Origin of the sequence: Agrobacterium sp. BT-220-3 (assembly GCF_025910175.1) — a bacterium.
Lineage (GTDB): Bacteria > Pseudomonadota > Alphaproteobacteria > Rhizobiales > Rhizobiaceae > Agrobacterium > Agrobacterium oryzihabitans.
Map to the genome: position 1 here is coordinate 57,672 of NZ_JAPAIX010000004.1, position 55,543 is coordinate 113,214.

Below are 55,543 nucleotides of genomic sequence, written 5' to 3' on the forward strand. Positions count from 1 at the left end.
TGCGGTAAAGCCCGTAGCGCGGATGATTGCCTCGGTGCGCGCCCGTCGGCCGTCCGCAAAGATTATCGCTTTCGCCAAGGGGGCGGGTTATCTTCTGAAGGATTATCGCCGTAAGACGGGTGCAGACGCCATTGGGCTAGATTGGTCTGTGCCCCTCAGCTTCGCTCGCGATCTGCAGAAGGAAGGCCCGGTGCAGGGCAATCTGGACCCGATGCTGATGGTGGCGGGCGGTAAGGCGTTGCAGGATGGCATCGATGCAGTGCTAGAGGGGCTCGGACAGGGTCCGCTGATCTTCAATCTCGGTCATGGCATTACCCCGCAGGCCGACCCGGAAAACGTCACGAGGCTGGTGCAGCGGGTGCGCGCTCACGGAGCCGGGGCATGAGCAACGAGAAACAGACCTCTGCCCGTTCGGGAAACAGGGCCGCACTTCGTGCGGGAGTGGCACTTGGTGTATTTGCGGCATTTGTCGCCTTGCTGTTTTACGCCGATCCGGCTGATCTCTATCTCTGGATCAAAGCGCTTCATATCATCGCGGTGATTTCCTGGATGGCGGCGATCTTTTATCTGCCGCGGCTGTTCATCTATCACACCGATGCACCGGCCGGTTCACAGCAATCCGAAACCTTCAAGGTGATGGAACAGCGGCTGATCAAGGTCATCATGAATCCGGCGATGATGATATCCTGGGTGCTGGGACTTTATCTCGCCTGGTCGGTTTATGGTTTTTCCGGCGGCTGGCTGCATGCGAAGATCGGACTGGTCGTGATTTTGACGATCACCCATGTTTATTTCACCCGCAGCGCCAAACGTTTCGCGCGGGATGAAAATACCAGACCGGCCCGTCACTGGCGGTTGATGAATGAGGTTCCGACCGTGCTGATGATCCTCATCGTCATACTTGTGGTTGTGAAACCCTTTGGTTAAGACGGCGTAACGATAAATTTCGCGGAATTCGTGCTTTCCTCTTGCGGCGGCCGTGTTCAATCGCTATTTTCGCTTCACTCATCTTCGTGGCATGTGAATTATTCAGTCATCTGCGGTATCTCCCTCAGCATCTGATTCGCGAACACGCCCTCCCCCAAATTACATTATCAAACGGTCTTTCCTTCATGGCTGAAATGAAGCTTCAGGAACTTAAGAGCAAATCGCCTACCGACTTGCTGACTTTTGCTGAATCCCTGGAAGTTGAAAATGCGAGCACCATGCGCAAGCAGGAGCTTATGTTCGCAATCCTCAAGGTTCTCGCGAGCCAGGACATTGAAATTATCGGCGAAGGCGTCGTTGAAGTCCTGCAGGACGGTTTTGGTTTCCTGCGGTCTGCAAACGCGAACTATCTGCCGGGTCCGGACGACATCTATATTTCGCCCTCGCAAATCCGCCGCTTCTCGCTGAAGACTGGCGATACCGTTGAAGGCCCTATTCGTGGTCCCAAGGAAGGCGAACGTTACTTCGCGCTTCTGAAGGTCAACACGATCAATTTCGACGATCCTGAAAAGATTCGTCACAAGGTTCACTTCGATAACCTGACGCCGCTTTATCCGAACGAGCGGTTCAAGATGGAACTTGATGTTCCGACATCGAAGGATCTCTCTTCGCGGGTGATCGATCTCGTCGCGCCGCTCGGCAAGGGCCAGCGCGGATTGATCGTCGCGCCGCCGCGCACCGGTAAAACGGTCCTGCTGCAGAACATCGCCCATTCCATCACGGCGAACCATCCGGAATGTTATCTGATCGTTCTCCTGATCGACGAACGCCCGGAAGAAGTGACCGACATGCAGCGTTCCGTGAAGGGTGAGGTCGTCTCCTCCACCTTCGACGAACCGGCTGTGCGCCACGTCCAGGTCGCCGAAATGGTCATCGAAAAGGCAAAGCGCCTTGTCGAACACGGCCGCGACGTTGTCATCCTGCTCGATTCCATCACCCGCCTCGGCCGCGCCTATAACACTGTCGTTCCCTCTTCCGGCAAGGTCCTGACCGGTGGTGTGGACGCTAACGCGCTGCAGAGGCCAAAGCGCTTCTTTGGTGCGGCTCGTAACATCGAGGAAGGCGGTTCGCTGACGATTATCGCGACTGCATTGATCGATACGGGCAGCCGTATGGACGAAGTGATCTTCGAAGAATTTAAGGGTACGGGTAACTCGGAAATCGTGCTCGATCGCAAGGTCGCCGACAAGCGCATCTTCCCGGCTCTGGACATCCTGAAATCCGGCACGCGTAAGGAAGACCTGCTGGTACCGCGTCAGGATCTGCAGAAGATTTTCGTGCTTCGTCGAATTCTGGCGCCGATGGGAACGATGGACGCCATCGAGTTCCTGATCGACAAGCTGAAGCAGACCAAGACGAACTCGGACTTCTTCGAGTCCATGAATACCTGATCCGGAGTTTAGCCGGATTCTTCGACCAAGATTTAAAGCCGCATTCGTTTATTCGAATGCGGCTTGACTGTTTTAGACGAGGTACGTGATGCCAGCTTCCACCGATACGATCTATGCGCTTTCAAGCGGAGCCCTGCCGGCCGGTGTTGCCATCATCAGGATCAGCGGTCCCTTAGCCTTTGAGGCTCTGTTGAAGTTGACCGGCCGCGAGCTTCCCGCCCCTCGGCAAGTCGCGTTGGGTTCGATTCGGGATCGAAACAATGAGATTATCGACCAGGCGCTGACGGTCATTTTCCCGGCCCCAAATTCATTCACGGGCGAGGATTGCGTGGAGATTCACAGTCACGGCAGTCGGGCTGTCATGGCCTCGATTTTCACGGAACTCGACAATCTTCCGGGGCTCAGGCCCGCAGATGCCGGCGAATTCTCCCGTCGTGCATTCGAGAACGGCAAGATGGACCTTCTCGAAGTTGAAGGACTTGCCGACCTGTTGCAGGCGGAAACTGAAATGCAGAGGCGGTTGGCTGTCGAGCAAAGCTCAGGCAAACTCTCGGCGCTCTATGATGGCTGGGCAAATCGGTTGACTCGTGCTCGCGCCTTGATCGAGGCGGAACTCGACTTTGCCGATGAAGAGGACGTTCCGGATTCTGTTGCGTCCCAGGTCTGGGATTCCGTGTCGCAGCTGCGAGATGAGATTGCCGGTCATCTGCGGAGCGGTGGAAGCAGTGAAATCATTCGCGACGGCTTCAAGGTGGCGTTGGTTGGAGAGCCTAATGCGGGTAAATCCACTCTCCTTAACGCTCTGAGCGGTCGCGACGTCGCCATTGTGACGGATATCGCCGGCACGACCAGAGACGTGCTGAGTGTTGACATCAATCTGGATGGTTATCTGGTTCGGATATTCGATACAGCCGGTATCAGGGATACTCTGGATGTGGTCGAACAGGAGGGTGTCAGGCGTGCCGTTCTGACGGCGGAAACTGCCGATCTCGTATTGGTGTTACAGGATAATGATTCGATTCCGAAACAATTTGCCGCGTCGGTTGAGAATCAAAGACGGTTACGGGTCCGAACTAAAACGGCGGTTTCCCACTCTAATGCAGGCTCGGATTATGATCTCTCTATTTCGGCCAAGGAGGGTGTTGGCTTGGCCGAGTTGCGTTCGTCGATCAAACGGGAGATTGAAAGGCGGGTCGGCGCTGCGCAGACTTTGGTTCCGGCGCGCGCGCGTCACAAAAAACGTCTTGAAGACACGCTGAATTATGTTAGTGATGCGCTCCATTCCGAAGCCATGGACCTTGCGATCAGGTCAGAATATTTGCGGCTTGCGGCGACCTCGCTCGGACGCATTACGGGCCGCGTGGATGTGGAAGATTTGCTCGGCGTGATCTTCTCGGAATTCTGCATAGGAAAATGATTCACGTGAAACATTGGCGGTCCATGCGGCAGTGCTGATGGTTAAAATAAGGCGCAGGAATATGCACCACTCATTCGATGTCATTGTTATTGGTGGCGGTCACGCGGGCAGTGAGGCAGCAGCTGCGGCTGCCCGACATGGTGCGAAAACCGCGCTCGTTACCCATAAGCGCGAAACGATTGGTGTGATGTCCTGCAACCCGGCCATCGGTGGCCTTGGTAAGGGCCATCTTGTTCGTGAAATCGACGCGCTGGACGGGTTGATGGGTCGGGTGGCTGATGATGCGGGAATTCAGTTCCGTATGCTCAATCGCAAAAAGGGCCCAGCCGTGCGCGGGCCTCGCACCCAGGCCGATCGGCGTCTTTACCGAGAGGCGATGCAGCGCGAAATCGACGCCATAGACATGCTAACGATTATTGAAGGGGATGCTTTCGATATCGAAATGGCCGGTGATCGGGTTTCTGCCGTCATCATGGCAAATGGTAGCCGGATTCTTTGTGGCGCCGTTGTTCTGACTAGCGGAACTTTTCTACGCGGACTTATTCATATCGGTTCCGAAAAGATTCCCGCCGGCCGCGTCGGCGAAAAGCCGTCTCTTGGGCTCTCCGAAACGCTTTCCCGTCTCGGTCTTGCCATGGGTCGGCTGAAGACCGGTACGCCCGCGCGCCTTGATGGGCGCACAATCGATTGGAACGCGGTAGATCGCCAGGCTGCCGATGAGGATCCGGTCCCGTTTTCCTTTATGACGGACCGCATCGTCAATCCGCAGATCGAGTGTGGTGTGACCCGCACAACGCCTGCCGGTCACAAGATCATTCAGGACAATATTCATCTGTCGGCGATGTATTCAGGGCAAATTGAAGGCGTCGGTCCGCGCTACTGCCCGTCGATTGAGGATAAGATTACCCGCTTCGGTGAACGCGACGGCCACCAGATCTTTCTGGAGCCGGAAGGCCTGGATGATCACACCATTTATCCGAACGGGATTTCGACGTCTCTCCCCGCTTCTGTCCAGGAACAATTTATCCGCACCATACCCGGCCTTGAGAACGTGACTATTCTCCAGCCTGGCTATGCAATCGAATATGATTATGTCGATCCGCGCGAGCTTAAGCCGTCTCTGGAATGCCGCAAAATTCCGGGGCTATTTCTTGCAGGGCAGATAAATGGAACGACAGGCTACGAAGAAGCCGCCGCCCAGGGTCTCGTTGCCGGACTGAACGCCTCGCTTTATGCCGGCGGCGCGGATGCCATCCATTTCAGCCGCACGGAATCCTATATCGGCGTCATGATTGATGACCTCACCTCGAAAGGTGTTAGCGAGCCCTATCGCATGTTCACATCGAGAGCAGAATATCGACTTTCGCTTCGTGTCGACAATGCCGACCTGCGATTGACGCCCATTGGTCAAGTTGCCGGAATCATAGGCCGTGAACGGCAGGAGCGCTTCGCGAATTTCCTTTCCGATCTTCATCAGGGGCGGGAGTTGATGAGGAGCATGTCCATCAGCCCGTCGCAGGCAGCCAAGCAAGGATTGAAGCTCAATCAGGACGGCCAACGTCGCTCGGTCTATGAACTACTTGCCTATCCTGATATAACTCTTGAAACGCTGACTGAACATTGGCCGGAGCTGCAATCCATCGACAACAAGGTTGCTGAGGTATTGCAGATTGAGGCAAGTTACGCCGTCTACATGCAACGCCAGAGTGCGGATATTGTCGATATCAAGCGCGACGAGGACAGGAAGATTCCCGATGACTTCGATTTTCAGACTTTGTCCGGTCTATCCAATGAGCTGAAACAAAAGCTGGAAAAGGCGCGCCCAGAGAACATTGCGCAGGCTGCCCGTGTTGACGGTATGACACCTGCTGCGATATCGCTGCTGCTCGCACTTTTGCGGAAGAGTTCCGCAACGCGAAACGAAAAACTGCGCATGCACCAATAGCGAGTCGGATTATGAAGATAAACGGCCAGAGTGTTTCACGTGAAACACAAGAGAGGCTCGAGCATTTTGTCGAGCTTTTCAAGAAGTGGAATAAAACCACAAATCTGGTGGCGCCTTCGACTCTTACTGAGCTTTGGAGCAGGCACGTCGCTGACAGTGCGCAGATTTTCCAGCTCTCCCCTGCCCCTCAGAAATGGATAGATCTGGGTAGCGGCGGCGGATTTCCCGGCGTCATCACCGCTATTTTTCTTGCGGAGCTTGGCGAAGGCTGGGTCGATCTCGTTGAAAGCAACAATAAGAAAGCTGCATTTCTGCGAATCGCGCTAAAGGAAACCGGCGCGAGAGGCTCTGTTCATCCGGTCAGAATTGAAAAAGCGCCCGAATCCGTTAAAAACTGCGATGCCGTTTCCGCAAGAGCGCTGGCTGAGCTGGATCTGCTTTTCGACTATATTCACCCTTGGGCGCGGAATAATCCAAATCTCAAGGCCTATTTTAATAAAGGCCGGGATTATGATTCCGAAGTGCAGAAAGCACATGGCCGCTGGCAGTTTGATCTGATAAAACATCAGAGTGCCATTGAGGCGGATTCTGTTGTTCTTGAAATCAGAAACCTCATTTTGAGGCACTGACGAACTGACCAGGTGCGGCATGAGCTTTGAAAAAAACCGGATAATCGCAGTTGCAAACCAGAAGGGCGGCGTGGGTAAAACGACGACGGCCATCAATCTGGCTACCGCGTTGGCGGCAATTGGCGAGCGCGTGCTGATCATCGATCTTGATCCGCAGGGCAATGCGAGCACAGGACTTGGAATTGACCGTAAAGAGCGTAAGCTCTCGTCCTACGATCTTCTGGTGGGTGATAACACCATTGCTGAAGTTGCGGTCCCGACAGCAGTTCCAAACCTCGATATCGTTCCTTCTACGATGGATCTGCTTGGCTTCGAGATGCAGGTCGCCAATGTCGCCAATCGTGTCTTTCTTCTGCGCGCCGCCATGGAGACGCAGGAAGCGCGAGGCTATTCCTATATCCTCGTGGACTGCCCGCCCTCGTTTAATCTCTTGACCATGAATGCCATGACGGCCGCACATTCCGTGCTGGTGCCGCTGCAATGCGAGTTCTTCGCGCTGGAGGGTCTCAGCCAGTTGCTGGATACCGTCAGCCAGATACGTGGCTCGGTCAACCCGCAACTCGATATTCAGGGCATCGTTCTAACGATGTTCGATGCGCGCAATAATCTTGCGCAACAGGTCGTGACCGATGTGCGTGCGCATCTGGGTGAGAAGGTTTACCACACTCTCATTCCGCGGAATGTGCGTGTTTCCGAGGCGCCGTCTTATGGTAAGCCTGCCATTCTTTACGACCTGAAATGTGCGGGTAGCCAAGCCTATCTGCAACTGGCGTCTGAAGTGATCCAGAGAGAGCGTCTGCGCAAGGCCGCGTGACGTTTGCCGGACTGTATGGAGTAATATCTTATGAGTGATGATCTTTCCAAGCGTCGTCTCGGACGCGGTCTTGCGGCACTGATCGGTGAAATGGACCAGCCGGTGCCAGTGGGCGAACCACAGCGTGCCGTCAACGCTGATCGTACCATTCCGATCGAGTTCATCGCTCGCAGCCAGAGAAACCCGCGCCGTCATTTCGATGAGAATGAGCTGCAGGATCTCGCTGCATCCATTCGTCAGCACGGAATTGTTCAGCCTGTGGTGGTGCGGACAGTTGGCGTCAACCGTTACGAGATTATCGCTGGTGAAAGGCGTTGGCGCGCGGCGCAGCTGGCTGGTTTTACCGATGTCCCTGTCATCGTTCGTGATGTCGACGACCGCACGGCACTGGAGCTGGCGATCGTCGAAAACGTGCAGCGTTCCGACCTCAATCCGCTGGAAGAGGCGATGGGTTACGAACAGCTGATCGCCGAGCACGGTTACACCCAGAACGATCTGGGCGAAATTATCGGCAAAAGCCGAAGCCATGTTGCAAACAGCCTCAGGCTTCTGAAGCTTCCCGATCCGGTTCGGGATATGCTGGCCGATGGTTCTCTTTCCGCCGGTCACGCGCGAGCGCTTGTATCGACGTCAGATCCGGCCACTTTGGCAAAAACCATCGTCTCCAAGGGCCTCTCGGTGCGTGATGCCGAGCGTTTGGCGCAAAACGATATCAAGTCGCAGGGTGATGTTGCCGAGAAGCGCCCGGTTGCCGAAAAGGATTCCGATACGGTTGCTCTGGAACGCAGCCTGTCAGACGCTCTCGGCCTGGACGTGAAGATCAGCCACAAGGGTGGCTCCGGGCAAATCCGCATCAGCTACCGTACACTGGAGCAACTGGAAGCGATCTGCCGGCTGTTGGAACAGAAATAAGCAAGTACTTGTTTTTATTGAAAAATACCCGCTTTTAGCGGGTATTTTTTATTGCGGTGTTCAAAAGTCGATAGCCCGGCCTTTTATTTCGTAGTCCCCGAAACGAACGGGTTCTGCGCCGCCGCGGCCACCGGTTTCCGGCGGTAATTGGAGATCCGCCTGCTGTTTGCGGCGTTCTTCCGCTTCCTTCAACGCACGTTCCGCAGCAGGCGAAAGCCGTCTGGCCATCTCCGCGCCGTTGTCATTATCTGCATCCTGCATGAGAATCCTCCCTATGACGGGATATTGAAATATGTTTGCCGTTTACCAGATTATATAATCAAACGGGCTTTATAAACCCCGGAATATTCCCTGATAAATTACAAGGAGAGTTTGACAGATGAACATGATGCGCACGGCAATGCTTCTGGCCTTCATGACGGCATTGTTCATGGGTGTCGGTTTTCTGATTGGCGGCAGGGGCGGCATGATGATCGCTTTCCTCATCGCTGCCGGCATGAACCTCTTCTCCTACTGGAATTCGGACAAGATGGTCCTCTCAGCCTATCGTGCGAGGGAGATCGATGAGGCCAATGCGCCCGAGTTTTTTCACATGATCCGCGATCTCTCGCATAATGCCGGTCTGCCGATGCCTAAGGTCTATATTTACGACAGCCCGCAGCCCAACGCCTTTGCGACGGGTAGAAACCCGCAGAATGCCGCCGTCGCCGCCTCCACGGGTCTGCTGGAGCGTCTGACACCTGAGGAAGTGGCCGGTGTGATGGCGCATGAGCTTGCGCATGTGCAGAACCGGGATACGCTGACAATGACGATCACCGCAACATTGGCTGGTGCGATCTCCATGCTGGGCAACTTCGCGTTCCTGTTCGGTGGCAATCGCGAAAACAACAATAATCCACTTGGTTTCATCGGCGTGCTGGTCGCGATGATCGTGGCGCCGCTGGCTGCGATGCTGGTGCAGATGGCCATCAGCCGCACCCGGGAATATTCGGCTGACCGACGCGGGGCGGAAATCTGCGGCAATCCGCTGTGGCTTGCCTCCGCATTGCAGAAGATTTCCGGCATGGCGCAGCAGATTCACAATGACGATGCTGAGCGCAACCCGGCAACGGCGCATATGTTCATCATCAATCCGCTCTCGGGCGAGCGTATGGACAATCTCTTCTCGACGCATCCCAATACGGAAAACCGGGTCGCCGCGCTGCATGCCATGGCGCAGGAGTTTTCCCCGCGAGGATCGACGCCGGCGCCGTCGAATGATAAGCGTCTGCGCAAATCAGGCTCGGTTCCAAGCACAGGCTCGGGGCGAGGCAATGAAAACGAGCGAAAAGGGCCGTGGTCTTGACATCCGATACGCAGAACAAGCCGGCGCGGTCCAAAAAACCGAGGCCGGCCAATGGTGGGGGCCGCGAAGACGGCCCTTCGTCTTTCCAGGACAAGCCGGGCCTTGCCGCACGCGTTGCCGCGACGCGCATTCTCGCGGCCGTTCTGGAAAAGAAGACCTCGCTCGATGGAATGCTGGACAGCGAAAATGGCAATCCGGTGTACCGCGCGCTGTCCGTTGCGGACCGGGCGCTGGTGAGAGCCATCGTCAACAGCGCACTTAGACATCTGCCGCGTGTCGAGGCGGCATTGTCGATGCTGCTTGATGGCCCCTTGCCGCAGGGCGCCCGCTCGCTGCATCACGTTCTCGTCGTCGGTGCAGCGCAGATGCTTTATCTCGACGTTCCGGATCATTCGGCAGTGGATCTCGCTGTGGAACAGGCCCATCGCGACCCGCGCAACAGGCGCTTCGTCAAGCTGGTGAATGCCGTTTTGCGGCGACTGGGTCGGGAAAAAGCTGATATCGAACAGGCAATCGCGCAGGTCCCGGTACTGCCGGACTGGTTCTATGCGCGTCTGGTTTCCGCCTATGGTGATAAGACTGCCGAACGGATTTCCGAGGCACAGCTGACGCCGTCCTCCATCGATCTTACGGTGAAGGCCGATCCGGCTCTGTGGGCGGAAAAGCTGGGTGGCACGCTCATGCCGAATGGCAGCGTCCGTCTCGGGGAGTTCGAAGGGCAGATCCCGTCGCTGGAGGGCTTTGCCGATGGCGCCTGGTGGGTGCAGGATCTCGCTGCCAGCATGCCGGTGAGGCTGATGGGCGATGTGTCCGGCAAGCGTGTTGCCGATCTTTGTGCCGCTCCAGGCGGCAAGACCGCGCAGCTTGCGCTTGCGGGTGCGAAAGTGACTGCTCTGGACCAATCCGGCAATCGTCTTCGCCGCCTCAGGGAGAATCTCGATCGGCTCGGCCTTCACGCCGAAACGGTGGAGGTCAACATGATGAAGTACCAGCCGGAGCAGCTTTTCGACGCCGTTCTTCTTGATGCTCCCTGCTCGTCAACCGGCACGCTGCGCAAGCATCCCGATGTCTGCTGGACGAAGGATGAAAACGATATCGCCAAACTTGCTACGCTTCAGGGCCAGATGCTGCGGCATGCGCTTACTCTGGTCGATTCCGGAGGCATCGTGGTGTTCTCCAACTGCTCGCTCGATCCTTCTGAAGGGGAAGAGATGATTGCGCAGGTTCTGGCAGAAAACCCCGGTATTGAGCGTGTCGCCGTCCGCAAGGAGGATTGGCCCTCGATGGAGGCTGCTATCACCGCAGAGGGCGATCTTCGCACGACGCCGGATATGTTCGGTGGGGTCGATGGGTTTTTTAGCAGTGTCTTGCGTAAGAAGTAGAAAAAAGCGAAGCTCTCGCGAATCATTAGATATTTATCGATAACGTTCCGGTCATCGCGGTTCACTGATAAAAACAAAACATGTGAACGGGAAACACAGCTTGTTAGGGTCCTTTGCAGGCAGCATGAATGCGGCCGGTCTTCTTTCACGGATGGCGTATCGGCATCTGTGCGTCGGCCTCACGCCTTTGCGCCTGCATGTATCCCGGTTTGCCAATCGTGTTCCCGACGGGCTGGTAGCGGCGCCTACCGATCTGAGGGCGATCGACCCCTATTTTGCCGAGGAATTGTTGCGTGGCCGTATAGCGCTTGCCGGTCGCGTCGTTGAAACCGGTGGCCTCTCGCCATTTCAGTTGGACTACCCTTCGCTGGTTTTTGAGGAACGCCTGCACGCCTTCGGCTGGCTGCGGCATATCCGTTCCGACAGATCGAGCGAGGCGTGCAAGCGCGCGCGCCGTATCGTTGCCGAGTGGATCGCCATCCATGGCAAGCGGCTTGCGGGCGCCTCCTGGTCACCGGAAATTGCGGCGCAGAGGCTGATCGCCTGGCTCTCCCATTCACCCGTCGTTTTATATGAGGCAGATGCGGGCTTTTATCGCCGCTTCCTGAAAAGTCTTGCCTTTCATGTGCGTTACCTCGACAGGATCGTGAAACATGCGCCTGACGGAGAAGCGAGGCTGAGGATCAGGATTGCGCTCGCCATGGCCTCCATCGCCATGCCTACCCGGCTCTCCCGCATTACCCGGCATGGAATGAAGCTTGCTCAGGAAATGGAACGCCAGATTCTCCCCGATGGCGGACATGTTTCGCGCAATCCGCGGGTCATGCTGGATCTCCTGCTTGATCTTTTGCCGCTTCGGCAAAGCTACATCAATCTCGGCCACGATCTGCCCTCGGGGCTTGTGCCGGCGATTGACCGCATGTTTCCGGCAATCCGGTTTTTCCGGCATCAGGGCGGCGATCTCGCGCTGTTCAACGGCGCGACAGCCACGCTGGCCAATGAGCTCGTCTCCGTGCTCCGCTATGATGAAACGGCGGGCCGGCCCTCCAAGGTGCTGCCGGACGTGAACTACCACCGGCTCGCCACCGACGATACCGTTATCATAGTGGATACGGGTTATCCCAGTTCGGCGGAGCTTTCACGCAACGCCCATTCAGGGTGCCTGTCCTTCGAAATGTCCTGCGGCAAGAACCGGTTCATCGTTAATTCCGGTTTTCCGAAAAATGCCGCACCGGAATATCAGCGGGCCAGCCGGTCGACGGCCGCCCACTCCACCGTCACGCTTGCGGACACGTCTTCCTGCAAATTGTCCCGATCGAGACTGCTTGGGCCCATCATGATCTCCGGTGTCAGCGAGGTCGATAGCAGGCGCGGAACGGATGGAAACGGCAATGATGTGCTGTGGGCATCGCATAATGGATATCTGCAGAATTTCGGCTGCTATCACGAGCGGGAAATCGAATTGAATGCAGCGGGTACGAAGATAAAAGGCCGCGACCTGCTGCGTGCCGATGAAGATGCAATAAAGACGCAGCTGCAGTCCGTTTCGGCGGTATCGCGTTTCCACATCCATCCTCACATCCAGCTGCATCAGCGGGATGAGGAGTCGGTTTATCTTGAAGCGGCGGATGGAACCACCTGGCTGTTCTCCGCGCCGGGGCTGGAGCTTTTCGTCACAGAGGATGTCTTCATGGCCGATGCCTCCGGCATGCGGCCCTCGCAGCAGATCGAGCTGCCCTTCAACCTTGCCAATACCCGGGAAATCCGCTGGATCATCGAACGCAAGGCCTAGATGGTTCCGGATGGTTTTCACACGAAAACCGCGTGTAGTTTTCGCCGTTCGGCGTCCCTGCTGTTTATTAATACGGCAAGCTGTGTTAACGCGGCGGCAATTGCTGGATCAATCCCCAGTCCAGCCTGTCCTCCCTGTTGAACGGAGTATGCCTGATGGCTGTCGTATCCAAAAAAATCCCCGCTCCCGATAAGGTCAAAATCCGCACGGCACTTCTTTCCGTGTCCGACAAGACGGATATCCTCGAGCTGGCGACGGTTCTGTCGAAGCTTGGCGTCAAGCTCCTGTCGACAGGCGGTACGGCGAAGGCCATCGCCGAGGCGGGCCTGCCGGTGACGGATGTTTCCGATGTAACCAATTTTCCGGAAATCATGGACGGCCGGGTCAAGACCTTGCATCCCAATGTGCATGGCGGCCTTCTGGCCATCCGTGATGATGCCGACCATGTCGAGGCCATGAAGGCGCATGGTATCGAGGCGATCGATCTCTCGGTCATAAACCTTTATCCGTTTGAAGAAGTTCGCGCCAAGGGCGGCGATTATCCGACAACGGTCGAGAATATCGACATCGGCGGCCCGGCGATGATCCGCGCTTCGGCCAAGAACCACGCTTATGTCACTGTTGTCACCGATCCTTCAGACTACCCGGCACTGGTTGAAGCCCTGCAGGCTGATGACGGCCAGACATCCTATGCGCTGCGCCAGAGATTTGCCGCCAAGGCGTATGCCCGCACGGCCGCTTATGATGCGGTGATTTCCAACTGGTTTGCCCAGGCTCTTTCCATCGAGACGCCGGACTACCGGGCCATTGGCGGCGCGCTGAAGGAAAAGATGCGTTATGGCGAGAACCCGCATCAAAGTGCCGGCTTCTACCTGACCGGCGAAAAGCGTCCGGGCGTTGCAACGGCAACGCTTCTCCAGGGCAAGCAGCTTTCCTACAATAACATCAACGACACGGATGCGGCTTACGAGCTTGTGGCGGAGTTCCTGCCGGAAAACGCGCCGGCTGTTGCCATCATCAAGCACGCAAACCCCTGTGGCGTTGCAACCGGTCCCACGCTTGCCGAAGCTTACCGCCGGGCGCTGGCTTGCGATTCCGTTTCGGCATTCGGTGGTGTCATTGCGTTGAACCGCACGCTCGATGCGGAAACGGCGGAAGAGATCGTCAAGCTCTTTACCGAGGTCATCATTGCACCCGGTGTTACGGAAGAGGCCAAGGCAATCATCGCCCGCAAGCCAAACCTTCGCCTGCTGGCTGCAGGCGGCCTGCCTGATCCGCGCGCAGCCGGTATCACGGCCAAGACCGTTTCGGGTGGCCTGCTCGTGCAGAGCCGCGACAACGGTATGGTCGAGGATCTTGAGCTGAAGGTTGTCACAAAGCGTGCGCCGACGGCGCAGGAACTTGAAGATATGAAATTTGCCTTCAAGATTGCCAAGCATGTGAAATCCAACGCCGTCATCTATGCCAAGGATGGCCAGACAGCCGGTATCGGTGCCGGCCAGATGAGCCGGGTGGATTCCGCCCGCATCGCCGCCCTGAAGGCGGAGGATGCGGCCAAGGCGCTTGGGCTCACCGAGCCCCTGACACGCGGCTCCGCCGTGGCGTCGGAAGCGTTTTATCCGTTCGCCGACGGTCTGCTTGCTGCGATTGCCGCAGGTGCCACCGCCGTCATCCAGCCGGGTGGTTCCATGCGCGATCAGGAAGTGATCGACGCGGCGAATGAGCATGATGTGACGATGGTCTTTACCGGCATGCGCCACTTCCGCCACTGAGCGAGAATACCCTACTCGAATGGGAAAAGGCCCGGGAAGTGATTTCCGGGCCTTTTGTTTCACGTGGGACAGTCGGATTTCATTTCCCGCATTTTCCGGATGCAGAACCGCTACGCAGTTTTACTGGAATGCTCAGGTCAGGTCACCGCTCCTACCTGCCACGGTACGAATTCGTTGTCGCCGTAGTCGTAAATCTCACTGACAGTCTTATCACCGGACGCGACCGCCAGAATGTGCTCGAAAATTCGTTTGCCGGATTCCTCAATGGTTTCCGCGCCGGTAACGATCTCGCCGCAGTTGAGATCCATGTCTTCCTTCATGTGTTCATACATTTCGGAATTGGTGGCGATCTTGATGCACGGCGCCGGCTTGAACCCTGATACGGAGCCGCGGCCGGTGGTGAAACAGATGACGTTGCAGCCGCCGGCAACCTGGCCGGTGACGGCAACGGGATCGTAGCCGGGCGTATCCATGAAAACGAAGCCCTGTTCGGTCACGGTTTCCGCAAATTCATAAACGGCTTTCAGCGGCATGGAGCCGCCCTTGGCGACCGCACCCAGCGATTTTTCCAGAATGGTGGTCAGTCCGCCGAGCTTGTTGCCGTGGGACGGGTTGTTGTTCAGCTCGTCACCATTACGGGCGGTATAATCCCGCCACCAGTCGATGCGCTGCAACAGCTTTTCAGCAACGGCAGGTGTGATGGCCCGCTTCGTCAGGAGGTGCTCGGCGCCGTAGATTTCCGGTGTCTCGGAAAGAACCGTCGTGCCGCCGTTGCGGACAATGAGATCGGAGGCGTAACCGAGTGCCGGGTTCGCCGATATGCCGGAATAGCCGTCAGAGCCACCACATTCCAGCGCCACTTTCAGCTTTGAAAGGGGCTGCTCGGTTCTGCGGGCGGCATTGACCATCGGCAGCATGGCCTTGATCTCGGCAATCGCCGCATCGATCGTCTTGCGCGTGCCGCCATGCTGCTGGATGGTCATGGTGCGCAGGCGCTCGCCTTCCTCCATCTTGTAGTGCTCGAGGATGGGGGCGATCTGGTTTGTTTCGCAACCGAGGCCGATCAGCAGAATGCCACCGAAATTGGGATGGCGGGCATAACCCTGAATGGTGCGGATCAGAAGGCGATATCCTTCCGATTTCGTGTTGAGCGCGCAGCCGCCGCCATGCGTCAGCGCCACGACGCCATCGACATTGTCGAAACCTTCAAGGCCGCCCTGCTTGTTGAAATAATCGGCGATGTAGCGCGATACCGTGGCGGAACAGTTCACGGAAGCGATGACGCCGATGTAGTTGCGCGTGCCGACGCCACCGAGACCGCGATCATAACCCATGAAGGTCCGGCGGTCGGCTTCGGGCACCATACCCTTTTCTTCGATATCGACACTGAACTGATGCGCATGTTCGGAGGGCACCATGGCGAGATTGTGCAGATGCACGTGCCGGCCAGGCTCGATATCCTGTGTGGCGATGCCGATTACCTGCCCGTATTTCAGGACCTCGTCTCCGGATCTGATGAGCTTCAGGGCCACCTTGTGTCCGCGCCCGATCAGTTCAAGCGCCGTCAGATCGCCCCTGCCCGTCGCACCACCGGCCGGAATGGACCGGCGCGCCACCGCGACATTGTCGTTGGCGTTCAGCAAAATGGTTGCCTCGGAATTCTCACTCACGGGTTTTCCTCCTCCCGGTATATTGCCTGCTATATTTTAGATTCAACTATCAACCCAGCGCCTCTTGGAGCCTTCGAGATGGATGTGCATTGCGGCCTGCGCCAGCAGCGGGTCTTTCAGCTCCAGTGCCGCCAGAATGGCCTCGTGTTCCTGAAGGGCGAAGGCCCAGGTATCGCGATCCTCGAATTTCACGCGCAGCTGGGCCGAAATGGGGCTGTGCCGCTCATCAAAGAGGTTTGCCACCAGCCGCGCCAGAACGCTGTTTCCGGATTGTTCGGCAATGGTGACATGAAACAGCCGGTCCTGATCGAGAGGCTTGCGTCCCGCCTCGATTTCCTTCTGCATGGTGTTCAGTATCTGGCGAAGGCTGGCAATGGTTTCCTCCGTCATGCGGCTTGCCGCCAACACGATGGTTGCGCCTTCCAATGCCGCCCGCGCCTGCATCAGTTCAGACGGGCTGTCGCCCAGCGACTTGGTGTGATGGGTGGTCTGCAGAGCTTCGGTTGATACATAGACACCGGAACCCATGCGAATTTCGACGGTGTTGTCGATTTCCAGTGCGATCAGCGCCTCGCGCAGGGATGGCCTGGAGACGCCGAGTTTCTGTGCCAGTTCCCGCTCGGCCGGAAGCCGCGTTCCGGGCAGAAACTCGCCCAAATCGATGAGCTCGCGTATCTGGTCCGCAATCTGCTGATAAAGCCTGCGTGGTTCCGCTATTTTGGCCTGACCATTCATGTGTTTTCTAACAAGCCCTGTCTTTAAAATGCATTTGGCCTTACCGTAACGCCAAGCGTATCAATACGCAAGAAATTACTTAAATATAAGAATTTACAACACTATTGCAGATTTTAGTTCCTGATTATTTTGTTCTTTCTTGAACCCTTATCCAAATTTTGACCAAATTGGCTTGACCATTCCAGAAAACCGGCCTAACCATTTGGCCTGTTCATGGTACCCCGGTGGAGCGGGGAGCACGGGTGGGAGGTTTCCAGATGTCGCAGGGCGCATCGACAATTCGGGGCGATTTTTCGCCTGAGGAGATGGCGCGCGACGAGCGTTCCGTTCTTCTGCGTCTTGAAAACATCAGCAAGGAATTCCCGGGCGTCAAGGCGCTGTCGAACGTGCATTTCGATTTGCGCAGCGGCGAAGTGCATGCCGTCTGCGGCGAAAATGGCGCGGGCAAATCGACGCTGATGAAAATCGTCAGCGGGGTCTATCAGCCGAGCGACGGCACGATCCTGCATAAGGGCGTTAAGGTGCAATATGCATCGCCGCTGGAGTCCGAAGCCGCCGGCATCGCCATCATCCATCAGGAACTCAACCTCGTTCCACATCTCTCTGTCGCCGAAAACATCTATCTCGCCCGCGAACCCCGGCGGGGTTTCCTCGTTGATCGCAAGAAGCTGCGGCTCGATGCCAAGCACTGTCTTGATCGGCTTGGCGTCGATATCGACCCGGACCAGATCGTTCGCGGTCTCTCCGTCGCCCAATGTCAGATGGTGGAGATTGCCAAAGCTCTTTCTCTCGATGCCGAAGTCCTCATCATGGACGAGCCTACCTCCTCGCTGACCGAGCAGGAGACAAGGCTGCTGTTCAAGGTCATCCGTGATCTCAAGGCATCCGGCGTCGGCATCGTCTATATTTCCCACCGTCTGGATGAAATGGCCGAGATCGTCGACCGCGTGACGGTGCTGCGTGATGGACGTTATATTTCGACCGACGATTTCGCGTCGATCACCGTCGATGACATTGTCACGCGTATGGTCGGGCGCTCGCTGGAAGACAAATTCCCCGAGCGCACCTCGCGCCCGACGGAAGACATTATCTTCTCCGTCGAAGGGCTGACGCGCAGCGGTGTGTTCCACGATGTCGGTTTCTCTCTGCGGCGTGGCGAAATTCTCGGTTTTGCCGGGCTGATGGGGGCGGGTCGCACCGAAGTCGCGCGCGCCATCTTCGGCGCCGATCCTCTCGATGCGGGAAAGATCGTTTTCAACGGACGCGAACTTTCGATCAACTCACCGCAGGACGCCATCAGGGAAGGCATCGCCTATCTCTCGGAAGACCGAAAGAGTGATGGTCTCGCCATCAAGATGTCGGTTGCGGCCAATACGACGCTTGCCAATATCGGCGAGGTGTCCAACCGTTTCGGACTGATCGATTTCAAGAAACATGACGATGTCGCTAGGCGTTATGTCGACCTTCTGAATATTCGCACGCCCTCGATCGAGCAGACGGTGCGGCTGCTCTCGGGCGGCAATCAGCAGAAAATCATTATCGGCAAATGGCTGTTCCGGCAGTCGCGCGTGTTGTTCTTCGATGAGCCGACACGCGGCATCGATGTCGGCGCGAAATTTGCGATCTACAAGATCATGGATGAACTGGCCGCGCAGGGGATTGGTGTCATTCTCATCAGTTCGGAACTGCCGGAAATTCTGGGGCTGACGGATCGTATCGCCGTCTTCCACCAGGGCCGGATCACGGGCGTGCTTGAGACCGCCAAGACCAATCAGGAAGAAATCATGCGGTATGCGTCCGGTTACGGCCGGGCCGCGCAGTGAGGAACGACATGGCTAATATTGCAGAACCCAAGAAGAGCTTCGCCTTCAGCGACCGCCAGAAGGATATTATCCAGAAGTTTGCGGCGCTTGGCAGTCTCGTTGTGCTGGTTATGGTGTTTTCCGCCACCAGCAGCGCCTTCTTCTCCGTCAACAATGCCATGACCATTGCGCTTCAGGTCACGTCCATCGCCCTTCTCGGCATCGGTGCGACCTGCGTCATCATCACCGGCGGCATCGATCTTTCCGTCGGGTCGGTGCTTGCCCTGGCCGGGGTCGTCGCCGCCCTTGCGGTGAAGGAACTTGGCATGCCGGTGCCGGTCGGCATGTTTCTTGGTGTTCTGACGGGGTCGCTCTGCGGTCTCATCAACGGCCTTCTGGTTACCCGCTTCAAGCTGCCGCCCTTTATCGCCACTCTCGGCATGATGCTGATCGCCCGCGGCGTGGCGCTGCAGATAACCGGCGCGCGCGCGGTTTCCGGTCTTGGCGAATCCTTCGGCGAACTCGGCAATGGCGCCCTCTTCCGCATCGTCAACATCGGTGATGACGGCTTTCCGAACGTGGTGTTCCCGGGCATTCCCTACCCTGTCATCCTGATGGTGGTGATTGCGCTTGCCGTCTCCTTCATGCTCAACCGCTCGATCCTCGGCCGTCATATCTATGCCGTCGGTTCAAATGCGGAGGCGGCACGCCTTTCCGGCGTCAACGTCGCCCGCGTCACCAATTTCACCTACATCCTGTCCGGCACGCTCGCAGGGTTGACGGGTTGCGTGCTGATGTCGCGCCTCGTCACCGCCCAGCCGAATGAGGGCGTGATGTATGAGCTGGATGCAATCGCCAGCGCCGTCATCGGCGGCACATCGCTCATCGGCGGCGTGGGTACGATTTCCGGCACGGCCATCGGCGCCTTTGTCATCGGCATCCTGCGCAACGGTCTCAATATGAATGGCGTCTCCGCCTTCACGCAACAGATCATCATCGGCCTCGTCATTCTGGTCACCGTCTGGATCGACCAGTTGCGAAACCGCCGCTGATCAAAGGGCTGCGGACCCTTTCCGCAAAAAGATCGGCAGGGGAGGCCCGGTATGCCGACATCACGGAGGAAGAAATGAAGAAAATTGCGACTGCCCTTTTGACATCCGCAATCGCGCTGTGGAGCGTCTCCACCGTGCAGGCCGGCGAAATCGCCGTCATCGTCAAGACCGTCAACTCCACCTTCTGGCAGAACGTCCAGAAGGGCGCCGATGCGGCGATGAAGAACTCTTCCGGCAACACCATGACCTTCCAGGGTCCGGCCGCCGAGTCCGCCATTGCCGACCAGGTGAACATGGTCGAAAACGCGATCAACCGTAAGGTCGCAGGCATTGTCCTCGCTCCTTCCGATCCGGATGCATTGGTGCCGGCCGTCAAGAAGGCCTGGGAAGCCCGCATTCCCGTGGTTCTGATCGACTCGCAGCTCGCTCAGGGTTCCGAGCAATATTACCAGTCCTTCCTCGCGACCGATAACAAGAAAGCCGGCGAACTGGCAGCGCAGGCGCTGATCGACAAGGTTGGCAAGGAAGGCAAGATCGCCGTCATGTCTTACGTGGCCGGTGCCGGTTCGGAAATCGGCCGTGTCGGTGGTTTCACCGACTACATCCAGATGAATTCCAACCTGAAGATCGTCGGCCCGTTCTATTCGCAGTCGCAGATGGCGACGGCGCTGAACCAGACGACCGATGTTCTGGCCGCCAATTCCGATCTCAAGGGTATCTTCGGCGCCAATGAGCCCACCGCCATCGGTGTCGGCCGTGCGCTTGCCCAGACTGGCAAAGCGGGCAAGGTCGTCGGCATCGGTTTTGACGGCAACCAGGACCTTCAGGGCTTCGTCAAGGACGGCACGCTCGCCGGCATCGTTGTTCAGGGTTCCTACCAGATGGGCGAAAAGGGCGTGGAGACCATCTCCAAGCTCATCAACAAGGAAAAGGTCGAGAAGTTCGTCGATACCGGCGTCGTTGTTGTCACCAAGGACAATATCGAGAAGCCGGAAGCCAAGAACGTTCTTTATTGATGCAAGACGGCGCGCCGCTTTGGCGGCGCGCCTCAAAATTTTGAGATGCGGGATTTCAGGCGAAAACCGCACACACCTTTTCGCCATCCCGCTCTGCTAAAAATCAGAAAGCCCCGCGATGAAAGTCTCCGATACCCGCAAATTGCCGCGCCGCGCCGTCGAAGTCACCCTTATGGGCCTTGGTTGCGCCCAGATGGGCAACCTCTACCGCGTCACGCCCTATGAGGAATCCAAAGGCGCGTTCGACAAGGCATGGGAATGCGGCATTCGTTATTTCGATACCGCGCCTTTTTACGGGTACACGCGTTCGGAGCGCCGTCTTGGAACCATGGTGACGGAGCATGACCGTGGTGAATACACGCTCAGCACCAAGGTCGGTCGCGTCATGGTTCCGGATGCAACCGTTGGCCCGGAAGAGGACGCCTATATTGCGCCCCTGCCCTTCCGTCCGGTCTATGACTATTCCTATGACGGTATCCTGCGGTCCTTCGAAGCCAGCCAGCAACGGCTCGGCGTTCTGAAGCCGGATATTCTTTATGTGCACGATATCGGTTCCTACACACATGGCGAGAAGCAGCAGCACTACTGGGAGCAGCTGACAAGCGGCGGCGGCTTCCGGGCGCTTGGCAAGCTGCGCGACGAAGGGTCGACGGGCGCCATCGGCCTTGGTGTCAACGAGTGGGAAATCGTTCGCGACGCCATGGATGTTTTCGATATCGACGTTGCGATGCTCGCAGGCCGCTATACGCTGCTCGAGCAGCAGAGCCTCGCCTTCATGAACCGCTGCGCGGAAACCGGCGTTGCGATCGTGGTCGCCGGTGCGTTCAATTCGGGCATTCTGGCCGGTAACCGCAAATTCAATTATGCCGACGCGCCTGCCGACATCATCACCCGTGTGGATGCCTTGCAGGGCGTTTGCGACGAAGTTGGCGTTTCCCTGCAGGCGGCCGCGCTGCAATTTCCGCTCGGTCATCCAGCCTCCGTCACGGTCGTCTCCGGCGCGCGCAATGCGCAGCAGCTTGCCTCCAACATCGAATGGTTCGAGCAGGCGGTCCCGGATGAATTCTGGGCCGAGTTGCAAAAGCGCGGCCTGATCTCCGAAGGCGCGCCTGTGCCCGGCGGAAAGGCCTGAGGCCATGATCATCGACGCTCACCAGCATTTCTGGCTGATGAAGGATCGTGCAGCGCAATGGCCGCCGCCGTCTCTCTCTGCCATCTACCGGGATTTTTTGCCGGCCGATCTGTCGCCTCTGCTGGTTACGGCCGGGGTCTCCGGCACGGTGCTGGTGCAGACGATGGAAGACGCGGCCGATACGGATTTCATGCTGGAACTGGCGGAGCAAACGGATTTCATCAGGGGTGTGGTCGGCTGGGTGGACATGAAGTCCGCTGATGCGGCGGTGGAAATCGCCCGTCGCGCAAAACACCCGGCATTCAAAGGCGTGCGCCCGATGCTGCAAGGCATGGAGGACGTTGCCTGGATAGACGATCCGGCGCTCGATCCCGCCGTGGATGCGCTGGTGAAACACAGGCTCGTGTTCGATGCGCTGGTATTGCCGCCAAATCTGCCGCATCTCCTGTCTTTTGCCCGCCGGCATCCGCAATTGCCTGTTGTGATTGATCATGGCGCGAAGCCACTTATCGCCACCGGTCACTATAGGGAATGGCGCAGGGATATGGCGGCCCTGGCGGCCCTTCCCAACCTTCATTGCAAGCTTTCCGGTCTCTTGACTGAGCGCGGGGATCAGCGGCCGGAGGCGGTCAGGCCCTATGCCGAAACCATTCTGGAGTTGTTCGGCGGAAACCGCGTGATCTTCGGCAGCGACTGGCCGGTCTTGCGACTGGCCGGCGATTATCAGGAATGGCTGGATTTCTGCCGCGATATCGTCCCAGCGCAGGACCATGCAGCAGTCTTTGGCGACAATGCGATTCGTTTTTATTCCCTTTCCCACAGGTGATGCATGCTGGCAATTTTCTGCGAGACCCCCGGTCAACTCGTCCCAAAGGAACTGCCGAAACCTGCGCGTGGCGAAGGTGACGTGCTGGTACGCATTCGCCGCATCGGTGTCTGCGGTACGGATCTGCATATCTTTACCGGCAACCAGCCCTATCTTTCCTATCCTCGCATCATGGGCCACGAGCTTTCCGGCACGGTAGAGGAGGCACCGGAAGGCAGCCATCTTTCGGCAGGCGATGTCGTTACCGTTATCCCTTATATCTCCTGCGGCGAATGCAGCGCCTGCCTGAAGGGCAAGAGCAATTGCTGCCGCAATATCGGTGTGCTCGGCGTTCACCGCGATGGCGGCATGGTCGAATATCTGAGCGTTCCGCAAAAGTTCGTGCTCAAGGCGGAGGGCCTCAGCCTCGATCAAGCGGCGATGACGGAATTTCTGGCGATCGGCGCGCATGCCGTGCGCCGTGGCGCGGTTGAAGAAGGGCAGAAGGTTCTGGTCGTCGGCGCCGGACCTATCGGCATGGCGGTTGCGGTTTTCGCCGTTCTGGATGGCGGCGAAGTGACCATGATTGACGGGCGCACCGACCGGCTGGATTTTTGCAAGGAACATCTCGGCGTTGCCCATACGGTGACGCTCGGCGAGGGTGACAAGGACCATCTGTTACATATCACCGATGGCGATTTCTTCGATGCGGTTTTCGATGCGACCGGTAATCCGAAAGCCATGGAGCGCGGATTCTCCTTTGTCGGCCATGGCGGCTCCTATGTGCTGGTATCCATCGTCGCCAGCGATATTACCTTCAACGATCCGGAGTTTCACAAGCGTGAGACGACGTTGCTCGGCAGCCGCAATGCGACGCCGGAGGACTTCGAGCGGGTGTTGCAGGCGCTGCGGGAAGGAAAGGTGCCGGAAGCCCTCATCACCCATCGCATGACGCTTGCCGATGTGCCTGCCAAATTCGCCGGGCTGACCGATCCGAAAGCCGGAGTCATCAAAGGCATGGTGGAGGTCGCATGACGCCTGACACACCCATCCTGCAATTCGGCACCAGCCGCTTTCTTCTCGCGCATGCGGATCTGTTCATTTCGCAAGCGTTGGACAAAGGCGAAGCTCTCGGGCGCATCGCAATTGTCCAGACAACGGGCAATGCGGAAAGCCTGAAGCGCGTTGCGGCGCTGAATAGCGGTGCCCCCTATCCCGTGCGTATCCGCGGCATTCGCGATGGGCAGGACGTTGATGAAGAAATTTCCGGCAAGGCTGTCGCATTGGCGCTGACGGCGGATACGGACTGGGCCGAGGTTCGACGCATCGCCTGCATGGCCGAAGTCATTCTGTCCAATACGGGCGATCGCGGTTATGAGCTGGATTCGTCTGATGGACCGGATCTCGCCGACGATTTCGGGCGCGTTCCGAAGAGCTTTCCGGCCAAGCTGTGCATGCTGTTGCTGGAGCGTTTTCAGACCAATCCGGAAGCGGCACTGTCGATCTTCCCCTGCGAGCTTGTTCCGCGCAATGGCGACCGCCTGAAAGAGGTTGTTCACCAGCTTGCAGACGAGTGGCAATTGCCGGCGGGATTTGCCTTTTACCTCAATGAAAAATGCCGTTTCGCCAATAGCCTGGTGGATCGCATCGTCTCCGAGCCAATCGACCCGGTTGGTGCGGTGGCGGAACCCTATGCACTTTGGGCCATCGAAAAGCAGGAAGGTCTCGTCCTTCCCTGCGACCACCCGGCAATGGTGCTGACGGATGATCTGGACCACTACGAAAAGCTGAAGCTGTTCCTGCTCAATCTCGGCCATTCCTATCTCGCCGAGCGCTGGTTGCGGGATGGTCGCGCAAAAGACGAGACGGTTCGCCACGCAATGGCCGATGATGCATTGGTCGACGATCTTGAAACGCTCTGGCGTGACGAGGTGCTGCCGGTCTTTGCAGCGGAAGGCATGGGGAATGAGGCGCGGGCCTATATCGGTGTGCTGCGGGAGCGTTTGAGAAATCCCTTTCTCGCGCATCGGCTCGCCGACATCGCCGGCAATCATGATGAAAAGAAACGCCGTCGCTTCATCCCGATCATCGCTGCTGCGGAACGCCTGGGATTGAACCTGCCGCAACCGAAGCTGCGCGCGGCGCTCGCCACCATCAAGCAATAATGGAGTTTTTTCATGCAGCGTATGGGCATGGTCATCGGCGTCAAACCGGACATGATTGCTGAATATAAAAGACTGCACGCCGCCGTGTGGCCCGAAATTCTGGCGCTGATCAGCGACTGCAACATCCGTAATTACACGATCTTCCTGCGCGAGCCGGAAAATCTGCTGTTCGGCTATTGGGAGTACCACGGCAGTGATTTCAGCGCCGACATGGCGAAGATGGCTGCAAGCCCGAAGAACAAGGAATGGTGGTCTTTCACCATTCCCTGCCAGCAACCACTCGAAAGCCGAAAGGAAGGCGAGTGGTGGGCAATGATGGAAGAAACCTTCCACCACGATTGAACGATTTCCTTTGACACTGACCGCGAGTGAACGGCCATGACCAAAATTACAGATCTGCGTGTTTTCGACCTGCGTTTCCCCACCTCCCAGAGCCTCGACGGTTCGGATGCGATGAACCCCGACCCGGACTATTCGGCGGCTTACGTCATCCTCGATACCGACGAGGCGGGACTGAAAGGCCACGGGCTGACCTTCACAATCGGCCGTGGCAACGACATCTGCTGCATGGCGATCGAGGCGATGCGCCATCTGGTGGTCGGCACCGATCTTGCCACCGTGACCGAAAACCCCGGCAAATATTGGCGGCATCTGACGAGCGACAGCCAGCTGCGCTGGATCGGCCCGGACAAAGGCGCGATGCATCTCGCCACCGGTGCGGTCGTCAATGCTGTCTGGGATCTGCTGGCCAAGAAGGCGGGTAAGCCGGTCTGGCAGCTCGTTGCCGATATGAGCCCGGAAGAAATCGCCGATATCGTCGACTACCGTTATCTGACCGATGTGCTGACCCGCGACGACGCGCTTGCAATCCTTAGGAAAGCCGAAAGTGGCAAGAAGGAGCGGATCGAGACGCTGAAAAACGAAGGTTATGCCTGCTACACGACCTCGGCCGGCTGGCTCGGTTATGACGACGCCAAGCTGCGCCGTCTTTGCCAGGAAGCGATCGATGCCGGCTTCAACCACGTGAAGATGAAGGTTGGCCGCGATCTGGAAGACGATATTCGCCGTCTCACCATCGCCCGCGAGGTGATCGGTCCCGACCGTTATCTGATGATCGACGCCAATCAGGTGTGGGAAGTGGACCAGGCCATCGACTGGATCAAGAAGCTTGCTTTTGCCAAGCCCTTCTTCATCGAAGAGCCTACCAGCCCGGACGACATTGCCGGCCATCGCAAGATTCGTGCGGCCATCGGTTCGGTGAAAGTGGCGACGGGCGAAATGTGCCAGAACCGCATCATGTTCAAGCAGTTCATCGCCGAAGGCGCAATCGATGTCGTGCAGATCGACAGCTGCCGCATGGGTGGTCTCAATGAGGTGCTGGCAGTTCTCCTGATTGCCGCCAAATACGGCCTGCCGGTCTGGCCGCATGCCGGTGGCGTCGGCCTTTGCGAATATGTCCAGCATCTGTCGATGATCGACTACCTCGTGGTTTCCGGCACCAAGGAAGGCCGCGTGATCGAATATGTCGACCATCTGCACGAGCACTTCATCGAACCCTGCGATATCAGAAATGCTGCTTACATGCCGCCGAAACTGCCTGGCTTTTCCATCGAAATGAAGCCGGAGTCTATCGAGACCTATACGTTCGAAGAATAATCAGAAGGATGACAGCGCTTCTTCGAGGCGCTGCCATTCGTCTTCAGCACCGGGAAGGCCGAAACGCATGTCGTTCGGCCTTTCATCAAAAATGCGTACCAGAATGCCGCGCCGGCCAAGATGATCGAACAGGTCAATGGCGCGGTGGTCCCTTACCAGAGTAAACAGGGACGTGCCGCCGGCAATCGTTAGTCCCGCTTTTTCCAGCAGGCCATTCATACGCCGTGCCTCTTCCGCGAGACGGAGACGCATGGACGATTGCCATTCCTTGTCTGTCAAAGCTTGCGTTGCGATGTGCAGTGCCGGGCCGGAAACTGCCCACGGGCCAAGCCTTGCCTCCAGTTCTCCAGCGATCTCTGGACGTGCGAGCGCAAAACCGAGCCGGACACCCGCCATGCCGTAAAACTTGCCGAAGGAGCGCAGCACCACCAGTGCTTCATAATCGGCAGCATTTGCGAGGCTTTCGGCACCTCCAGTTTCGATGAAGGCCTCATCCACCACGAGCAGGCCGCCCTTCCGGTGCATGGTCTTGGCCAAGGACAACAAGTCTTCGCGATCGATAACGCGGCCATCGGGATTGTTGGGATTAACGACCACGGCATAATCAGATGCCGCCAGGCCGCTGATGTCCTCCACTTCGGTCACAGTCAGTCCGGTCATTCGGGCGGTTCGGGCGTGTTCGGCATAGGCGGGGGAAAGCACGGCTCCGCTTTTCGCTCCGCGGTGGACCGCGATATGAGCCAGCAATGGCATCAGCATCTGGGTGCCGGGAGAAAGCGAAACATGCCGGTCAGAAGGCGCGCCGAAAGAGGCAGCTGCGAGCCCTTTTAATTCTTCGGCTGCGTCAGGCTCCGGCAGGCGGGCAAATGCGCTGGCGGGAATGGGCGAATGCGGGTAGGAGTGCGGATTGATCCCGGTCGACAGGTCGATCCACGGTTCCGGCGCTTCAGGAAACATCAGGCGCGCCCTGCCGAGATTGCCGCCGTGACGGATCGCAGTCTGCGCCTTTTCTGGTACTGTCTCGCCCATGTTCTTTGCTCTCGCTTTCCTGTCGCTCGTGATCGAACGCCTGACCGGTTATCCGGACTGGCTGTTCAAGCGCATCGGCCATCCCGTCACCTGGATCGGTTCGCTTATCGCGCTGCTGGACAAAAAATGGAACCGGGAGAGCGCGTCATTTTCGCAGCGTAAGACGGCCGGCGTTGTGGCTCTGGTCGTTTTTGTAGGGCTGACTGTATTTCTCGCATGGTTTGCGCAGTCGCTTCTTATGTTCCTCCCCTTCGGTCTGTTGCTTGTTGCCGTGCTCGGCGCGTCGCTTCCGGCACAGAAAAGTCTGGAAGAGCATGTGGAGGCCGTCGCCATCGCACTGGAGCGCGAGGGGGTGGAGGGTGGCCGCAAAGCCGTTTCGATGATTGTCGGTCGCGATCCGCAGGCGCTGGATGAGGCCGCGATATGCCGGGCGGCGATCGAAAGCCTGGCCGAGAATTTTTCCGACGGCATCGTTGCCCCTTCCCTCTGGCTAGGTCTTCTGGGGCTGCCGGGTGGTGCGGGTTACAAGGCGATCAATACGGCTGACAGCATGATTGGCCATCGCTCGCCACGCCATGAAGCCTTTGGCTGGGCGTCGGCGCGGCTGGACGATCTGGTCAATCTGCCGGCATCGAGGCTGAGCGGCGGTCTTTTCGTACTTGCGGCATTTTTTGTGAAAGGCGCATCGCCGGGCGGAGCCATCGCCGCGATACGCCGCGATGCGCGTCATCACCGCTCCCCAAATGCTGGTTGGCCGGAGTCGGCGCTTGCGGGTGCTCTCGGTTTCGCCCTTGCCGGTCCGCGTTCCTACGGTGGGCAGATGATCGAAGCCCGCTTCATGGGCGAAGGCGGAAGAGCGGCGTTGGTTGCCGGCGATATTCGCACGGCGCTCCGATTGGCGCGGATCGCAGACCTCTTGCTGATTGGGCTGTTCGGGTTACTGGCGATCCTTATCGCGCTATAGAAAGCAGTCTGTCGAGATCGAGGTGGTATTCCATATGGGCCGCGAGACGATCAAGAACGGCGTCCACCTGCGCTTCGTAGTTCAGTTCCGTGCTTTCTCCACCAAGCCGCTCAAGCCATGCAGTACGCTGGCGATCATCCGCAAACAGACCATGTATATAGGTCCCGAAGATGCGGCCATCGGGCGATATCGTGCCGTCCATATGTCCGTCGATGTTCGAAAACGGGAGATTGCCCGTTACGCTCGTCGTTTCGCCGACATGCATTTCATAGCCGGATAAATTAACTCCGTCGAAACTCCTGCCCTGCACGGAGACGAGCCTCTTGTCGCCGGTCAAAACCGTCGTCACATCCAGCAGGCCAAGCCCTTCCACCGTCGCGGATGGCCCTTCGATGCCGTCAGGATCAGCAACGGTTTTACCAAGCATCTGGTATCCGCCGCAGAGGCCGAGAACATAACCGCCGCGCCGCACATGCGCCTTGATGTCGATATCGAGCCCCGCATTTTTAAGCACGGCAAGATCAGCGATGGTAGATTTCGAACCGCAAAGCAGAACCAGCGTGCAATCGGCGGGTATGGTCTCGCCCGGCCGCACGCGGATCAACTCCACATCCGGCTCCATGTCGAGGGGATCGAGATCGTCGAAATTGGAAATATGCGGCAGGATCGGCACGGCGATGCGGATCTTCGCGCCGGGCTTGTGTTGCGCCGGGCCGGAAAGCCCGAGAGCATCTTCGGCCGGCAATTTCGCAGCATCGGAAAAATGCGGCAGAAGCCCGATGGACGCCCAGCCGGTTTTTTCCGCAATCATTCGCATACCGTCCGAAAACAGTGACGGATCGCCGCGAAAGCGGTTGACGATGAAGCCCTTTATCATCGCGGCATCGTCGGGGTCGAGAACGGTTCTTGTACCCACGAGGCTGGCGATGACCCCGCCTCTGTCTATATCGCCGATCAGGATGACGGGAGCATCGGCCGCGCGGGCAAAGCCCATATTGGCGATGTCGTTGGCGCGCAGGTTGATTTCGGATGCGCTGCCCGCTCCTTCCACCAGCACCAGATCGGCCCGTTTTTTCAGGTGCTCGAAGCTTTCCAGCACGCGCGGCATCAGCCCGGCTTTCATGTGCTGGTAATCGGCTGCCTTGGCATTGCCGACAATTTTACCCTGCACCACGACCTGTGCGCCGGTTTCGCTCTGCGGCTTCAAAAGCACCGGGTTCATGTGAACCGACAGCGGAACACCCGCTGCACGCGCCTGCAGCGCCTGCGCGCGGCCTATCTCGCCGCCATCGGCGGTGACCGCGGCATTGTTCGACATGTTCTGCGGCTTGAACGGCATGACGGACAGGCCGCGTTTGACGAAGGCACGGGCAAGGCCGGCCACCATCAGCGATTTGCCGACATCCGAGCCGGTTCCCTGAAACATCAGCACGCGTGCAGTCATGTCAGAATTCTATCCCTGCCTGCGCCTTCACACCCGCCTTGAAGTGATGTTTGACGAGGGTCATTTCGGTCACCATGTCGGCGGCGTCGATCAACGGTTGCTTGGCGTTGCGGCCGGTGACGATGACATGCAGATCGGGCCGGCGGTTGGAAAGGGTTTCGACGACTTCTTCCAGCGGCAGGTAATCGTAACGCAGCGCGATATTCAACTCGTCGAGGATCAGGAGGCCGATCGTTTCGTCAGCCATCAGGACCTTGGCTTCTTCCCAGGCCTTTGCGGCTGCCATCACATCGCGCTTCAGGTCCTGCGTGTCCCAGGTAAACCCCTCGCCCATGGTACGCCAGACGACCCTGTCACCGAAGAGCGTCAGTGCCTGCTGTTCACCCGTCGACCACGCGCCCTTGATGAATTGCATCACGCCCACCCTGCGTCCGGTGCCGAGCATGCGCAAAGCAAGGCCGAAAGCCGCCGTGGACTTGCCTTTACCGGGGCCGGTATTGATCATCAGCAGACCTTTTTCGATGGTCTTTTCCGCGACTTCGGCATCCTGAACCGTCTTGCGGTTCACCATTTTCTGCCGGTGGCGTTCGGCTTCGCTGTCGCTGATGTCGCGTGTCATCGCGTTTTCCTTCTCGTCCAGCGGCACGGGGCCGGATGCCCCTGCCTTTCGGAGCGGCGACTATACCCAATTTGCCGCACCCGGCAATGCGGCCAGCCAACGGGCCGCGGCATTGACCCTCACGCCCGTTCAGCCTAAGGGTAAGGGACTGACGGTCTTTTCCCGGCAACGGGAAAAGCTAAGAGGGAACACGGTTCCGCCCTGACAGGGGTCATTCCGTGGCTGCCCCCGCAACTGTAAGCGGCAAGCCCGCACCGTAAAGCCACTGAACCTCTAAAGATGGTTCGGGAAGGCGGTGCCCGGGTGTTTTAAAGCCGCAAGCCAGGAGACCTGCCGTTTCAGGAAAAACGTCTGCCGGGCGGGGTGCTCCGGTCAGTCGGTCAGATCGAACAGCCGGCTCTGCGCTTTTCCGCATGCCGTTTTCGACATCCGCACCCCGATGAGTTTTTAAAGGCGCGGAAAGCGAAACGGTTTGGATATTACAGCGGTCTCTTCATGTGCGCATTCGGAGGTGGAAGGCGAAAACGCCTCCGGCGTCGTCGTTTTTGTCTGCCGCAGCTGTCGCGATGAAACCGATCCCAATGCGGAGCCGCGACCCGGTGCACGTCTTGCGGATGCCGTCATGGCAACAGCGCAGGAATCCGGCATTGTCGTCCGTTCCGTCAATTGTCTTGCCAATTGCAAACGCGGCCTCAGCGCCGTGCTTTGCGGCGGCGACGGCTGGTCCTATGTCTTTGGCGGGCTGACGCCCGACGACGCGGAAGACCTGCTGACCGGCGCTCGCATGCTGGCCGCCTCCGCAGATGGCCTGATGCCCTGGCGCGGCCGCCCCGATACATTGAAGCGCGGCATGGTGGCGCGCATTCCCCCATTCGATTTTACCGAGGAGAGATCATGAGCCCCTTTCTGGACCGCGTTCCCTGCACCATCGTCACCGGCTTTCTGGGGGCCGGAAAAACCACGCTGCTGCGCGGTCTTCTCGAAAAGCTTGATGGCAAGCGACTGGCCATCATCGTCAATGAATTCGGTGATATCGGCATCGATGGCGAAATCCTCAAAGGCTGCGGCATTGAGAGCTGCCCGGAGGAAAACATCGTCGAACTGGCCAATGGCTGCATCTGCTGCACGGTCGCGGATGATTTCCAGCCGGCTATTGAACAGATCCTCAGCCGCCAGCCGAAGGTGGAACATATCCTCATCGAGACCTCGGGCCTCGCCCTGCCGAAGCCCCTGGTGCAGGCGTTCCAGTGGCCGGCGATCAAGAGCCGCGTAACAGTGGATGCCGTGGTGGCTGTCGTGGACGGTGCCGCCCTTGCAGAGGGCCAGGTGGCGCATGACATGGAAGCGCTTGCCGCCCAGCGGGCGAATGACGAAGCGCTCGATCACGACGATCCGGTGGAAGAAGTCTTCGAGGATCAGGTCGCCTGCGCCGATCTCATCGTGCTCACCAAGGCCGATCTCCTCGATCACGCCGGTCTGGAAAAGGCGAAGGCTCATATTCTCGAGCATCTGCCGCGGGCCGCGAAGATCGTCGTCGCCTCGAATGGCGCAATCGACCCCGCCGTTCTGATTGGTCTCGGTCTTGCGGTGGAGGAGGATATCGAAAACCGCCGCACCCATCATGATGGCGAGCTTGACCACGAACACGACGATTTCGACAGCTTCGTCATCGATCTGCCCGCCGTGACCGATCCGGAAGCGCTGGCCACCCGTATCGCGGAAACTGCTGCTGCGGAAAACGTTCTTCGCATCAAGGGTTTCGTTGAAGTTTCCGCCAAGCCGATGCGCCTGCAGGTGCAGGCCGTCGGCAGCCGTGTCAACCATTATTACGATCGGCCATGGGCAGCCGGTGAGGAGCGCCGCAGCCGCCTCGTCATCATCGGCGAGAAGGGCCTCAACCGCGAAAAGATCGAACAGATGCTGGCCGCCTGACATAAAGCACGTCCGGTTTAAACGGAATCATCGGACGTGCTGTCTTGTTTGCGCATTGTCGGACGCAAAACTGCACCGCACTTTTACTGGAAATGCCTTAGATGCATATTCTCGCCACCACATCCTCGTCTCTGGACGATCTGGTCGAGCCGGTTGATCTCAATCAGCCGCGATCGGATGTGGTGATGCTGTCTTTTTCGGCAAGCGATCTTGCCGGGCTGGAACAGGCATGGCGGCAGGTGGGGCCCAGACTTCCTTCCCTGTCCGCCGCCAACCTCTCCGAACTTCGGCATCCGATGTCAGTCGATCTGTGGATCGAAAAGACGGCGGAACACGCCCGTGTCATCCTTATCCGGATTCTGGGCGGTGCTGAGCGCTGGCGTTACGGCGTCGATCAACTCTCCATAATGGCGCGACGGCGCGGCATAAAGCTTCTGTTATTGCCTGGTGAGTGCAGCGAGAGGGACGAGAAGCTGGAGGCGGCCTCGACCGTCGATCGACAGACGCTTTCCTCAGTCCTCTCCTTCTTCCGTGAGGGTGGGCGGGAGAATATGGACCGGCTTGCCTCCGGGCTTTCGGTTCTTGCAAGCGGTGGCGCATGGCCGGATATAGAGGCCCAACCGCTGCCGAAAGCGGGTTTCTACCGGCCCGGTAAAGGCGTTGTGGATCAAGCGGAAGCCCGTGCGGGTTTCCCTGCCGATGCACCTATTCTGCCCATTCTCTTTTACCGCTCCATGCTTCTGGCTTCGGATTCTGCGCCCGTCGATGCGCTGTTTCATGGGCTCGCACAGCGCGGTTTCAGCCCTTTGCCGATTTTTGTCAGCGGTCTGAAGGATGGGGAGGCGATCCGCTTTCTTGAAACCGTGCTGCCGGATATCAAGCCCGCCGCCATTGTTGCCGCCACGGCTTTTGCCAGTCAGACGGACGACGGTGGCAAAACTCTGTTTGATCGCCTCGGCGTGCCGGTGTTTCAGGTGGTCATGGCGACGACGCGCCGCGACGGCTGGGCGGAAAATGCGCGCGGTCTCAACCCATCCGACCTTGCCATGCATGTGGTTTTGCCGGAACTCGATGGCCGGATTCTTGCCGGTGCTATCTCATTCAAACAGATACGGACCGATGGCGGTGTCAGCCTCGTTAACACACCGGAAGCTGATCGTGTCGAGCAGGTGGCAAACCGCATCGCTGCGTTTCTGCGGTTGAAACAGTCTGCGCCGCAGGAACGGCGGATCGTTATTTTGATGCCGGATTATCCGGGTGCTGCGCCGGGGCGCACCGGTTATGCCGTTGGTCTCGATGTGCCGCAAAGCGTGCTTGAAATGCTGCGCGATCTGGCCGCGGCCGGATATGCCGTTTCGGATATTCCCGAAACGGCGCGGGCTTTGCTGGATTGTGTCGAGCAACAGGAAGCGTCTGTCGAACTTTCAGCCTATCAGGATTTTCTCGCGGCTTTGTCTGAGGGGGCAGCTGCCTCCGTGGATGCCACGTGGGGCTCCGCCGAACGGGATGATGCGCTAGCCAACGGCGCATTCCGTTTTCGCGTCGCTCGTTTCGGCCAGGTGTTTGTGGCGCTGGCGCCGGACCGGGGGCGGAACGAGGACCGCCGGGTGGATTACCATGACCCTGCCCTGCCGCCGCGCCATGCGTTGGTCGCTTTCGGCGCCTGGATGCAGCGGGTCGCGGATGCGCATGCCATCGTGCATGTGGGTGCGCATGGCACGCTTGAATGGTTGCCGGGCAAGACGGTGGCGCTTTCCCGCGATTGTTTTCCCGAGATCGTCGCTGGTTCGTTGCCGGTGATCTATCCGTTCATCGTTTCCAATCCGGGCGAGGCGGCGGTTGCCAAACGGCGGATTGCTGCTGTTACCATCGGCCATGTTCCGCCGGTGCTGGTGCATGCCGGACTTTCGCCGGAACAATTGGCTTTGGAACAACTTGTCGATGAATATGCGCAGGCAGACGGGCTTGACCGCCGCCGCCGTGACCGGCTGGCGAAACTGATCGTAGAGAAGGCGCTGGAAACCGGGCTCGCGGCCGATGCGGGCGTGGGGGCTAAGGACGATGCCGATGCGGCGCTATCGCGCATTGATGCCTTTCTCTGCGACCTGAAGGATTTTGCCATCAAGGATGGCCAGCATGTTTTCGGTCGCTCCCCCGAAGGCGAGATCGATCCTCTGAGGCTTGAAAGCGCTGCGGCGGAAAAAGCAGCGCTGCTTGCCGCGCTCGATGGCCGCCATATTGTCCCCGGCCCGTCAGGCGCGCCCGCGCGCGGACGGCTCGATGTGCTGCCGACGGGCCGCAATCTTTATGCTGCCGATCCGCGCACCATGCCGACGCCGACGGCTTTCGAGCTGGGCCGCATGGCGGGCGAAGAAGTGCTTCGGCACCATCTGCAGTCCCATGGCGACTGGCCGAAACATCTGGTTTTTGATCTCTGGGGCAGCGCCAGCCTGCGCAATGGCGGCGAGGATGTGGCGCAGGCGCTGCATCTGATGGGAGCGAGGCCTATCCATGACCCGGCGACGGGTCGCGTCACAGGCATCGAGGTTCTGCCGCCCGCCAGTATCGGGCGGCCGCGTGTCGACGTCACATTCCGGATTTCCGGCCTGTTCCGTGACATGTTTCCGGCGCTCATTGCTCTTCTCGATGCAGCGGCCAAGGCCGTCGCGCGGCGGGATGAAGCGCCGGGCGACAATCCTCTGGCGGAAGAGGCGGTGGCACTCGGGCACATACCGGCACGTATCTTCGGCTCCGCACCCGGCACCTATGGCGCAGGTATTGAGGAAAAACTCGCCAGCGGGAAATGGGAAGAACGTGAGGAACTGGGCCAGGCCTATCTCGATTCGGCAAGTCACGCCTTCGGCGGTGCCGATGGGCTTGAGATTTTCGAGAATGCCGGTTTTGTTGAGCTGGTACGTCGGGCCGACCTTCTCGTTCACACCGGTGACGATCCGGGCCGGGATCTTCTCGACGGCTCTTCCGATGTCGCCTTCATTGGCGGTTTTTCCGCCGCAAAAGCAGTACTTGGCGGCGTTGCCGATGTTGTGGCGCTGGATACGACCGATCCTGCACGTCCGCGCGCCCGGTCCATTTCTCAGGCGCTGACCCGCGTGGTGCGGGCCCGCGCCGTCAACCCACGCTTCATTGCCGGCCAGATGCGGCACGGCCCGCGCGGCGCGGCGGAATTTGCCGAGACGGTTGACCGGCTGATCGGCTTTGCCGAAACCACCCATGCGGTATCTTCCTCGCTGATCGAGGCGCTTTATGACGCCTATTTCGGCAATGAGGACGTGCGCGATTTCATCCTGCGGGAAAATCCGAAGGCGGCGGAGGTCATGGCGACGCGCTTTTTATCCGCCCGTCGTCGCGGGCTGTGGCACAGCCGCCGCAATGCGGTGGATACGGAACTTGAAATGCTGATCCTGTCCCGTTCTGAAAGGGGCGTGGCATGAGGATGGCCGTTTCCGATCCGGTCCAGCCATTTGGCCGCCGTGGGACGTGTCCGGCCTTGTCGACCCCGATGCTGACCGGTGACGGATACCTGTCACGCATCGCATTCGAGGCTGATATTGCGCCCCATGACATGATAGCGCTTTGCGAACTTGCCGAGCAGCACGGCAACGGGCTGATCGACATCACGGCACGCGGCAGCCTGCAATTTCGCGGCCTGACGCGGGAAAGCGCCTGCGACCTGGAGAATGATGTTCTGGCGCTCGGTTTGCCGCTTCGCGACGGACTGGCAGTCGAGACCTCACCCCTTGCCGGCCGGGACGATCAGGAAATCGCCGATGGCAGTTCTCTTGCCGGCGAGATTCGCAGAGAGGCTGCTGCGCTGGCGCTGCATGAAAAGCTCGCCGCCAAAATGTCTGTCGTCATCGATGGGGGCGGCCGTCTTTCCATGGGCGATTTGCTGGCCGATATCCGCCTGAAAGCGATGTGGTTTGAAGGCCGCGTTTTCTGGCAATTGTCTGTCGGGGGGCCGGAGAGCAAGGCGCTGCGCGCGGGATTTGTCGAGGCCGACAAGGCGGCGGATGTTGCCCTGTTGCTGCTCGTTCATCTTGCTGGCAAGGGACCGCTTGCCCGTGGCCGTGATCTGGATTTACGGACGATAAAGGCAATTTGCGGAGGCTGTCTGGTGGATAGGGCGATTGTAGGCGAGACGCCTGCGCCTTCTTCACCCTTGGGGCTGGTGGCGGCCGGTAGCGGTACTTTTGCTGCCAGCGTCAGGCCTGCTTTCGCGCAAGTCCGTGCTTCCGATTTGTCGAGGCTCTGCGACCGGGCGCGCGCGCTCGATATCGAAACATTGCGGCCCTCGCTCAATCATAGCCTGCTATTTTTCGGGTCACGGGATGCTTGCGGTGCGTTGATTCGGACCGCGGGTAATTCCGGTTTCATCACAAGGGCAGGTGATGCGCGATCTACCATCGCCGTCTGTCCCGGCACGCCGGGATGTGCCTCGGCGTTCTTTCCCACCCATGATCTGGCCGCCTTTGCATCCGAGGAATGCGCCTCGTTACTCGACGGCTCCTTCACGCTGCATATCTCCGGCTGCGGCAAGGGTTGCGCGCATCCCGCCGCGTCGCTCTTGACCTTTTCCGGCACCGCCGATGGCCTGGCCTTTTCAATTTCGGGCCGCCCCTGCGACCCGCAGGACGATATTTTACCTTTCGAGCAACAGAGGACGGCGCTTTCGCGGCTTGCCCGTCTTTACGAAAAAGAACATAAGCCCGGGGAAAACGCTGCCAACCTCATCGCCCGCCTGGGCAAAGAGGCAATCGTTGCGGCGCTTCGACAGGATGACCGATGACCGACCATGATTATATTCGCGACGGCAATGCGATCTACGAGCGCTCCTTCGCCATTGTCCGCGAAGAAGCGGATTTATCCGCCTTTACCGAAGAACAGGCGGATATTGCCGTTCGCATGATCCACGCCTGCGGGCAGGTGGAGGCGGCCAGCCATTTCCGGTTCTCACCGGATTTCGTTGCCGCCGCACGCGGCGCTTTGCTGGCGGGCAAGCCCATACTTTGCGATGCGGAAATGGTTGCCCATGGCGTGACCCGCGCTCGCCTTCCGGCCAATAATGACGTGATCTGCACCCTTCGCGATCCGCGCACGCCGGAACTTGCAAAAAAGATCGGCAACACCCGCTCCGCCGCAGCGCTCGATCTCTGGGCGGACAAGCTGGACGGCGCTCTCGTTGCCATTGGCAACGCGCCAACAGCGCTCTTCTATCTTCTGGAAATGCTGGAAAAAGGCGCTGCACGTCCCGCCGCCATCATCGGCATGCCGGTCGGTTTTGTCGGCGCGGAGGAATCGAAGGATGCGCTGGAGGTTAGCTCGCTCGGCATTCCTTATGCCATCGTCAAGGGACGCATGGGTGGCTCGGCCATGACGGCTGCTGCCGTCAACGCGGTCGCGAGGGCAGGTCTGTGAGCGCGGCTCTTTTTGAACACACCAAGGGTAAACTGGTCGGTGTCGGAACCGGCCCTGGCGATCCCGAGCTTCTGACGCTGAAAGCCGTCCGCGCCATCGAAAATGCCGATGTCCTTGCCTTCTTCTGCAAGAAGGGCAGCAGCGGCAATGGTCGCGGCATCGTTGAGGCCTTCATTCGTCCGGGCACGCTGGAAATGCCGCTGGTCTATCCGGTCACCGTCGAGAGCGACAAAAACGGCGAGGACTATCGCGGCGCAATCGCCGCCTTTTTCGATCAGTCGGCCATGGATATTGCTGCCCATCTCGATGCCGGGCGCAATGTCGCCGTGTTGTCGGAAGGCGATCCGCTGTTTTACGGCTCCTATATGCACCTTCATCTGCGGCTTGCGCCCTCCTATGAGGCGGAGGTCGTCGCCGGCATTACCGCCATGTCCGGCTGCTGGTCGATGGCCGGTCTACCGCTGGTGCAGGGTGACGATATCTTGAGCGTGCTTCCCGGCACGCTGGCGGAAGATGTGCTGACAGAGCGCCTGTCCGGCACGGATGGCGCCGTGATCATGAAGGTGGGGCGCAACCTGCCGAAGATCCGCCGGGCGCTGGAAAAGGCCGGCAAGCTTAACGAGGCGCTTTATGTCGAGCGCGGCACCATGGCGAACAGCCATGCCGTGCCGCTGATCGAGCGGGACGCATCGCCCGCGCCCTATTTTTCGCTGGTTCTGGTGCCGGGCTGGAAAACCAGACCCGCTGGCGGTGAAACGCCATGACCGGCCGGCTGGTGGTTGTCGGCCTCGGCCCCGGCAGTGCGGCGCAGGTGACACCGGAAGCGCTCGCCGCCGTTGAGGCATCAGAGGATTTCTTCGGTTATATTCCCTATCTCGACCGTCTGGCGCTCGGACCCGACCAACGTCGCCATGCCTCTGATAATCGCGAGGAAATTTCCCGCGCCGAACAGGCGCTGCGGCTTGCCGCCGCTGGCGGCAAGGTCTGTGTGGTTTCGGGCGGCGATCCCGGCGTTTTCGCCATGGCGGCGGCGGTTTGCGAGGCGATTGAAAACGGCCCGTCTGAATGGCGCGAGATAGACTTTTCGGTCGTGCCGGGCGTGACGGCCATGCTCGCGGTTGCCGCAAGAGCCGGCGCTCCGCTCGGGCATGATTTCTGCGCCATTTCGCTGTCGGACAATTTGAAGCCCTGGGGCATCATCGAAAAGCGGCTGATTGCGGCGGCAGAAGCCGGATTCGTGATGGCCTTCTACAATCCCGTCAGCAAGGCGCGCCCGCACCAGCTTGGCACCGCCTTCGATCTTTTACGGGCGCACTTGCCCGGTTCGGTGCCGGTGATCTTCGGCCGGGCCGCAGGCCGGGCGGATGAATGCATCCGTGTCGTGCCGTTATCGGAAGCATCGAGCGACATGGCGGATATGGCCACCTGCATCATCGTCGGTTCGGTGGAAACGCGTCTGATCGAACGCTCCGAGAAAGACCCGCTGGTCTATTCGCCACGTTTTTCGAAAAGAGAAAGCTGATGGCGGATGGCGGTGAGCGCAGTCTCTACATCAGGCACGTTCGCGCCCTTGGCGTCGTTCCGCTGGGGCGGCCGCTCGATCATGATGACCGGCAGGCCGAGCCGCCTCGCCGCTTCGATCTTGCCATAACTGGCACTGCCGCCGGAATTCTTGGAAACAACAGTCTCGATACGGTTTTCTTCCAGCATGCGGATTTCGTCATTGAGCGCAAAGGGACCGCGCGCGGTCATATAGCGCGCATCCGGCACCTTGAGCGGCGGCTCCACCGGATCGACGCTGCGGATAAGATAGCGGTGCTGAGGGGCGACTTCGAAAGGGAGAAGTTCCTGCCGTCCGAGCGCCAGAAACACGCGCTTGCCTTCGCTGCCGAGCGCCGTAACGGCCTGTTCGACGGTATCGACACTCTGCCACCTGTCACCCGGCTGGCGCTGCCAGGCGGGGCGCGAAAGCGCTACGAGCGGTACTTTGGCAAGTCGGGCTGCCTCGATGGCGTTGGCGGAAATCCTCGCCGCATAGGGATGGGTGGCGTCCACGAGAATATCGAAGCCCTCGGCGCGAATGAAATCCGCAAGACCCGTCGCACCGCCAAACCCGCCGCTGCGCATCGGCACGGGCTGTTCCACTGGCGAAAGCGTGCGTCCGGCCATGGAGAGCAGGATTCGGTAGCCGGAGTCCTCTGCCAGTCTGCCGGCCAGAATGCGGGCATCCGCCGTGCCGCCAAGTATGAGTATGGAGCGTGTCATGACGTCTGAATATTCCGGAACGGGCGGTGCTTCTACTGAAAAGAAGGCTTCCGCTGAAAAGAAAGAGAAGCCGTGGCTTTCCATCGTTGGTATTGGCGAGGATGGGCTTGAGGGGCTCGGCCGGAATGCCACTGCGGCAATAGAGGCGGCCGAGATCGTTTTCGGCGGCAAACGCCATCTGGAACTGGCAGCTTCAGCCATTCGTGGCGAAGCGCGTTCGTGGCCGGTGCCGTTCGACGCCGAGATGAGCGATGTCGTGGCGTTGCGCGGTGGCAAAGTCTGCGTGCTCGCCTCCGGCGATCCGTTCTTTTATGGCGTCGGCGTTACACTTCTGCGGCGAATCAATGCGGATGAGACAGTCTGCTATCCATCACCTTCCGCTTTTTCGCTCGCCGCGGCGCGGCTTGGCTGGGCCTTGCAGTCGGTCGACTGCGTGTCGTTGCATGGGCGCTCCATCGATCTTTTACGCCCTCATCTGCATCCTGGTGCAAGGATCATCGCGCTGACTTCGGATGAACGTGCGCCGGCTCTGATCGCGGAACTGCTGACCAGTTCGGGTTTCGGCCAGTCGGAATTTGTCCTGCTTGAAGCTTTGGGCGGACAGCGGGAAAAGCGGCGGCAGGTCAGGGCGGCTGATTTTGCCTTTGACGACATAGATCCGTTGAACGTCGTGGCCATCGATGTTGTTGCGGCTGAGGGCGCACGTGTTCTGCCTTTTGCACAGGGGCTTGATGACAGCCTGTTCGAGCATGACGGGCAGATCACCAAGCGTGAAATTCGTGCCGTGACGCTTTCATCGCTGGCCCCGCGCCGGGGCGAGTTGCTGTGGGATATCGGTGCCGGTTCGGGTTCAATCGGTATCGAATGGATGCTGTCGCACCCCTCGCTTCGTGCCATCGCCATAGAGCAGCACCCGGAAAGGGCGGAACGTATCGCCCGTAATGCCGAGGCATTTGGCGTTCCGGGGCTTGAGATCCTGATCGGTGCAGCACCTGCGGCTTTTGAAGGCCTGCCTCAACCGGATGCGATCTTCATTGGTGGCGGCGGCAGCGAAAAAGGTGTGCTGGAAGGCGCCATGCAGGCCTTGAAACCGGGCGGACGGCTGGTTGCCAATGCGGTGACGCTGGAAATGGAGGCGGTGTTGCTCGATGCCCATGCGCGACTTGGCGGTTCTATGATCCGTCTGGACGTGTCGCGCGTTGTTGCTGTCGGCTCCATGTCTGGCTGGCGTCCGGCGATGCCGGTGACGCAGTGGAGCTGGGTCAAGCCATGGTGACCGTCGCTGGCATAGGCTGCCGTAAAGGTACGGGTTCGGAGGCAATTATAGCAGCCGTGCGCGCCGCCGAGCTTGCTTTCGGCATGACCGTCGAATGCCTGGCGACTGCGCCGCTCAAGGCAGAAGAAGCTGGTCTTGCGGAAGCGGCGAAACGCCTGTCGTTGCCGCTTGAAATCGCATCGCAGGAACGGCTCGAGGCGGTTGCTTCGAAAACAATGACATTTTCGCAGGCAAGCCTCGATCATGCCGGGACGCCCAGTGTCAGTGAAGCGGCGGCGCTTGCCGTAGCCGGGGAAAATGCGCGGCTGGTTGCGGCGCGTCTTGTGGTTGGCGACGTGACGGTAGCCGTCGCCAGCACGAGCGACGCGCCAAATAACCGTGCCATCGAACATGGAGAACAACAATGACAGTTCATTTTATCGGCGCTGGTCCGGGTGCTGCCGATCTCATCACGGTGCGCGGGCGTGATCTTATCGCTGCCTGCCCGGTCTGCCTTTATGCCGGTTCGCTGGTTCCTAAGGCGCTGATCGATTATTGCCCGCCGGGTGCACGCATTGTCGATACGGCCGCACTGTCGCTCGATGAGATCGAGGCGGAATTCGTTGCGGCGGCAAAGGCCGGCAAGGACGTGGCGCGGCTGCATTCCGGCGATCTCTCCGTCTGGAGCGCCATGGGTGAACAGATCCGCCGGCTCGAACGGCTGGGTCTCGACTACACCGTGACTCCTGGCGTGCCCTCGTTTGCCGCTGCCGCTGCCACCCTGCAGCGGGAACTGACGGTGCCGGAGGTGGCGCAAAGCCTTGTACTGACCCGTATTTCAGGCCGCGCTTCGAAAATGCCCGAGGGCGAGACGCTGAAAGCCTTCGGTGCGACAGGTACTACGCTTGCCATCCACCTCGCCATCCATGCCATCGGCACGGTGGTGGAAGAACTGACGCCGCTTTACGGTTCCGATTGCCCTGTTGCCATCGTCGTTCGCGCCTCCTGGCCGGACGAGCGGGTCATTCGCGGCACCTTGTTCGACATTGAAGGGAAACTGGCCGCCGAGCCGGTGGAGCGGACGGCGCTGATCTTCGTCGGGCGCGGGCTTGCCTCGACGGATTTTCGCGAGAGCGCACTTTATAGCACCGATTATGTACGCCGGTTCCGGTCCCCGAAGGAAGATGCGAAGGGTTGATGCGACGGCGTGGAGGCGGTGCGCCCCTTGAGCGTACCCTGACGATCGAAAACCAGAATATCGAGCGCGATAGTGGGCGTCTTCAGCGCGGCGGCCGCGGTTACCCAGGCTTTTTCCGCAACGATCGCACCGAGGTCAATCCCGGTGCCTTCGGCCAGCTCAAAAGCGTGCGCGACCATGTTGGCCTGACGGATGGCGGCTGCAAGATTCTCATCTCCGCCGGCTTCGGTTGCCAGCTCCGCCAGCGCGTCGAGATCGGCGAGGCCTTTCTTGGAGTGGACATCGAGCATGCCCTGGGCGAGCTTGGTCATCTTGGCGACGCCGCCGGCAATCGTCACCCGCTCGACAGGGTGGCTGCGCAGATATTTCAGCATGCCGCCGATGAAATCACCCATGTCGATCAGCGCGGTCTCCGGCAGGTCGTAAATCGCCTGTCCGGCTTTTTCCGAGGTATTGCCGGTTGCGCCGAGCAGATGGGTGCAGCCGGTCGCGCGCGCCACATCGATGCCGCGCCAGATGGAATGTATCCAGGCGGAGCAGGAAAACGGGATGACGATGCCGGTGGTGCCGAGAATGGAAATGCCGCCAATGATGCCGAGCCTGCCATTCAGGGTCTTTTCCGCCAGTTTCTCACCGTCGCGAACGGAAATCTCGACTTCGAAATCGGCATTCTCTCCGGCGACCTCGTGAATGGCGGTTTCGATCATCTTGCGCGGCACGGGGTTTATCGCGGGTTCGCCCGGCGGCAGGGGCAATCCCGGCCGGGTGATGGTGCCAACGCCCTTTCCGGCCCTGAAGGTGATGCCGCTTCCCGGTTTGCCTCGTCTGACCGTGCTTTCGATCAACGCGCCATGGGTAACGTCGGGATCGTCGCCCGCATCCTTGACGACACCCGCACGGGCGAAGTTTTCGCCTTTTTCCTCGGTGGCGAGGGAAAATGCCGGCCTTGCGCCGCTTGGAAGTTCGACTTCGACAGGGTAAGGAAATTCCCCGGTCAGAAGGGCGGCGCACGCCGCCTTCGAGGCCGCCGCCGCGCAGGTGCCCGTGGTCCAGCCGCGGCGAAGGGTCTTTCCATCTGTTTCCATATGAATTCCTATAGCCGGGACGGCTTTTTCCGTCATCGTTAAAAAAGCAGCCGAGAAGAATGTCGATACGCCAAGTTTTAAACAGCATCGCCGCAAAAGGTCCGGTCTTTGAGCCCGGTCACGTCTGGCTCGCAGGGGCGGGACCGGGGGATGTGCGTTATCTGACACTCGAAGTGGCGCTTGCGCTTTCGCAGGCCGATGTGATCGTTCGCGATGCGCTGGTCAGCGACGATGTCGTTGCCCTCGGTCCCCAGGCTGAAATCGTCTTTGCCGGCAAGCGTGGCGGCAAGCCTTCGGCAACGCAGGACGACATTACCGCCTCGCTGATCGATCTCGCCCGGCAGGGTAAGAAGGTGTTGCGGCTTAAGGGTGGCGATCCCTTTATTTTCGGGCGTGGCGGCGAAGAGGCGGAGGCGCTTGTCGGTGCCGGCATTCCGTTCCGTATCCTGCCGGGCATGACCTCGTCGCTCGCAGCCCTTGCGTCTGCCCGCATTCCCGCCACCATGCGCGGCATCAGCCGCGCCGTCACGCTCGCCACGGGCCATGCCGCCGGCACTGAGGAGGATCTGGATTGGCTGGCGCTGGCGAAAACACGGGAACCCATTGTCGTTTATATGGGGCTCAAGAATATAGGTTCTATCGCCGATCTTCTGATGCAGGGTGGCCGTTCGGGCACAACGCCGGTCGCCGTCATCATGTCGGCAACGACGGCGCAGGAGCGCATTTTCATCGGAACGCTGGAAAGCATAGCTGACGATGCAAAGCGGGAAAAATTCGAGGCGCCGGCCCTGATCGTCATTGGCGAGATTGTTTCGATGAGAAACCGCCTTGGTGGAGCCGGATCATGACGGCGCGGGCGCTCATTATCGGTGCGCCGCGCTCCGGTTCCGGCAAGACCAGCGTGACCATTGGCCTGCTCAGGGCCTTTGCAAGACGCGGCGTCAAGGTGCGCGGCATCAAGACCGGGCCTGACTATATCGACCCCGGCTTCCATGCCTTTGCCACCGGCACCCCTGGGCTCAATCTGGACAGCTGGGCCATGCGGCCGGAACTGCTGCGGCACCTGTTCTTGCAGCAGACTGACGGCGCGGACCTCGTTCTGATCGAAAGCGCCATGGGCCTGTTCGACGGCATTCCCGTGGCGGAAAACCGTACCGGGTCGGCGGCGGATCTGGCCCGGCTGTTCGGCATTCCCGTGCTGCTGGTGCTGGATGTGTCCGGCCAGTCGCAGACGGCGGCGGCTGTCGCCCATGGTTTTGCCCATTACGATCCAGATGTCACAATGGCTGCGGTGGTGCTGAACCGGGCCGGCAGCGAAAGACACCGGACGCTGTGTACGGAGGCCATCGAAAAAATCGGACTGCCTGTCGCAGGCTGTGTATTGCGCGATCCGTCGCTCATCCTGCCGGAGCGGCATCTGGGGCTGGTGCAGGCCAGCGAACATCCGGAAATTGACGCGCATATAGAACGGCTGGCGGATGCGATGGAAAGGTCCATCGATCTCGATGCCCTGCTTTCGCTCGCCGCGCCGGTGGATGTGCCCCTAGGCTTGGCGGAGGCGGCGATTGCGCCGCCCGGCCAGCGTATCGCGCTTGCGGACGATGCGGCTTTCACCTTCCTTTATCCGCATCTGAAGAGCCATTGGCATACGGCCGGAGCCGAGATCGTGCCCTTCTCACCGCTCGCAGACGAGGCGCCTGATGAGACCTGCGACATTTGCTGGCTGCCCGGTGGCTATCCAGAGCTTTACGCTGGAAAGCTTGCCGATGCGGTCGGGTTCAAAGCGGGCATTACCCGTTTCGCCGCGACAAAACCGGTCCACGGTGAGTGCGGCGGCTATATGGTGCTTGGCGCGGCGCTGGAAGATGCCGAGGGTGTAACCCATGCCATGACCGGGCTCTTATCCCATGCCACCAGTTTCGCGAAGCGCAAGATGAATCTCGGTTATCGGCAGGCGACGATCGTGGCAGATGGACCGCTCGGCGGAGCGGGCGAGATCCTGCGCGGCCATGAGTTTCATTATGCGCGTGTTATCGATCCGGGCCACGATGAGCCTTTCGCCCAGATTGCTGACGGGCAGGGTCGTCCGCTCGGCCCCTCTGGCGGCAGGCGGGGTCTCGTTTCAGGCACTTTCTTCCATGCCATCGCCAGAGGCGGTTGATCGTCCCGGACATTTGCCTTCCCGGATCACGGTGCGGCAAAGTGGACCAAGCAGCGAAAGTTTGTAGGCTTGGAGCGGGGGAAAGTGCTATAGATCGCTGCACAGGACGTGGACCAGGGGAATTGCCTTCGGGTCTCCACGCTTGGTGAAGCGCGGCCGGACCTGAAACCGCTTCATATTTTTCGGTCCGATATTGTACTCGCGCATTTTACATCGAGCGTGCATACCGATGATGAAACCCGGATTTTTTATCTCTGCCGTCTTTGCTGCGGCCATTCTGCTGGCTCCTATCGGTACCGGATTCAACGGCACGCGCGCCCATGGCGGCGAAGACTATGCGACTTTGGAAAAGCTCGGTGCAGCTCTTTTCGACGACCCCAATCTTTCCATGAATCGCAGCATGGCCTGTTCCACCTGCCATATGCAGGCGGTGGGTTTTTCCGATGCGCGCGAGAGCGACAAGGTCGGGCGGGACGTGTCGCTCGGCGATGACGGGATTTCGCTGGGTGATCGCAACGCGCCGACTGCCACCTATGCCAGGTTCACACCGCCTTTCGGCAAGAACGCGGCAGGCGAGTATGTAGGCGGGCAATTCTGGGACGGTCGCGCCTCGATGCTGGAAGATCAGGCGGGTGGTCCACCGCTCAACCCTATTGAAATGGGGATGCCGGACAAATCGTCGATCGTGAAACGGCTGAAGGAGAACCCCGATTATGTCGCGGCTTTCGGCACGCAGTTTGGCGGCGATGTTTTCAAGAGTGACGAAAGCGCCTATGCCGCGATGACCAAGGCGCTGGCTAGCTTCGAGCGTTCGGATGAATTCTCCACCTTCGATTCCAAATATGACCGTTTCCTGCGCGGCGAGGAAAAGCTGACCGATCAGGAGGAGCTGGGGCGAGTTCTGATTTCTTCCACGCAATTTACCAATTGCAATACCTGCCATGAAATCCGCGGCGCCAAGGGGCTGGAAGACGGCCTCTTCACCAACCACAAATATTTCAACATTGGCGTTCCGGCCAACACGGCGGTGAGAGCGGCCAACGGCTCGAAGCCGGATGCTGTCGATCTTGGGCTCGCGCAAAATCCTGTTGTGGCCGGCGATCCGGCTGAGCGTGGCAAGTTCAAGGTGCCGACGCTGCGCAACGTCGCCGTCACCGGTCCATACATGCACAATGGCGTCTTCAAGGACCTGCGCACGGTGGTGCTGTTTTACGTGAAATACAAAAGCAAGAAGCCCAGCCGGCAGATCAATCCGGAAACCGGCAAGACATGGGATGCGCCGGAAGTGCCTGAGAACATCGCCATGACGGAGCTGACGTCCGCGCCCGCACTGGACGACAAGCGTGTAGATGCCGTCGTCGCATTCTTGAAGACTTTGACTGACAAAAGATATGAGCATCTTTTGCCGAAGGAGGACGGGCAGGGAGCCGTGGCCCCTGCCCAGCCGGTTCCTGTAAACGTTACGCCGAAAGCGCCTTGAATTCGGAGAGAACCGCGTCACCCATTTCCGAGGTGCCGACCTGGCGGCTACCCTCGGCCATGATGTCGGCGGTGCGGATGCCCTTGTCCAGCACGTTTGCGATTGCCGCCTCGAGCTTCGTTGCCTCATCCACCATGTTGAACGAATAGCGCAGGCACATGGCGAAGGACGCGATCATGGCGATGGGGTTGGCGATGCCCTTGCCGGCAATATCCGGTGCCGAACCGTGGACCGGCTCATACATGGCCTTGCGCTTGCCGGTCTTGGCGTCCGGTGCGCCGAGGGAGGCCGACGGCAGCATGCCGAGCGAGCCGGTCAGCATGGCGGCGACGTCGGAGAGCATGTCGCCGAAGAGGTTGTCGGTCACGATCACGTCGAACTGCTTGGGCTTGCGCACCAGCTGCATGCCGCCGGCATCGGCCAGCATATGTTCCAGCTGAACGTCTTTGAACTTGGCGGCGTGGGTTTCTGTGACTACCTGGTTCCACAAAACGCCTGACTTCATGACGTTGCGCTTTTCCATCGAGCAGACGCGGTTGTCGCGGGTGCGGGCCAGTTCGAAAGCGACGCTGGCGATGCGCTCGATCTCGAAAGTGTCGTAGATCTGCGTGTCGATGCCGCGCTTCTGGCCGTTGCCGAGATCGATGATCTGCTTCGGCTCGCCGAAATAGACGCCACCCGTCAGTTCGCGGACGATCAGGATATCGAGACCTTCGACCAGTTCCGGCTTCAGCGAGGAAGCGGCGGCAAGCGCCGGATAGCAGATGGCGGGACGCAGATTGGCGAAAAGCTCGAGATCCTTGCGCAGGCGAAGCAGGCCGGCTTCCGGGCGATGCTCATAGGGAACGCCATCCCATTTCGGACCGCCGACGGCGCCGAACAGGATCGCATCGGCGGCAAGCGCCTTTTCCATGTCCGCATCGGAAATCGCCACGCCATGGGCGTCGTAAGCCGAGCCGCCGACCAGACCTTCCTCGACCGTGAAGCCGGCACCTTTCGCGCTGTTCATATAATCGATCAGCTTGCGGACCTCAGTCATGGCCTCGGGGCCGATGCCGTCACCGGGCAGAAGGAAAAGCGTGCGGACTGTCATGAGAACCCTCCTTGGGCGGCGCGCCGGAAACCACCATGAAGGGTTTTCGATTGCGGCGAGCGCGGCGTCAAACTCGTTTCCGTCCTGCGGCAAGCCAAGTTGTATCGTCAGCCGGACGGGATCGAGGGCTTCTTATCTCCGCCTCAAGGGCTTTTCAAGCAAAGCAAAAGCCGATCCGGTACGGTTTTGTACGGGATCGGCTTTTAAAGGGATGGAAATGTGATCAGGCCCAGGGGCGGATCGAGGCGTTTGCCTTCTCGAAAGTGTCGATGGCACCGGAATGTTCGAGCGTCAGGCCAATGTCATCAAGGCCGTTCAGCATGCAATGGCGCTTGAATTCATCGATCTCGAAGGTGATCGTGCCGCCATCGGGGCCGCTGATTTCCTGACTTTCCAGATCGACGGAGAGAACGGCATTCGATCCGCGCGACGCATCGTCCAGCAGCTTTTCGAGGTTCTCGGGGCTGACGACGATCGGCAGGATGCCGTTCTTGAAACAGTTATTGTAAAAGATGTCGGCGAAGCTGGTGGAGATCACGCAGCGGATGCCGAAATCGAGAAGCGCCCATGGCGCATGTTCGCGCGAGGAGCCGCAACCGAAATTGTCGCCGGCGACAAGGATCTGGGCGTTCTGGTAAGCGGGCTTGTTCAGCACGAAATCGGGATTGGGCGAGCCATCCTCGAGATAACGCGACTCGGCGAAGAGGCCCTTACCGAGACCGGTGCGCTTGATGGTCTTCAGATAGTCTTTCGGAATGATCATATCGGTGTCGATATTGACAACCGGCATGGGCGCGGCGACGCCCGTCAGCTTCGTGAACTTTTCCATCTGTCGCTTCCCGTTTTCCCTTCAACAAAATCCGGCGCGGGCCGAAGCTCGCCGGATGTGTTCTGCCGGGAAATACTGCAAAACGGATCGCTTTAGAAGCGCAAACCCGCGTTCTTCGGTACGCCTTCTGCGGCGTCCTCGCATTTTGACCGGATTAAACGATCTCAGAGATCGATAATCGTGCCCTTGCCATCGTTCCAGACGCGCATGTCGCGCTGGTTGCGGGGCTTAACCGGAATGGGGGCCGGCTTCAGACGCGCTGAAAGCAGACGGGCGGCGCTCAGAACGGCGAGCACGCCGATGAAAGCGACCGTAAGCGACGCCGTGAAGAGGGCGGCCATGGCCAGAATTGCGATGCCGGAGGCGGCGATGAAAAATGAACGGATGCCTTGCATGATTCAACCTTTCTTTCCAGACGAATGTGGGCCTTCTTCTTCCGGCTTGCAAGAGGATTCAGTGGATTGTCAGGTTGCAGATGTCACAAAAGCTTGACACAAGTGCGGCATGACTAATTTTTTCGGAAATATTCCTGTGAGACCGCGCCGTTCGCTGCTGTCGGTTCCCGCCATCAATGTCAGGGCGCTCGAAAAAATCCGCGATCTCGATTGCGACGGGGTAATCCTCGATCTGGAGGATTCCGTCGCGCCCGACATGAAGGGCGAGGCGCGGGAAAATCTGGGCAGGCTATTTTCGGATGCGCCTTTCGCGGGACGCGAGACCATTATCCGTATCAATCCGCTCTCAACGCCGGATGGCATGGCGGATTTGAAACTCGTGCTTTCCTGCCGGCCGGATGCGGTTTTATTGCCGAAGGTGGAGCAGCCGGCCGATATTCATGATGTGGCCGACCTTCTGGCGGAGGCCGATGCGCCCCAGGGCTTGAAAATCTGGGCGATGATAGAGACGCCACTCGGTGTCTTGAACGCCGCTTCCATCGCCGACGCTGCCCACACGCCGGATGCGCGGCTTGCCGCTTTTGTCATCGGCCTGAACGATCTGCGCAAGGAAACGCGGGTTCCGGCACTGCCGGGGCGAACTTACCTCGTGCCATGGATGATGCAGGTGGTGCTTGCCGCCCGCGCCTACGGCCTTGATGTCATCGACAGCGTGTCCAACGATTTCCGCGATCTCGCGGCTTTTGCCAGCGAATGCGAGCAGGGTCGTGCGATGGGGTTCGACGGCAAGATGCTGATCCACCCAGCCCAGATCGAGCTCGCCAACCGGCATTTCGCTCCGGACGAGGCGTCTGTCGCGGAGGCCAAAGAGATTATTGCCGCTTTCGCAAAGCCCGAATCTGTGGAATTGAACGTCATCAACATGAACGGGCGAATGATCGAGCGGCTGCATGTAAGTCAGGCCGAAAGGCTGGTCGCCATGGCCGATATCATCGCACAGAGAAAGGCAAAAAAGACGTGAAGGTCTATCGTTTCATAACCGGTCCGGACGACTCCAAATTCTGTCACCGGGTCACCGAGGCGTTGAACAAGGGATGGGAACTTGCCGGTTCGCCGAGCTACGCCTTCAACGCGGCGAGCGGCGTCATGCATTGCGGCCAGGCCGTGACCAAGGTGGTCGAGGGCAAGGAATACCACCCGGATATGAAGCTCGGCGAGCAATAAGAGGCGTAGCCGCCGGCGGGCTCAGCGCTCCGCCGCGGCCTCGTCGGCGCTTTCCTCGATCCGCTCCATATCATCATCCGAGAGGCCGAAATGGTGGCCGATCTCGTGGATGAGGACATGGGTGATGATGTCGCCCAGGGTTTCCTCGTTCTCGGCCCAATAGTCGAGAATGGGACGACGATAAAGCGTGATGCGGTTCACCATCTCGCCCGTTTCCATGGTGAAACGTTCGGAGATGCCGCGCCCTTCGAACAGTCCGAGAAGATCGAAGGGTGTTTCGAGCGCCATGTCTTCGAACACGTCATCGGTCGGGAAATCGGCGATCTCGATGATGAGATCCTTCGTTAAGGCGCGGAATTCTTCTGGCAGGTGGCCATATGCCTCGATCGCAAGCGACTCGAAGGCGGAAAGTGTCGGCGCATGGCGGTCCCGCCAATCGTCGGTCTGGTCTATGCGGGCCATTTCTGCTCCTTGTTGGAAGGCCCATATAAACACTTGCTGCGCAAATTTCGAGGCCTGACTGCTACGCCCACTGAAAAAGCATGAAATTCTTGGCGTTACAGTTGCTTTTCAAACGTTCGTCATCTTGACATAAACGGGCACCTCGCGTAATCGGCACCCAAATTGATGGCGTAATGCGCCTTCCGTTTATTCCGTCCTTCAAAAAGGCGGTTTCACCGGCAGACTTTCAAAGGGACATTTGGTCCCGACGGATTTCCGCTATTCCGACTGATAAAAAGACGGCCAGCTTGCATTTGCGGGCAGAGCCGGAACGAACATGAAAGGATAAAAAATGTTCGCAGTCATCAAGACCGGCGGTAAGCAGTACCGCGTAGCGGCCGACGCCGTGCTGACCATCGAAAAGCTGGAAGCAGAGGCAGGCGCAACTGTAGAATTCACCGAAGTTCTCGTGATCGGCGAAGGCGCTGACGCACAGTTCGGTGCTCCCTTTGTCAAGGGTGCCATCGTCAAGGCTGAAGTTGTCGAGCACAACCGCGGCAAGAAGGTCATCGCCTTCAAAAAGCGTCGTCGTCAGAACTCCAAGCGTTCGCGCGGCCATCGTCAGCATCACACTGTCGTCCGCATCACGGACATCGTTGCTGCCTAATCGGCGCGACACGGGAAACAAGGTTTAAAGGAGAACTCCAATGGCACACAAAAAAGCTGGCGGTTCCTCGCGTAACGGTCGCGATTCCGAATCCAAGCGCCTTGGCGTGAAGAAGTTCGGCGGCGAAGCCGTCATTCCAGGCAACATTATTCTGCGTCAGCGCGGCACGCAGTGGCATCCGGGCGCCAATGTTGGCATCGGCAAGGACCACACGATTTTCGCACTGACCGCAGGTAACGTGAACTTCCGCACGAAGGCCAACGGCCGCGTATTCGTATCCGTGGCCCCGAAAGCGGAAGCCGCAGAATAAGCCGGTAAGCGTCATATGCAGCCGGTGTCCCATCGACCCGGCTGAATAATGCAAAGTTCAGTCAAGAAAACAGGGGAGATGGGGCACTACCATCTCCCCTGTTTCTTTTACCCCAAGGAGGGACTGAACCATGCAAGCTGAATTGTTGAGGGTCGACCAATCACGGTCACCCGAGGAACGGCCGAGGCCCGATCGGTCGAGGAGCGATTGCCCCGTTTTACTGTCGCAGAGGCTGGTTTTACGCAAGCCTCACGAAGAAGACATCGACGCCCTTGCCCATCTTGCCAACAATGCCAATATCGCGACCATGGTGTCGCGTATGCCGCACCCGTACACGGCCAAAGACGCCGCGGACTTCGTGCGACGCACCAATGCTGGCGAGATCGGCAAGTGCGTCTATGCGATTACGCGCATGGACAATGGCGAGTTTCTGGGGTGCTGCGCGCTTGAACCCCAGGAAGACGAAAAGACGCTGGAGATCGGTTACTGGCTGGGGGAACCCTACTGGAACCGCGGTTACATGACGGAAGCGACGCATGCGCTGATCGACATGGCCTTCCGGACGCGTGAAATCGACCAGATCGATGCGCGCTGCCGGGTCACCAATATCCCGTCGCGCCGGGTCATCCAGAAGTGCGGTTTCCAGTTCCAGGGCTCCGGCATGGTCGGTTCGCTGGCGCTGGGCGGCATGGTACCGGTTGAATGGTACCGGCTGGACCGCAAGACCTGGGTTTCGCTGAAGAGCTGGGGGGATATGGGATGAGCACGCTCGAGCTTACCCGTCACCGGGCAGCTGCGACGGTTGCGCCGCCCGGTCCCTGCCCTGTCATCAAGACGTCGCGTCTGGTGCTGCGCCCGCAGCGGCTTACCGATGCTGGCAGCATTGCGGAATCGCTTGGCGATTTTGCCGTGACCAGGATGCTGGCCCGCGTTCCCGCGCCCTACCACAGGCAGGATGCGCTGGAATGGCTGGTCCTGCGCACTTCCGGCACCCTGCCCGACTGGGACTTCGCCATCACCAGCGGTGACGATACCCTGATCGGGGTTGTCTCGATCGAGCTGCGGCACGGCGAGTGGCATCTCGGCTACTGGCTGAACCGCTTCTACTGGGGCAAGGGTTACATGACCGAGGCGGTGGCTGCCGTGGTCGAGCGGTTCTTCCGCCGCATGCCTGGGGTGGTTCTCCATTCCGGCGTGTTCGCGGATAACCCTGCATCCCTGCGCGTGCAGGAGAAACTGGGCTTCCGGGTGACCGGCTGCCACCAGATCTATGCCACGGCGCGCGCTGCCATGGTGGCGCATATCGATACGGTGATCACGGCTGAGGATTTCATTCCGCCGCATCGCTGACACCTGAGGAACATCGGGCCGAAAACCATTACAGTTTTCGGCCCGATGCTTTGAACAGGGCCGGTTTATCCCAAACCGACCTTGTCTCACGCAGGGGCTTCCCGCACGATAGTCTTTGACCTCGTGAAGAAGCGCTTGTATTCGAAACGACGATATTTTTGTTTGGCACAACGCGATTAGCCGGTGTGCCCGCAAACCGATAGAACGGCAGTCCGATGAAATTTCTCGATGAAGCAAAAGTCTATATCAAGTCCGGTGATGGCGGCGCGGGCGCCGTTTCCTTCCGGCGCGAAAAATTCATCGAGTTCGGCGGCCCGGATGGTGGCGATGGCGGCCGCGGCGGCGATGTCTGGATCGAGGTGGTCAACGGTCTCAATACCCTGATCGACTTCCGCTTCCAGCAGCATTTCAAAGCCTCGATCGGACAGCACGGCATGGGCAAGACCCGCACCGGCGCAAAGGGTTCGGATGTGGTGCTGAAGGTGCCCGTCGGTACCCAGATATTCGAGGAAGACAACGAGACGCTGATCGTCGACCTCACCAAGGAAGGCCAGCGCTTTCGTCTTGCCGCTGGCGGCAATGGCGGTTTCGGCAACGCCTATTTCAAGTCTTCGACCAATCAGGCGCCCACCCATGCCAATCCGGGTCTTGCGGGCGAGGAAAAGACGGTCTGGCTTCGCCTGAAGCTGATTGCCGATGCCGGTCTCGTCGGTCTGCCGAATGCCGGCAAATCAACATTCCTCGCGACTGTCACGCGCGCGCGGCCGAAGATCGCCAATTATCCTTTCACGACCCTGCATCCGAACCTCGGCGTTGCGACCATCGATGGCCGTGAATTCGTGCTGGCCGATATTCCGGGCCTCATCGAAGGCGCGCATGAGGGCGTGGGCATCGGCGACCGTTTCCTTGGCCATGTGGAACGTACCCGCGTACTTCTGCACCTCGTCTCGGCGCAGGAAGAAAAAGTCGGCAAGGCCTATAAGACGGTCAAGGCCGAACTGGACGCCTATGGTGGCGGGCTGACCGACAAGCCGGAAATCGTGGCGCTGTCGCAGATCGACGTGCTCGACGAAAAAGAACTGAAAAAGAAGGCAAAGGAACTGGAGAAGGCCTGCGGCCGTCCTCCTCTCCTGTTGTCTGCCGCTGCCCATATCGGCATGACGGAGGCACTGCGCGCCCTTCGCGATATCATCGTCTCGGCGAGCAATGGCGGCGAGACCGCCCTTCCCGACCGTTCAATGCCTGAGGAGAGCGAGGCCGAGGAAGAGGACGATCGCCTATGAGCCTGACGCGTAAACCGCTGGGCAGCCACCACAGGATCGTCATCAAGATCGGTTCTGCACTTCTGGTGGACCGGAAAAGCGGGCTGAAAAAGGATTGGCTCGACGCCATTTGCAAGGACATCGCGGCGCTGAAGAAAAACGGCGTCGATGTTCAGGTCGTGTCTTCGGGCGCCATTGCGCTTGGCCGCACCGTTCTCGGCCTGCCCTCCGGCGCATTGAAGCTGGAGGAAAGCCAGGCGGCGGCGGCAGTCGGCCAGATCGCCTTGGCAAGGGCGTGGTCGGAAAGCCTGTCGCGACATGAGATCGTCGCGGGCCAGATTCTGCTGACGCTGTCCGACACCGAGGAACGTCGCCGTTACCTCAATGCGCGCGCGACCATCAACCAGCTGCTGAAGATCGGCGCTATTCCGATCATCAATGAAAACGACACGGTGGCGACCACCGAAATCCGTTATGGCGACAATGACCGTCTGGCGGCGCGTGTCGCGACCATGACGGGTGCCGATCTTCTGGTGCTGCTGTCGGATATTGACGGGCTTTACACCGCCCCACCGCATCTCGATCCGGATGCGAAATTCCTTGAGACGATTGCGGACATTACCCCCGAGATCGAGGCCATGGCCGGCGGTGCTGCTTCCGAGCTTTCGCGTGGCGGCATGCGCAC

At 59.2% G+C, this 55,543-nt stretch carries 55 protein-coding genes and 1 riboswitch (2 of these 56 only partly in view); of the genes, 43 read left to right on the forward strand and 12 right to left on the reverse strand.

What is annotated here, in order from left to right; translation table 11 throughout:
• The 8 genes from hemE to OK142_RS13570 all read left to right on the forward strand — a co-directional run.
• Positions 1 to 385, forward strand: the final stretch of a protein-coding gene (gene hemE / locus OK142_RS13535) for a uroporphyrinogen decarboxylase (RefSeq protein ID WP_498683313.1). 650 nt of this gene lie to the left of the window's left edge; the window shows 385 of its 1,035 coding nt (coding positions 651-1,035); its start codon lies beyond the left edge, outside the window; its stop codon occupies positions 383 to 385.
• Positions 382 to 927 (forward strand): protoporphyrinogen oxidase HemJ, encoded by a 546-nt coding sequence (gene hemJ, locus OK142_RS13540; RefSeq protein WP_498683314.1) that lies wholly within the window; start codon positions 382 to 384, stop codon positions 925 to 927. The genes hemE and hemJ overlap by 4 nt, the downstream gene beginning before the upstream one ends.
• 185 nt (positions 928 to 1,112) lie before the next feature.
• Positions 1,113 to 2,378 carry a transcription termination factor Rho gene (rho, locus tag OK142_RS13545; RefSeq protein ID WP_003492784.1) on the forward strand — a complete coding sequence of 422 codons (1,266 nt, stop codon included), beginning with the start codon at positions 1,113 to 1,115 and terminating at the stop codon, positions 2,376 to 2,378.
• A gap of 88 nt (positions 2,379 to 2,466) precedes the next feature.
• The gene (gene mnmE / locus OK142_RS13550) at positions 2,467 to 3,795 is read left to right on the forward strand and encodes a tRNA uridine-5-carboxymethylaminomethyl(34) synthesis GTPase MnmE (RefSeq protein ID WP_498683316.1); all 1,329 of its coding nucleotides are present in this window, start codon (positions 2,467 to 2,469) and stop codon (positions 3,793 to 3,795) included.
• A gap of 61 nt (positions 3,796 to 3,856) precedes the next feature.
• Positions 3,857 to 5,740: a tRNA uridine-5-carboxymethylaminomethyl(34) synthesis enzyme MnmG gene (mnmG, locus tag OK142_RS13555; protein ID WP_498683319.1), complete on the forward strand. Its 1,884-nt coding sequence runs from the start codon at positions 3,857 to 3,859 to the stop codon at positions 5,738 to 5,740.
• Positions 5,741 to 5,751: 11 nt separating this feature from the next.
• The gene (rsmG, locus tag OK142_RS13560) at positions 5,752 to 6,369 is read left to right on the forward strand and encodes a 16S rRNA (guanine(527)-N(7))-methyltransferase RsmG (protein ID WP_003492776.1); all 618 of its coding nucleotides are present in this window, start codon (positions 5,752 to 5,754) and stop codon (positions 6,367 to 6,369) included.
• A gap of 19 nt (positions 6,370 to 6,388) precedes the next feature.
• Complete coding sequence (locus OK142_RS13565) at positions 6,389 to 7,183, forward strand: ParA family protein (RefSeq protein WP_003492775.1); 795 nt, start codon at positions 6,389 to 6,391, stop codon at positions 7,181 to 7,183.
• A gap of 30 nt (positions 7,184 to 7,213) precedes the next feature.
• Positions 7,214 to 8,095, forward strand: a complete 882-nt coding sequence (locus OK142_RS13570) for a ParB/RepB/Spo0J family partition protein (protein WP_313616438.1) — start codon at positions 7,214 to 7,216, stop codon at positions 8,093 to 8,095.
• A gap of 60 nt (positions 8,096 to 8,155) precedes the next feature.
• Here the strand turns inward: OK142_RS13570 and OK142_RS13575 are convergent, their stop codons facing one another.
• Positions 8,156 to 8,356: a DUF1674 domain-containing protein gene (locus OK142_RS13575; RefSeq protein ID WP_003492771.1), complete on the reverse strand. Its 201-nt coding sequence runs from the start codon at positions 8,354 to 8,356 to the stop codon at positions 8,156 to 8,158.
• A 118-nt stretch (positions 8,357 to 8,474) separates the two neighbouring features.
• Between OK142_RS13575 and htpX the strand changes: the two genes are divergently transcribed.
• The 4 genes from htpX (at position 8,475) to purH (ending at position 14,386) form a co-directional block, all read left to right on the forward strand.
• Complete coding sequence (gene htpX / locus OK142_RS13580) at positions 8,475 to 9,440, forward strand: zinc metalloprotease HtpX (RefSeq protein WP_003492769.1); 966 nt, start codon at positions 8,475 to 8,477, stop codon at positions 9,438 to 9,440.
• The gene (locus OK142_RS13585; protein ID WP_498683584.1) at positions 9,437 to 10,822 is read left to right on the forward strand and encodes an RsmB/NOP family class I SAM-dependent RNA methyltransferase; all 1,386 of its coding nucleotides are present in this window, start codon (positions 9,437 to 9,439) and stop codon (positions 10,820 to 10,822) included. Before htpX ends, OK142_RS13585 begins: the two co-directional genes overlap by 4 nt.
• A gap of 124 nt (positions 10,823 to 10,946) precedes the next feature.
• Positions 10,947 to 12,614, forward strand: a complete 1,668-nt coding sequence (locus tag OK142_RS13590; protein ID WP_498683585.1) for a heparinase II/III family protein — start codon at positions 10,947 to 10,949, stop codon at positions 12,612 to 12,614.
• Positions 12,615 to 12,769: 155 nt separating this feature from the next.
• Complete coding sequence (purH, locus tag OK142_RS13595) at positions 12,770 to 14,386, forward strand: bifunctional phosphoribosylaminoimidazolecarboxamide formyltransferase/IMP cyclohydrolase (RefSeq protein WP_498683323.1); 1,617 nt, start codon at positions 12,770 to 12,772, stop codon at positions 14,384 to 14,386.
• A 137-nt stretch (positions 14,387 to 14,523) separates the two neighbouring features.
• Here the strand turns inward: purH and OK142_RS13600 are convergent, their stop codons facing one another.
• Positions 14,524 to 16,056, reverse strand: a complete 1,533-nt coding sequence (locus OK142_RS13600; RefSeq protein ID WP_003492761.1) for a UxaA family hydrolase — start codon at positions 16,054 to 16,056, stop codon at positions 14,524 to 14,526.
• Between the two features lie 42 nt (positions 16,057 to 16,098).
• The gene (locus OK142_RS13605; protein WP_003492759.1) at positions 16,099 to 16,791 is read right to left on the reverse strand and encodes a FadR/GntR family transcriptional regulator; all 693 of its coding nucleotides are present in this window, start codon (positions 16,789 to 16,791) and stop codon (positions 16,099 to 16,101) included.
• A gap of 257 nt (positions 16,792 to 17,048) precedes the next feature.
• Between OK142_RS13605 and OK142_RS13610 the strand changes: the two genes are divergently transcribed.
• The 9 genes from OK142_RS13610 (at position 17,049) to OK142_RS13650 (ending at position 26,419) form a co-directional block, all read left to right on the forward strand.
• Complete coding sequence (locus OK142_RS13610) at positions 17,049 to 18,614, forward strand: sugar ABC transporter ATP-binding protein (protein ID WP_498683326.1); 1,566 nt, start codon at positions 17,049 to 17,051, stop codon at positions 18,612 to 18,614.
• A gap of 8 nt (positions 18,615 to 18,622) precedes the next feature.
• Positions 18,623 to 19,645, forward strand: a complete 1,023-nt coding sequence (locus OK142_RS13615) for an ABC transporter permease (protein ID WP_003492755.1) — start codon at positions 18,623 to 18,625, stop codon at positions 19,643 to 19,645.
• Positions 19,646 to 19,719: 74 nt separating this feature from the next.
• Entirely contained in the window at positions 19,720 to 20,661 is a 942-nt protein-coding gene (locus tag OK142_RS13620; RefSeq protein WP_003492753.1) for an ABC transporter substrate-binding protein, read from the forward strand.
• Between the two features lie 118 nt (positions 20,662 to 20,779).
• The gene (locus tag OK142_RS13625; RefSeq protein ID WP_498683328.1) at positions 20,780 to 21,793 is read left to right on the forward strand and encodes an aldo/keto reductase; all 1,014 of its coding nucleotides are present in this window, start codon (positions 20,780 to 20,782) and stop codon (positions 21,791 to 21,793) included.
• A 4-nt stretch (positions 21,794 to 21,797) separates the two neighbouring features.
• A complete protein-coding gene (locus tag OK142_RS13630; RefSeq protein ID WP_498683330.1) occupies positions 21,798 to 22,619 on the forward strand; it encodes an amidohydrolase family protein in 822 nt (273 codons plus the stop codon).
• A 3-nt stretch (positions 22,620 to 22,622) separates the two neighbouring features.
• Positions 22,623 to 23,633 carry a zinc-binding alcohol dehydrogenase family protein gene (locus OK142_RS13635; RefSeq protein ID WP_498683331.1) on the forward strand — a complete coding sequence of 337 codons (1,011 nt, stop codon included), beginning with the start codon at positions 22,623 to 22,625 and terminating at the stop codon, positions 23,631 to 23,633.
• On the forward strand, positions 23,630 to 24,763 hold the full coding sequence (locus OK142_RS13640) for a mannitol dehydrogenase family protein (RefSeq protein WP_498683333.1): 1,134 nt from the start codon (positions 23,630 to 23,632) through the stop codon (positions 24,761 to 24,763). The genes OK142_RS13635 and OK142_RS13640 overlap by 4 nt, the downstream gene beginning before the upstream one ends.
• 12 nt (positions 24,764 to 24,775) lie before the next feature.
• On the forward strand, positions 24,776 to 25,105 hold the full coding sequence (locus OK142_RS13645) for an L-rhamnose mutarotase (RefSeq protein WP_216330419.1): 330 nt from the start codon (positions 24,776 to 24,778) through the stop codon (positions 25,103 to 25,105).
• 36 nt (positions 25,106 to 25,141) lie between these two features.
• A complete protein-coding gene (locus tag OK142_RS13650) occupies positions 25,142 to 26,419 on the forward strand; it encodes an L-fuconate dehydratase (protein WP_498683335.1) in 1,278 nt (425 codons plus the stop codon).
• Here OK142_RS13650 and cobD read toward each other — a convergent pair whose 3' ends face one another.
• The gene (gene cobD / locus OK142_RS13655) at positions 26,420 to 27,448 is read right to left on the reverse strand and encodes a threonine-phosphate decarboxylase CobD (protein WP_498683337.1); all 1,029 of its coding nucleotides are present in this window, start codon (positions 27,446 to 27,448) and stop codon (positions 26,420 to 26,422) included.
• On the opposite strand from cobD, the gene cbiB reads away from it, so the two are divergent.
• Entirely contained in the window at positions 27,447 to 28,412 is a 966-nt protein-coding gene (gene cbiB, locus OK142_RS13660) for an adenosylcobinamide-phosphate synthase CbiB (RefSeq protein WP_498683338.1), read from the forward strand. The two genes, cobD and cbiB, sit on opposite strands and share 2 nt — an antisense overlap.
• Here the strand turns inward: cbiB and OK142_RS13665 are convergent.
• Together OK142_RS13665 and cobO are read right to left on the reverse strand one after the other, a co-directional pair.
• On the reverse strand, positions 28,399 to 29,856 hold the full coding sequence (locus OK142_RS13665; RefSeq protein ID WP_498683339.1) for a cobyric acid synthase: 1,458 nt from the start codon (positions 29,854 to 29,856) through the stop codon (positions 28,399 to 28,401). The two genes, cbiB and OK142_RS13665, sit on opposite strands and share 14 nt — an antisense overlap.
• 1 nt (position 29,857) lies before the next feature.
• Positions 29,858 to 30,475: a cob(I)yrinic acid a,c-diamide adenosyltransferase gene (gene cobO, locus OK142_RS13670; RefSeq protein WP_498683340.1), complete on the reverse strand. Its 618-nt coding sequence runs from the start codon at positions 30,473 to 30,475 to the stop codon at positions 29,858 to 29,860.
• 135 nt (positions 30,476 to 30,610) lie between these two features.
• Positions 30,611 to 30,827, forward strand: a riboswitch (cobalamin riboswitch).
• A gap of 159 nt (positions 30,828 to 30,986) precedes the next feature.
• Here cobO and OK142_RS13675 point away from each other — a divergent pair.
• The 7 genes from OK142_RS13675 (at position 30,987) to OK142_RS13705 (ending at position 39,365) form a co-directional block, all read left to right on the forward strand.
• Positions 30,987 to 31,373, forward strand: coding sequence for a DUF1636 family protein (locus tag OK142_RS13675; RefSeq protein WP_003492732.1), 387 nt, complete (start codon positions 30,987 to 30,989; stop codon positions 31,371 to 31,373).
• On the forward strand, positions 31,370 to 32,407 hold the full coding sequence (gene cobW / locus OK142_RS13680) for a cobalamin biosynthesis protein CobW (RefSeq protein ID WP_498683341.1): 1,038 nt from the start codon (positions 31,370 to 31,372) through the stop codon (positions 32,405 to 32,407). Before OK142_RS13675 ends, cobW begins: the two co-directional genes overlap by 4 nt.
• A gap of 101 nt (positions 32,408 to 32,508) precedes the next feature.
• The gene (gene cobN, locus OK142_RS13685) at positions 32,509 to 35,859 is read left to right on the forward strand and encodes a cobaltochelatase subunit CobN (RefSeq protein WP_498683343.1); all 3,351 of its coding nucleotides are present in this window, start codon (positions 32,509 to 32,511) and stop codon (positions 35,857 to 35,859) included.
• Positions 35,856 to 37,214, forward strand: a complete 1,359-nt coding sequence (cobG, locus tag OK142_RS13690; protein ID WP_498683344.1) for a precorrin-3B synthase — start codon at positions 35,856 to 35,858, stop codon at positions 37,212 to 37,214. Before cobN ends, cobG begins: the two co-directional genes overlap by 4 nt.
• Positions 37,211 to 37,843 (forward strand): precorrin-8X methylmutase, encoded by a 633-nt coding sequence (locus OK142_RS13695; RefSeq protein WP_498683346.1) that lies wholly within the window; start codon positions 37,211 to 37,213, stop codon positions 37,841 to 37,843. Before cobG ends, OK142_RS13695 begins: the two co-directional genes overlap by 4 nt.
• A complete protein-coding gene (locus OK142_RS13700; protein WP_082183239.1) occupies positions 37,840 to 38,607 on the forward strand; it encodes a precorrin-2 C(20)-methyltransferase in 768 nt (255 codons plus the stop codon). Before OK142_RS13695 ends, OK142_RS13700 begins: the two co-directional genes overlap by 4 nt.
• On the forward strand, positions 38,604 to 39,365 hold the full coding sequence (locus OK142_RS13705; RefSeq protein ID WP_498683348.1) for a precorrin-3B C(17)-methyltransferase: 762 nt from the start codon (positions 38,604 to 38,606) through the stop codon (positions 39,363 to 39,365). The genes OK142_RS13700 and OK142_RS13705 overlap by 4 nt, the downstream gene beginning before the upstream one ends.
• Here OK142_RS13705 and OK142_RS13710 read toward each other — a convergent pair.
• The gene (locus tag OK142_RS13710) at positions 39,332 to 40,108 is read right to left on the reverse strand and encodes a cobalt-precorrin-6A reductase (RefSeq protein WP_498683350.1); all 777 of its coding nucleotides are present in this window, start codon (positions 40,106 to 40,108) and stop codon (positions 39,332 to 39,334) included. The genes OK142_RS13705 and OK142_RS13710 overlap by 34 nt on opposite strands.
• Between OK142_RS13710 and cbiE the strand changes: the two genes are divergently transcribed.
• The 3 genes from cbiE to cobM are packed head-to-tail and all read left to right on the forward strand — an operon-like array spanning position 40,107 to position 42,561.
• Complete coding sequence (gene cbiE, locus OK142_RS13715) at positions 40,107 to 41,384, forward strand: precorrin-6y C5,15-methyltransferase (decarboxylating) subunit CbiE (RefSeq protein ID WP_498683352.1); 1,278 nt, start codon at positions 40,107 to 40,109, stop codon at positions 41,382 to 41,384. The genes OK142_RS13710 and cbiE overlap by 2 nt on opposite strands.
• Positions 41,378 to 41,791, forward strand: coding sequence for a cobalamin biosynthesis protein (locus OK142_RS13720; RefSeq protein WP_498683355.1), 414 nt, complete (start codon positions 41,378 to 41,380; stop codon positions 41,789 to 41,791). The genes cbiE and OK142_RS13720 overlap by 7 nt, the downstream gene beginning before the upstream one ends.
• Complete coding sequence (gene cobM / locus OK142_RS13725) at positions 41,788 to 42,561, forward strand: precorrin-4 C(11)-methyltransferase (RefSeq protein WP_498683356.1); 774 nt, start codon at positions 41,788 to 41,790, stop codon at positions 42,559 to 42,561. Before OK142_RS13720 ends, cobM begins: the two co-directional genes overlap by 4 nt.
• Here the strand turns inward: cobM and OK142_RS13730 are convergent.
• Complete coding sequence (locus OK142_RS13730) at positions 42,516 to 43,646, reverse strand: cobalt-precorrin-5B (C(1))-methyltransferase (protein WP_498683357.1); 1,131 nt, start codon at positions 43,644 to 43,646, stop codon at positions 42,516 to 42,518. The genes cobM and OK142_RS13730 overlap by 46 nt on opposite strands.
• 59 nt (positions 43,647 to 43,705) lie before the next feature.
• Between OK142_RS13730 and cobA the strand changes: the two genes are divergently transcribed.
• From cobA to OK142_RS13745, 3 genes are all read left to right on the forward strand, one after another.
• Positions 43,706 to 44,494 (forward strand): uroporphyrinogen-III C-methyltransferase, encoded by a 789-nt coding sequence (cobA, locus tag OK142_RS13735; RefSeq protein WP_313609212.1) that lies wholly within the window; start codon positions 43,706 to 43,708, stop codon positions 44,492 to 44,494.
• A complete protein-coding gene (locus OK142_RS13740) occupies positions 44,491 to 45,807 on the forward strand; it encodes a cobyrinic acid a,c-diamide synthase CobB (RefSeq protein WP_498683358.1) in 1,317 nt (438 codons plus the stop codon). Before cobA ends, OK142_RS13740 begins: the two co-directional genes overlap by 4 nt.
• 229 nt (positions 45,808 to 46,036) lie before the next feature.
• The gene (locus tag OK142_RS13745; protein ID WP_498683360.1) at positions 46,037 to 47,287 is read left to right on the forward strand and encodes a cytochrome-c peroxidase; all 1,251 of its coding nucleotides are present in this window, start codon (positions 46,037 to 46,039) and stop codon (positions 47,285 to 47,287) included.
• Here OK142_RS13745 and leuB read toward each other — a convergent pair.
• From leuB to OK142_RS13760, 3 genes are all read right to left on the reverse strand, one after another.
• Positions 47,268 to 48,380: a 3-isopropylmalate dehydrogenase gene (gene leuB, locus OK142_RS13750; RefSeq protein ID WP_498683362.1), complete on the reverse strand. Its 1,113-nt coding sequence runs from the start codon at positions 48,378 to 48,380 to the stop codon at positions 47,268 to 47,270. The two genes, OK142_RS13745 and leuB, sit on opposite strands and share 20 nt — an antisense overlap.
• 223 nt (positions 48,381 to 48,603) lie before the next feature.
• Positions 48,604 to 49,209, reverse strand: coding sequence for a 3-isopropylmalate dehydratase small subunit (gene leuD / locus OK142_RS13755; RefSeq protein ID WP_003492701.1), 606 nt, complete (start codon positions 49,207 to 49,209; stop codon positions 48,604 to 48,606).
• A gap of 164 nt (positions 49,210 to 49,373) precedes the next feature.
• On the reverse strand, positions 49,374 to 49,604 hold the full coding sequence (locus tag OK142_RS13760; protein WP_020010747.1) for a hypothetical protein: 231 nt from the start codon (positions 49,602 to 49,604) through the stop codon (positions 49,374 to 49,376).
• A gap of 109 nt (positions 49,605 to 49,713) precedes the next feature.
• Here OK142_RS13760 and OK142_RS13765 point away from each other — a divergent pair, with 109 nt between their 5' ends.
• Both OK142_RS13765 and OK142_RS13770 read left to right on the forward strand, forming a co-directional pair.
• Complete coding sequence (locus OK142_RS13765; RefSeq protein WP_498683363.1) at positions 49,714 to 50,625, forward strand: HpcH/HpaI aldolase/citrate lyase family protein; 912 nt, start codon at positions 49,714 to 49,716, stop codon at positions 50,623 to 50,625.
• Positions 50,622 to 50,828, forward strand: a complete 207-nt coding sequence (locus OK142_RS13770; protein WP_003492695.1) for a DUF1737 domain-containing protein — start codon at positions 50,622 to 50,624, stop codon at positions 50,826 to 50,828. The genes OK142_RS13765 and OK142_RS13770 overlap by 4 nt, the downstream gene beginning before the upstream one ends.
• A gap of 21 nt (positions 50,829 to 50,849) precedes the next feature.
• On the opposite strand, the gene OK142_RS13775 is transcribed toward OK142_RS13770, so the two are convergent.
• Positions 50,850 to 51,290, reverse strand: coding sequence for a metallopeptidase family protein (locus tag OK142_RS13775; RefSeq protein ID WP_003492693.1), 441 nt, complete (start codon positions 51,288 to 51,290; stop codon positions 50,850 to 50,852).
• A 331-nt stretch (positions 51,291 to 51,621) separates the two neighbouring features.
• On the opposite strand from OK142_RS13775, the gene rplU reads away from it, so the two are divergent.
• The 6 genes from rplU to proB all read left to right on the forward strand — a co-directional run.
• Positions 51,622 to 51,936, forward strand: a complete 315-nt coding sequence (gene rplU, locus OK142_RS13780) for a 50S ribosomal protein L21 (protein ID WP_003516451.1) — start codon at positions 51,622 to 51,624, stop codon at positions 51,934 to 51,936.
• Between the two features lie 40 nt (positions 51,937 to 51,976).
• Positions 51,977 to 52,246, forward strand: a complete 270-nt coding sequence (gene rpmA / locus OK142_RS13785) for a 50S ribosomal protein L27 (RefSeq protein WP_003492686.1) — start codon at positions 51,977 to 51,979, stop codon at positions 52,244 to 52,246.
• Between the two features lie 130 nt (positions 52,247 to 52,376).
• Positions 52,377 to 53,009 carry a GNAT family N-acetyltransferase gene (locus OK142_RS13790; protein WP_003516453.1) on the forward strand — a complete coding sequence of 211 codons (633 nt, stop codon included), beginning with the start codon at positions 52,377 to 52,379 and terminating at the stop codon, positions 53,007 to 53,009.
• Positions 53,006 to 53,596 (forward strand): GNAT family N-acetyltransferase, encoded by a 591-nt coding sequence (locus tag OK142_RS13795; protein WP_498683365.1) that lies wholly within the window; start codon positions 53,006 to 53,008, stop codon positions 53,594 to 53,596. Before OK142_RS13790 ends, OK142_RS13795 begins: the two co-directional genes overlap by 4 nt.
• Before the next feature lie 215 nt (positions 53,597 to 53,811).
• Positions 53,812 to 54,879 carry a GTPase ObgE gene (gene obgE, locus OK142_RS13800; RefSeq protein WP_082183220.1) on the forward strand — a complete coding sequence of 356 codons (1,068 nt, stop codon included), beginning with the start codon at positions 53,812 to 53,814 and terminating at the stop codon, positions 54,877 to 54,879.
• Positions 54,876 to 55,543: the 5' portion of a glutamate 5-kinase gene (gene proB, locus OK142_RS13805; RefSeq protein WP_498683367.1), read on the forward strand. Its footprint extends 502 nt past the window's final position; 668 of the gene's 1,170 nt are visible here — the first part of the coding sequence; its start codon is at positions 54,876 to 54,878; the stop codon falls past the right edge of the window. Before obgE ends, proB begins: the two co-directional genes overlap by 4 nt.

Excerpts from the sequence above, each read along its gene's own strand:
- hemJ (WP_498683314.1), top strand. The coding sequence starts at position 382 with ATGAGCAACGAGAAACAGACCTCTGCCCGTTCGGGAAACAGGGCCGCA.
- rho (WP_003492784.1), top strand. The coding sequence starts at position 1,113 with ATGGCTGAAATGAAGCTTCAGGAACTTAAGAGCAAATCGCCTACCGAC.
- mnmE (WP_498683316.1), top strand. The coding sequence starts at position 2,467 with ATGCCAGCTTCCACCGATACGATCTATGCGCTTTCAAGCGGAGCCCTG.
- mnmG (WP_498683319.1), top strand. The coding sequence starts at position 3,857 with ATGCACCACTCATTCGATGTCATTGTTATTGGTGGCGGTCACGCGGGC.
- rsmG (WP_003492776.1), top strand. The coding sequence starts at position 5,752 with ATGAAGATAAACGGCCAGAGTGTTTCACGTGAAACACAAGAGAGGCTC.
- OK142_RS13565 (WP_003492775.1), top strand. The coding sequence starts at position 6,389 with ATGAGCTTTGAAAAAAACCGGATAATCGCAGTTGCAAACCAGAAGGGC.
- OK142_RS13570 (WP_313616438.1), top strand. The coding sequence starts at position 7,214 with ATGAGTGATGATCTTTCCAAGCGTCGTCTCGGACGCGGTCTTGCGGCA.
- OK142_RS13575 (WP_003492771.1), bottom strand. The coding sequence starts at position 8,356 with ATGCAGGATGCAGATAATGACAACGGCGCGGAGATGGCCAGACGGCTT.
- htpX (WP_003492769.1), top strand. The coding sequence starts at position 8,475 with ATGAACATGATGCGCACGGCAATGCTTCTGGCCTTCATGACGGCATTG.
- OK142_RS13590 (WP_498683585.1), top strand. The coding sequence starts at position 10,947 with ATGAATGCGGCCGGTCTTCTTTCACGGATGGCGTATCGGCATCTGTGC.
- purH (WP_498683323.1), top strand. The coding sequence starts at position 12,770 with ATGGCTGTCGTATCCAAAAAAATCCCCGCTCCCGATAAGGTCAAAATC.
- OK142_RS13605 (WP_003492759.1), bottom strand. The coding sequence starts at position 16,791 with ATGAATGGTCAGGCCAAAATAGCGGAACCACGCAGGCTTTATCAGCAG.
- OK142_RS13610 (WP_498683326.1), top strand. The coding sequence starts at position 17,049 with ATGTCGCAGGGCGCATCGACAATTCGGGGCGATTTTTCGCCTGAGGAG.
- OK142_RS13615 (WP_003492755.1), top strand. The coding sequence starts at position 18,623 with ATGGCTAATATTGCAGAACCCAAGAAGAGCTTCGCCTTCAGCGACCGC.
- OK142_RS13620 (WP_003492753.1), top strand. The coding sequence starts at position 19,720 with ATGAAGAAAATTGCGACTGCCCTTTTGACATCCGCAATCGCGCTGTGG.
- OK142_RS13625 (WP_498683328.1), top strand. The coding sequence starts at position 20,780 with ATGAAAGTCTCCGATACCCGCAAATTGCCGCGCCGCGCCGTCGAAGTC.
- OK142_RS13630 (WP_498683330.1), top strand. The coding sequence starts at position 21,798 with ATGATCATCGACGCTCACCAGCATTTCTGGCTGATGAAGGATCGTGCA.
- OK142_RS13635 (WP_498683331.1), top strand. The coding sequence starts at position 22,623 with ATGCTGGCAATTTTCTGCGAGACCCCCGGTCAACTCGTCCCAAAGGAA.
- OK142_RS13640 (WP_498683333.1), top strand. The coding sequence starts at position 23,630 with ATGACGCCTGACACACCCATCCTGCAATTCGGCACCAGCCGCTTTCTT.
- OK142_RS13645 (WP_216330419.1), top strand. The coding sequence starts at position 24,776 with ATGCAGCGTATGGGCATGGTCATCGGCGTCAAACCGGACATGATTGCT.
- OK142_RS13650 (WP_498683335.1), top strand. The coding sequence starts at position 25,142 with ATGACCAAAATTACAGATCTGCGTGTTTTCGACCTGCGTTTCCCCACC.
- cbiB (WP_498683338.1), top strand. The coding sequence starts at position 27,447 with ATGTTCTTTGCTCTCGCTTTCCTGTCGCTCGTGATCGAACGCCTGACC.
- cobD (WP_498683337.1), bottom strand. The coding sequence starts at position 27,448 with ATGGGCGAGACAGTACCAGAAAAGGCGCAGACTGCGATCCGTCACGGC.
- OK142_RS13665 (WP_498683339.1), bottom strand. The coding sequence starts at position 29,856 with ATGACTGCACGCGTGCTGATGTTTCAGGGAACCGGCTCGGATGTCGGC.
- cobO (WP_498683340.1), bottom strand. The coding sequence starts at position 30,475 with ATGACACGCGACATCAGCGACAGCGAAGCCGAACGCCACCGGCAGAAA.
- cobW (WP_498683341.1), top strand. The coding sequence starts at position 31,370 with ATGAGCCCCTTTCTGGACCGCGTTCCCTGCACCATCGTCACCGGCTTT.
- cobN (WP_498683343.1), top strand. The coding sequence starts at position 32,509 with ATGCATATTCTCGCCACCACATCCTCGTCTCTGGACGATCTGGTCGAG.
- cobG (WP_498683344.1), top strand. The coding sequence starts at position 35,856 with ATGAGGATGGCCGTTTCCGATCCGGTCCAGCCATTTGGCCGCCGTGGG.
- OK142_RS13695 (WP_498683346.1), top strand. The coding sequence starts at position 37,211 with ATGACCGACCATGATTATATTCGCGACGGCAATGCGATCTACGAGCGC.
- OK142_RS13705 (WP_498683348.1), top strand. The coding sequence starts at position 38,604 with ATGACCGGCCGGCTGGTGGTTGTCGGCCTCGGCCCCGGCAGTGCGGCG.
- cbiE (WP_498683352.1), top strand. The coding sequence starts at position 40,107 with ATGACGTCTGAATATTCCGGAACGGGCGGTGCTTCTACTGAAAAGAAG.
- OK142_RS13710 (WP_498683350.1), bottom strand. The coding sequence starts at position 40,108 with ATGACACGCTCCATACTCATACTTGGCGGCACGGCGGATGCCCGCATT.
- OK142_RS13720 (WP_498683355.1), top strand. The coding sequence starts at position 41,378 with ATGGTGACCGTCGCTGGCATAGGCTGCCGTAAAGGTACGGGTTCGGAG.
- cobM (WP_498683356.1), top strand. The coding sequence starts at position 41,788 with ATGACAGTTCATTTTATCGGCGCTGGTCCGGGTGCTGCCGATCTCATC.
- OK142_RS13730 (WP_498683357.1), bottom strand. The coding sequence starts at position 43,646 with ATGGAAACAGATGGAAAGACCCTTCGCCGCGGCTGGACCACGGGCACC.
- cobA (WP_313609212.1), top strand. The coding sequence starts at position 43,706 with ATGTCGATACGCCAAGTTTTAAACAGCATCGCCGCAAAAGGTCCGGTC.
- OK142_RS13740 (WP_498683358.1), top strand. The coding sequence starts at position 44,491 with ATGACGGCGCGGGCGCTCATTATCGGTGCGCCGCGCTCCGGTTCCGGC.
- OK142_RS13745 (WP_498683360.1), top strand. The coding sequence starts at position 46,037 with ATGATGAAACCCGGATTTTTTATCTCTGCCGTCTTTGCTGCGGCCATT.
- leuB (WP_498683362.1), bottom strand. The coding sequence starts at position 48,380 with ATGACAGTCCGCACGCTTTTCCTTCTGCCCGGTGACGGCATCGGCCCC.
- leuD (WP_003492701.1), bottom strand. The coding sequence starts at position 49,209 with ATGGAAAAGTTCACGAAGCTGACGGGCGTCGCCGCGCCCATGCCGGTT.
- OK142_RS13760 (WP_020010747.1), bottom strand. The coding sequence starts at position 49,604 with ATGCAAGGCATCCGTTCATTTTTCATCGCCGCCTCCGGCATCGCAATT.
- OK142_RS13765 (WP_498683363.1), top strand. The coding sequence starts at position 49,714 with ATGACTAATTTTTTCGGAAATATTCCTGTGAGACCGCGCCGTTCGCTG.
- OK142_RS13775 (WP_003492693.1), bottom strand. The coding sequence starts at position 51,290 with ATGGCCCGCATAGACCAGACCGACGATTGGCGGGACCGCCATGCGCCG.
- rplU (WP_003516451.1), top strand. The coding sequence starts at position 51,622 with ATGTTCGCAGTCATCAAGACCGGCGGTAAGCAGTACCGCGTAGCGGCC.
- rpmA (WP_003492686.1), top strand. The coding sequence starts at position 51,977 with ATGGCACACAAAAAAGCTGGCGGTTCCTCGCGTAACGGTCGCGATTCC.
- OK142_RS13790 (WP_003516453.1), top strand. The coding sequence starts at position 52,377 with ATGCAAGCTGAATTGTTGAGGGTCGACCAATCACGGTCACCCGAGGAA.
- OK142_RS13795 (WP_498683365.1), top strand. The coding sequence starts at position 53,006 with ATGAGCACGCTCGAGCTTACCCGTCACCGGGCAGCTGCGACGGTTGCG.
- obgE (WP_082183220.1), top strand. The coding sequence starts at position 53,812 with ATGAAATTTCTCGATGAAGCAAAAGTCTATATCAAGTCCGGTGATGGC.